Below are 40,944 nucleotides of genomic sequence, written 5' to 3'. Positions count from 1 at the left end.
CCATGGGGCCTTTCGACGACAAGCAGAGAGGTCTCGCCCATCGGCGGAAAGCAGGCACCAAGCCCGCGCCGCCCGTCGCAAGAGAAGGACGACGCGAGATGCTACGCAATTTTGACAATCTGACCCGGAACGAAGGCCGCTGGCTCAATCTCTGGGGCGCGTTCGATGTGACCGGGGAATATCTCGGCACATTCACCCTCGATGAATTGCGCGAGAAGGCGCAGGTGAAAGCCAAGTGGGTCAGTGCCGTTCAGTATCTGGGGGCGGGCCAGCGCATTGATGAAGCCGCGCTGGCGCAGGACTGGAACGGGTTGCCGTCCGGCACCTGCATTCTCGACTTTACCGGGTTCCGCGTCTCGCCCGTTCGCGACATGGGCGGCAGCATCGAGGTCTGCGATCCCGGCGAACATGCGTTCTGGTCGGTGTATGGGTTTCATCGGGAGGCAGAGGAATGGCAGATCGTCCATGACGCGCTGTCGGATGATATCGGCGAATCCCTTGCCCGGATCGTGGACCTGACCGGCGAGCTGGTCGAATACTGCGATCTTTCCTGCGCCTATGCCAACACCCGCCTGCCCGATCTGGTGGACCTGCTGTCGCAGCGCATCCTTGACGAGATCCCCGAGCAGAGTGCCGACGCCGCGCGCGGCGACGATGCCGATAATCATCCCCTGACCTATCTGCGCGAGCAAATCCTTGCCGCTATCGAAAAGCGGAGGGGCTGATATGGGCTGGCTGGTCCATAACCACACCCCCGCCTGCATCCGCGACGAGATCGCCCGGCTTTGTGGCGGCGAGGATGAAGAGCGCCGCAGCTATCCCGTGCTGATCAGCCGCAAGGGATCGGTCTGGTATGCGGCCGTCAGGTCGGAACCAAAGACCTCTGGCCGGCGCGAGGACGGGCTTTGCCCTTATGGCGACTACGTGACCGACGCAACCGGCGGTTATGTCTTTGCCGCGATCTTCCTGACATCGACCAAGGGCGGTGAGTGGGGCTACAAGTCGATGGCGGAGACCGCCGGCCCCACGGATGCCGCCGCCCATGCCCCGGAAAAGCTGCTGTCGCTGCTGTCGGAGACGGTCAATGATCATGCGACCGACTGGCGGCAGCGGTGCCGCGATCACGCGGCCAGGGAAAAACGCCCGCTGAAGCCCGGCGACGTGATCCGCTTTGCCGAGCCGCTGCGGTTCAGCGATGGCACCGAGGGCTGCACCTTCCGCGTGAAGAAGGAGCGCTTCGCCGGCGCGAACCGCGCGACCACCTTCTTTACCTGCATCGAGACCGGGAAGGACTGCCGGATCAGCCGCGTCATGGCGCGGGACTGGACCCGCATCTGATCCCCCGGCGCCGCGCCTGCGGGCGCGGCCCCCTGCCCCATTGCCCAAGGATTCAGACATGGCCCATCCCGCCGTGACCGATTTTCTGCGCGCGCTCGACAGCTTCGACCGCTCGAAGACCCGCACCGAGATCTTCCGCATCTTCTGCGAAATGGCCTGGTGCGCCCTGGCAAAGCGCGCCTCGCCCTTCCCCGACCAGCGCGACCGGCTTGAGGCCGACTACATGTCCTGTGTCGGGATGTTCCCGAACAAGGACGATGTGCGCCGGATGCCGGACATGATGGGCCTGGCCTTGCAGACCATCGCCGCCGGCGGCGTCGATTTCTTCGGCCAGGTCGCGGCCGAGATCGGCGCGCTCGATGCCCGCATGGGTCAGTTCTTCACCCCTTACGAGGTCAGCCGCATGATGGCGATGATGACCCTTGGCGATGTGGCGGCCCAGATCCAGACGCATGGCTTCATCACCATCTCGGAACCCGCCGCTGGCGCGGGCGGCATGGTGCTGGCCGTGGCCGATGTGATCGAGGAACAGGGTTTCGATCCGGCCCGGCATATCTGGGTCGAGGCCGTCGAGCTTTCCCGCGCGACGTTCCACATGGCCTATGTCCAGATCGCCGCGCGCGGTGTCGCCGGTCGCGTCATTCACGGCAACAGTCTCTCGCTGGAAAGCTTCGATCAGGCATTCACCCCTGCCGCGCCTGTGTTCCATGCGCTGAACGGCCACCCTTTCGCCAAGCAGCGCGAGGCCGAACGGCAGGCGGCGGATGCCGAAAAGGCTGCTCAGGCGATGCGCCAGGAGCTGCTACGCGGCTCAGTGCCGGCCACCGCACGCGCCGTCTGGCAATGACGATTGACGCAGGCCGACCGGCCCCCTAGCCTCGACCCCGACATGACCGATCCTTCTGCGACGAAGGTTTAACTGGGCCGCCCTCGGGCGGCCCCTTTCTTTGCCAGCGAACTTATCCACAATTTCTGTGGATCGTTCTGGGGATAGACTGAACGGCAGAACGACGCGAAGAGCCCAAACTGCGTGATGCTGCACAGCCGCTTATTGTCGGCTTTCTTCAAGACCGTCGCACCATCGTGGCCTATCGTTGGAACCACATTGTTGGAGGCGCCTCACATGATCTTTCGCTACACGATTCTCTACGTTGACGACGTCTCGTCGTCGCTCGACTTTTTTGAAAAGGCTTTCAGGCTTGAACGCGGTTTCCTTCACGAAGGCGGAGATTACGGCGAGCTGGTAACAGGGAAAACCAAACTGGCTTTCTCCTCAAGAGCCCTCATGCGCGAGTTGGGCAAGAGCCCGGCACTGCCGAGACCCGACGCCCCGACGTTCGAGATCGCTTTTGAGACGGACGATGTGGCCGGCACCCTGCAAAGGGCGCTCGACGCGGGGGCGACGCTGGTTCAGGACGTGCGCGATGAATCTTGGGGGCAGACAACGTCCTATGTGGCGGACCCAAATGGGTATCTGATCGAAATCTGCACAGCAGTACAGTTGCCAGGTTGAGGCCATGATGGAGGAGTCAGAAAAAGCAAAAATCGTCGCACAATTGAAAGCTGTTGTCGCAAAGGTTGAGCCCGCCGCGGCCTGTGTCACGAAATACGGTGGAACCATGATTGAGCGCGTTCCCGGGCAGCCCAAATCGCAGTTCTGCGGGATTTTCGCTTACAAGGACCACGTCTCCTTGGAGTTCACCAACGGCGCGCAACTGGATGATCCGGAGCGGGTGCTCGAAGGCGGAGGGAAGCATCGGCGTCACATCAAGCTCGCCAGCCTGGCCGACATCGTGGACAAGCGATGTGAGGATTTCCTACGTCAGACCCGCGATCTCGAGGCTAATCTCTCCTGACCAGTTGCCAAGCCCGGGTTGCGCCAGATCGGCAATGGCAGCCGGGTTCCGGCGGAGTTGGGCGGGCGTCCAGCCGAACCAACGCACGAACTCTCGCGTCATGTGCGCCTGGTCGCTGTAGCCGTAGTGCGCTGCGATTTCGGCAAGCGGAACGCGACATGGTAGGGCCTGAACCGCCCGCCGAGCCCGTCCCAGTTGACGCCAGAAGGCCGGGGAAGGAAGCGACAGGTCTTTGAAACGACGTTGCAGGGTTCTTTCCGATACGCCTTGTTGCCGGGCCAAGCAACGAACGCTGTTGCCCGACAAGCAAAGGGCCTCGATGGTTTCCGAGACCTCTTGGTCATGCCGCGTGTTGGCTTCGATCTCTGCCTCAAGGTTCGACACGTCATGGTCCGCGGGCTCGAATTCGGCAAGGTCTAGCGTAGTGCCAGGTCGCAGCCGATAGCCAGTCAGGCAGGTGCCTGCGTTTAGCTTGACCAACCTTGGCGCAAAGTCCCAGTCAGTGGTGTGAAAAACTTCGCGTCCCGTCCTGTCGCAGGACAAGACAACCAGATCGACACACCCATCCGGAAGAACAATCGAGACTTCGTTGGCCCCGGCAGTGTAGGTCCAGCGATGAACATGGGGAAGGCTGGCTTGGGTGAATGCGGTCATGACAGTCAGAGTGAACGAATAGCCGCCATTGATCCAGAGCGAAGCAACGGCAGAAAAGTCCCGCATAGCTGACCAACTCATCATTGATCCAGCAGCAAATCTGCGACCCGCGCGCAGGCGCGGGCCAAGATGGGCTGAGGACGTGGCGGGGGATCGACGCGGGCTGCGCCCGCGCTCACCCCCGCCCCGACGATCTTTTCGTTTCCTTTTGTCCGCCACGCATCCCTGCGTCTGACGGTCAATGGCCAAGCGCCGCGCGATGCGCGTCGTCGTCCAGGCGGGCCGTGTCCTCGGCTTCGCCTGCGGGCCGCGCCACCCCGCCTTCCCGAGCCTTGACAGTCAGCCCCAGGGCCGCGGGCAGGGCTGCGCCCTCCCCGCTTTGCCGTCCGAAAGGCATGGGGCCTTTCGACGACAAGCAGAGAGGTCTCGCCCATCGGCGGAAAGCAGGCACCAAGCCCGCGCCGCCCGTCGCAAAGGAGGCCGACATGGCAGCGAAGTTCGATATTTATCAGCATGTCACCGATCAGATCATTGCCAGCATCGAGGCAGGCACGCCCGCATGGCGCAAGCCTTGGACCGGCGATGCGGGCGGCATCCCTTGCCCCCGGCGCAGCACCGGCGAATTTTACAGGGGCATCAACATTCTGATGCTGTGGAGCGAGGCGGCCGAAATGGGTTTCCGCAGCCCCTACTGGTTCACCTACCGGCAGGCGCAGGAGGCTGGCGGACAGGTCCGCAAGGGCGAAAAATCCGCCATTGTCGTCAAATACGGCACCGTGGACCGTGAAGACCCCGAGACCGGCGAGGAAAAGACCATTGGCTATGCCAAGTCTTACCGGGTGTTCAACGCCGACCAGATCGACGGATTGCCCGAAGCCTATCATGGCGCACCCATCGAGGAACCCCGCGATCTCGGGACCGAGGCAGATCCGGCGCTTGAGGCGTTCTTTGACGCGACCGGCATCGAACGCCGCATCAGCGAAGATCCGCGCGCCTATTACGATATCGCCGGGGATTTCGTGCATATGCCGCCGGTTTCGACCTTTCACGAGGCGGGAGGATATTATGCGACCCTCGCCCATGAATATTGCCATGCCAGCGGCGCAGCGCACCGGCTGGACCGCTTCAGCCGGTTCAGCGACCGGGCATCCGTGGCATTCGAGGAACTTTGCGCCGAATTGGGGCAAGTTATGGTTTGCGCTCAACTCGGCCTGACGCCTGATTTCGGGCAGTCGGCGGCTTATATCGCGTCGTGGCTGCGCGCGCTGAAAGACGACAAGCGGATGATCTTCAAGGCCGCGACCGAGGCACAGAAGGCCGCCGACTGGCTCATGAAAACCGCACCCGCCGGGATGATCGAGGAAAGGGCCGCCGCATGAGCGGCCCGACCCCCCTGCCCGTCCTGACCTGCCGCAAATGCGGCAGCGTCAACCCGCTGGTGTTTCTCGCGCCCGTGACCGTGCCGGGTGAGCCGGTCGGAACCTGCATCTGCATGTCCTGCGCGATGGCGCGCGGCTGGCTCGACCGCGACGGCAATCTGAAACCCGGCACCACCCTGTAAGGAGGACGACCATGCACAGCTTTTCCGCCTATTGCCGCCTGAACGTGACGATCTGCGCCAGCAACCTGGCCGTGATCCGCGCGGCATCCCATAAGATCAATCCGAAAGCCCGGTTCGATCCGGCGCGGCGGGGCGACCGCCACGCCTATTTCCGGGCCATGCTCGATCAGCATGACGATGCCCGCGCCCTCGCGGCGCGGCATCGGTTGTGAGGGTTGCGCGATGTTCTATGAATTGCGCGACCATCCCGACGATTTGCCAATTCTCTGCGAGTCACTGGCCGAGGCTCGCAAGCGCGCCCGTGCCCGCTCCGCGCGTTTCCGCATCAGTGCTCTGATCTATGAAATGGACCCATTTACGGGAGAGCGCCTTGTTGAAGATGTAGGCTGATATTTTCCCCCGGCCCGATATCTGCGGGCCGGGGGGCGATTTGCGGCTTGGGCCTGATTGACCAGGAGGGCAGCGACCGGCGAGCCGGCCACTGCCCTCCTGGTCCGGCGCTGTCCGCGCGGAGCCGCTGCGCGGCAAATTGCGACGAGGCTTCGCCCGTCACGTCATTTCCTGGCTCTAAAGGACGTCAGATTTCCCACAGATTTTCTCGCGTCCCTTCGCTCTCTGGGGGCGCGTCCCGCTCGTTCATCTGCGAGGCCCTTCCGCCTGGCGGCGTTCGGGCTGGATAACCTGCCGGCCAGCGTCGCCAGTGCGGGGCGTGGCAACCATCGTCTGACGGTCCTCATCGGTCAGGTCAGCAAGCAGCAGCTGTGCCAGCCGGATCTTTCCACGGCGGCCGATCTGCCGGCGCGCGAGGCGCTTTCCACAGGCCAGGAAATACGCGCGCAGTTCCTCATATGTCGCCGTTGCGGCCCAGAACTCCGCATCGTCCTCGATATCGCCGAACGGCACCAGCGGGGCATCCGCGCGGGCTTCCTCCAGAACGGCGGACATGACCATCTCCGCGTCATACCAGTCACAGGCTGCAATCGCGTCCAGGAGGTTATGAGACCGTTCCAGCCGGGACATGCGGCCCCCCTGCCCTTCCGCCTGGCAATCGTTCCCGTGTCGATAGGCCATCTGCGCCCCCCGTCTCCGTCGGGGTGCCCCAAATGGAGCCTGCCCCGAAAACTTCGGTTTTCGGGGTCTGGCCTCGCCGAGAGTGGGGGTAGCAGAGGCAAGGACAATCGACGGAAGTGGTGCGGCCCGCAGGCGCAGCCGAGGACACGGTTCTGTCTATTGTCCTTGACGGCGCGAGGGGCAAAGCCCCTTAGCCCTTCGGACCAAGGGTTGCGAAGTTACCGGGTCAGCAATTCTTTGATCCGGGTCTCAACGTATTTCGCGAATTCCCATTGTGCCCAATTTTCGAAGATTTCCTTCGCGCCCACCAGGTTCATCGGGTCGATATGGGAAACGTCGCTGAGTTGTAGTGTCAGCGTCGTGCGAAAATACAGTCGTGGGATGTTGTCCTGGAACGGTTCCAGATGCGTTGCTGATGGACGGCCTTTCGCGACGGCCTCTCGGAAGGCCGGGATGAAATCTTTCCCGAGCGATTTCAAAACTCTCTGTTGTTCGAGGCGGGCCTGCGCAGCAAGGGCCGCCAGCTGTTCGGCCTGCGATTTCGGCACCTTGAGGACAAACTGAAGAAGCTGCTTTTCGAGAGCGGGTTCCGGTGGGCTGACGATGGCCGCACCGGACCTGTTCTTTGGTTCGTTCGGCGGCGGCGACGAGATCTGTGTGCCGGCAACATCCTCGGCTACGGGTGCCGCTTTTTGTTTAGGTTCGTCAGACGGAGGTTTCGCCTGCGGCTCTGAGGGCACGGTATTGTCAGCGCGCGGGCTGTCCTTTGGCTTATCCGGCAACCTGGTGATGAAGCCGGTGTCCGGAAGCGCCGGTCGTGATTTCTTCAGCTTTTCCAGCCGTTCTTTTGTGCTCATGACGTCTTCCCTTCCAACTCCCCACTCGTTGCCTCGTCGAAAATCTCGGCTGCAAGATCCAGGCTTGAAGCATAGTTCTTGCGCTGCCCCGGCATGCCCTTCTGGGCCATGACATTGAGAAGCCCTTGCGAGTCCATTTCGTTGTAGGAGGATCGGGTCAGCAGGAACTCCTCCATCACGGCGGAGCCGAACATGTCATAGCATTCTTCGAAGAGTCGCCCTTGTGAGGCTGTCAGTCTCTCGGGCACATTCAGAAGAACCTTCGGATGCGGCACCTGCCCGCCTTCGTTCCGGTACGCCTCGATGAAGGTCAGAATTTTCTCGACTTCGGCAATATCGCTGCGAGACGGCCGGGTTGGGACAATCAGAATGTCGCTGACCTCGAACACCATACCCATGAGTTCTGAGGATGATCCCTGCATGTCGATGATGCAGACGCTTTCGGTCTCTTCATCGTTCAGGCGCATGACTGTATCGAGCACCACCTGGTCGTCCATGGTCTCGATAACATCGACATTATCAGACCAGAGGCCCTTGTCGCGGCCGACTTTCGCCCATTCGACGAGTGCGCAGGATTCGTCAGTGTCGATGAATGTAACAGGATAGCCGCGGCTGTTTGCAACAGCCCCGAAGAGCCTGGCGCATGTTGTTTTTCCGGTTCCGCCCTTGCGCGTCACCATGCTGATCACCTTGCACGGCATCGTGGCCCCTTTTCCCGTTTCGTAGTTCTTACAGCAGGATACGTATATCCCGTTGCGTGTAAAGTTACATACGAACCATGCATCGCGAGTGTTGCGAACACGACACCCGAAAGATGGATACCGTTGCAAGGTATCAGATTTAAGAACAATGCATAGCGAACCACGAGGAACGTAGTAGGAATAGCGAAGCAAGTATTGAGGATAACGATCTATGAAAGATCGCATTACGAAATTTGGACCGATGATCTGTCACAACCGAAGTATGCGTTCCGATTTACGAATTACGTAATACGATACAGGTAGTATGATCTGAACCGGTGCGAGGTCCTGTCGTCGGCAAGGCGCTCATAATTCGGATTTCTTATATCGGATCTCATCAAGCCTTGCGTCCTGAGAAATCTGCTTTGGAAGTCGCTCTGAACATGCTACTGGAGGTTAAGGTTGAAGACAAGCGGTTGGCAGGAAGTGCGTATTGTAAGACAGAATTCGCGTAGCGCCGATTTGTCGAAGGGCGGGCAGGCGGCCCACCTGACCACGGCGACCCGCGATCAGATCGTGGCGCGGCTCAAGGAGGGCGTGCCGGTGGGCCGGATCGCGTCGGAGTTCGAGGTCGCGAAGAGCACGGTCTACCGGCTTCGCAGTGGCGCCATTGCCCCGAAGCGCCCTGCATTTTCCCCGACGGAGATGGTGAGCTTCCGGATCTCGGTGGGGGAGAAGGAGGCGTTCGAGCAGGAGCTGGCCCGTGCCGGGTTCAAGGATCGGTCGGATGCGCTGCGGGCGCTGGTGCGCAATTCGGTCGGTTTGCTGGACCGGAACTTCGCGTTCGTGGGCGAGGTGAAGGCGCTTTACGACGAGGTGTCGGCGATCGGTGTCAATGTGAACCAGATCGCGCGGGCGGTGAACCGCGGCCAGGCGCCGCCTCTGAGGGAGGCGGGCAAGGATCTGGCGGAGCTGAAATCGCAGCTTCGGAAGGTTCTGCCGGCACTGAATAATGTCGTCCAGGAGGCGCGGCGGTCCAACGAGCGGGTTTGGGCGGCGGCGCGGGCCGATGATGCGGCGGGCGAGGGGGAGAGCGAGTGAGTTTCCTTGCCGACGACGATGAAGGCGTCACGATCCGCCCGCATCTGCGGAAAGTGCGGGGCGGTGGTCGCTCGGGTGGTCGGCGCGGGTCGGGGCTGTCGGGCAGCCTGCTGAACAAGTGGAATTTCGCGGAAGGCTCGCGGGCCGCCGTTTTCAAGAAGATCGCCAGCGGCGGGACGCATACGCGCCACCAGATGCGCCGGCAGATGGATTACATCAACACCAAGGCGCAATACACCTTCGGGTTCAGCGACGCGCTGACCGACGAGCGGCGTCAGTCCGAAGCCTCCCTTGAGGCCATCGCGGATAGCTGGGAGGCCAGCTGGCAGGGCACACCGAAGAATGGTCACACGTCGCATCTGCTGATCTCGTTTCCGCCTGACACGGCGCCGCGCGATGCGGCGGCCATCGCCGAGGAAATGTGCGAGCGGGCGTTCGGGTCGGAAAAGGAATTTGCCGACGATCGTTGGGAATACATCGCGGCGCTGCACACGGACCGGTCGCACCCGCATGTGCATGTGCTGGTCAATAATCGCGGGGTCGAGAACGGCAGCTGGTTCTATCTGTCGAACAAGCTGGATGCGCCGTTCACCTACCAGGGGTTCCGGAACCTGATGGTGTCGGTGGCGCAGGATTACGGCGTCCACCTGGAGGCGACGACGCGCTACGAGCGTGGCGATCTTCAGTATTCGCCATCCTCGGCGCAGTGGCGGCAGGGCAGGGCGCCGGGCCAGCGGGCGCTGACGGATCGCGTTCTGGGGATGCTGATCGACGAGGCGGACGAGTGGGGAGAGGTGGCGAAAGCCGCGAAGATGGTGGGCAACGCGCGCGTGGCGGAGGTTGCGGATCGAATGATCCAGGGCATCGCCACGCAGAACCCGATTTCAAGGAAGGAATTCGAGATGGCACTTGAGAATGTCGAGACCCCGGAAGATTTCGAAGCGGCGATCCAGGGATGGGCGGAGCGGATGCGGGACAAGGTCCTGGAACTTCCCCCGGAGATGCAGGGCAAGCACTTCACGGCGATTGGCGGCTTCCTTGACGATGTGAAGCAGGAATACGGCGTTGTTGTCGAGGTTGAGGGGATCGCGCATCCCGGCCCGATGGCGAACAGCTTGCATGCCGATGGCGACCTTCTGGCTCGCCGCGCCGAGGAATACGTGCCCGAGGGCCGCGACATTGACCGCGAGACGCTGGCGACCGCCGTCCGTATGTTCTCGGCCGGGGTTTCGGAAGACGACGATATCCGGGCCTTCTCGGGCGCGGAGCTGGGCGACCGCGAGATCCGCGATTACAAGACGTCGCTGCGCGCGGTCGAGCTTGCCAATGTCGATTACAGCTTCGAGGCACGGCCCGGCGCGGTGGCGGATTTCTGGCAGAAGTTCGACGAGCTGTCGGGCGATGCCGGGATCGACCGGCAATTCGCCAAGGGCGTGTTCGAGAACGACCTGCTGAGCGACGACCAGAAGCGTGACGTGCTGTCTTCGGCGGTTGATCCCGAGCGCGGCCCGAAGATCTCGGCCGACCAGATGTTCGACAGGGTTCAGGACATGCGCGGCGAGATGCGGGCCAATATCATGACGCCCGACAGGGACTACCTGCGGTCCTTCATGCAGCGGCTGACCGAGCGCGAATACCCCTCCGCGGCACCGGAGTTCGCCAACCGCGAGAGCGAGCGGGAATACGCGGCGGCGCTTCGTGCCGAGTTCGGGACCAGGGGCTTTGAGCGGATGGCCGAAGGGGATTACCGCGATCTCCAGGCCATCACGCCGAACCGGCTGCACCAGCGCGAGCTGGCGGCCTCGGTGATGGCGATGGCGGAGCGTCCGGAACATGCCGCGAAGTTCGATCTGTCGCGGGATCAGATTGCCAAGGGCTATGAGGCGGCGGATGAGCCCCACAAGGCGCGGCGTGTGCTCAGCCAGAGCAGCACCGGCGACGATTTCTCGCTCTGAGGGGAGGGCAGCATGGAACTTGACCTGAAAGACCGGGTGCGGATCGTCGCCGGCATCGTCATGACGCTTCTGATCGCGGTGATCGCATCGAGCCTGGTGCTGAACGGAGCGAGCCGCGATTTCAGCGGCAGTCCGGTCTCGATCCTGGGTGTTCTGCGCGATCTCAGCCTTGAGACGGAAGCGCAGAAGATCGCGGCGGCGATCTTTGTCGGCGTGGTTGCGCTCTGCATCGTGTTCATCGGGGTGATGGTCTACAGCACCACGACGACGCGCTACGGCACGGCGCATTTCCAGGGGATCAGGGAGATGCGGCGGAACGGCTTCATCACGCCGCTGGAAGAGGGCGGCCTGATCTTCGGCAAGGTCGCGCGCCCGCCGAAGGAGCTGCGCGGCAGACCGCTGGAGGTGGTGGAAACATCGCCGAAGGAAGCGCTCAAGGCGGAGTTCATCTCGGCACCGATCGACGCCTTTCCGCAATGCCTGCTGATCGGTCCGACGCGCTCGGGCAAGGGGGTATCCTATCTCACGCCCAACTGTCTGTTGGCGGACGGCTCGCTGGTGGTGCTCGATGTGAAGGGCGAGATCTTCCGCAACACGTCGCGGATGCGGGTGGAGCTGGGCGACGAGGTGTTTCGCTTCGCGCCCTATGACTTCGAGCATGGCTCGCACCACTACAATCCGCTGGCCCGCATTGCCGCGATCACGCATCCGAACCGGCGCTACGCGGAACTGGACAAGCTCGCGGACAATTTCCTGGTCGCGAAGGGGGAGGGGTCGGCCTCGAACTTCCTTGGCGGGGCAAAGCAATGGTTCATCGCCGGCTGCCTGCGTGCCATCGAGATGGGCGATCCGACGCTGACCCGTGTCCATGCGCTCATGTTCGGCGACGGCAGTGAGGTCGGGGTGAGCGACAGCGACCGCTACAACGCCATCGCGAGGGCGTCGGACAATCCCATCGTGCGGCGGGAGTTCTCGAATTACGGGAACCTCGATCCGAAGATCCGGCAATCCTACAGCCAGGTCATGAGCGACAGCGGGCTGAAGCAGTGGGCCAACCCGCAGATCCAGGCCGTGACCCGGCGCGACGATATCCGGTTCGACGATATCCGCTCGCGGCGACAGTCGATCTATATCGTGGTGCAATCGGACGATATCTCGCCGCTGAACGCGGTGATCCGGCTGATGTTCACGGACCTGATCGCCTCGATCCGGCAGACCAGCTCGGACCACGACAGCGGGCTGGGGCAGGTGTTCATCATGCTCGACGAGTTCGACCAGCTTGGCTACATGCCGATCGTCCAGCAGTCGATGAAGCAGCTTGCCGGTCACGGCGCGCGCACGACGGTGGTCACGCAGTCGATCCCCGGCCTGAAATCGGTGGGCTACAGCGATGCGGAGGTCGAAAGCCTGATCGCCGGCTGCGAGATGAAGATCTATATCTCTCCCAACGATCATTCGACCACGGAAGAGATCACCAAGGCGCTCGGCACCCGGACGGGCTTCAAGGCGTCCTACAGCTATACGCTGAACGACTTCTCGAACCGCAGCGTCAATGTCTCGACCGAAGAGCTGCCGCTGTTCACGGCCGCGCAGCTGCGGGGCTTGCCCAAGTCAAAGGTGCTGCTGATGCCGGAAGGGCACCAGCCGATCCTGGCGGACAAGATCGTCTATTACGCCGATCCGGTCTTCAAGCCGATCTTCGAGCGCCAGAAGGGGGCGTATCCCTATCCGTCGCGCCAGTTGCAGCATATCGACCGGCTGGAACAGCAAGTGGTGCGGACAGCCGTGGAAAACCGGCAGATGCGCGAAGCACTGGCAGAGGCGAAGACGTTCGAGACCGAGCGCCATGCCGAAAAACCGCGTACTGCGAAATCCATGCCCAAAACGGAGCTCAAGGAGGCTATTCAGAAGCGGATGGCGAATATTGACAGCAGCATCGACAAGGATACGAAGACGGCTGTCGCCAAGAAGCGTGGAGCAGTCTCGAAGCTCAAGAAGCTCGTACCTATCGAGGAAGACTAGGCTTCAACCCAACAGGCATTCCCGTCATGGACTGCATCTCTTTCTGATATGGCCCGCACGGAGGTGTGGGCCGATCTGTTCGTCTAGCGTCCCTCCGGGCACGCAGACTCGTCTGACGTGATACGCAAATCACAGTTCGTAATTCTTAATTCGTTGTTCTGGTATCCTCGCTCATACCATTCCTCCAGTCGGTGAGGCCGTGCATGGGCCATCTCACCGAACAGAAATGGGCCTCACGGCGTCCCGGTTGCATCGAGTGACGGGAACCAGATTTCAGCGATGCCGCGTTTCCCGGTCCGTCGGTCTTCCATCACCTGGATCACGCAATGGATCGACTGGCGGAAGTTCTCCAGCAGTTCGCTGTGGTCGATGCGCGCGCCGGACTGGCGGATCAGCGAGGACAGTTTCTCGAAGGCCATGCGGGCGGTGCTGGCATGGATCGTGGTCATGGAACCCTCATGGCCGGAGTTGATGGCCTCCATGAAGGTCTGGGCCTCCGGTCCCAGCAGTTCGCCGAGGATGATCCGGCGCGGGTTGAGACGCAAGCAGGCCTGAAGCAGCCTTGTCGGATTGCGCTGGCTCGCCGGGTCCAGCTCGGATTGCAGCATCAGGCTGTTGGGCTGCGTCGGGAACAGCTCCACACCCTTCTCGATGGTGATGATGCGCTCATCGGGTTCGATGAACGAGATATAGCGCCGGGTGAGAGCGGTCTTGCCGCTGTCGGTGGCCCCGGAGATCACCAGGTTCATGCGTTCGCGCGCCAGGGCCGCCAGAACGTCGTCGAAGTCGCAATTGCCGTCCAGCGCCATGTCGAAGATCGCGCGGGCGTTTTCGGCGATCTCTGCCTCAAGCGATTTGCCCAGATCCCGCAGCCGCTCGAAGCGGAAGTCCTTCTGCGCATCGCCGGTCACGAAGGCGCGCAACGACATGGCAACGGGGCCGCCGTAGACGGCCGGCGATCTCACGGCCTGAAAGCGGAACTTGCGTATTCCGCCCTCCATGCCCTCGATCCAGAAATCGAATGTCCCGGTCGCAAGGATGCGGTCCTCATCGAACTTCTCGCCGGCAGCGCCGGCGCAGAGTTCGGTGATTTCGATCATCTTCTGCGGCGGCAATACCGGAACGCCCTGAGGTGTGTGCATCTGGGCATGACCCTGAAGCTTCACCCAGATCCGTCCATCGGCATTCATCGAGCATTCGACCAGATCGGGCCGGACCAGGACCGGGTGCAGGGGCGTCAGCGCGTCGATCAGCAGCGGAACCAGCATCAATAGAATTCCAGGTCACTATCGACGCGGATCGACACGTTCGATCCCTGGTGCACGAGGATCGTGGGCTTCTGACCGAGATAGCCCTTCATCACATCGCCCACGGCCCCGGACAGGCTGGCGCTGACATTCGCCGCCGCATCGTTCGAGGAACCGGACGAATCGTCGCCGTCGTCCGAGAGCAGCAACGGCAGGGCGCTGATGACGCTGACCAGTGCAGCCGAGCCGAAGCGGGAGGCAAAGTGATTGTTCACCTCACTGACCATGCCGGAGCGGCCGAGGCGGTCGGAGCCATAGGACTTGAGCGATACGGTCTGTCCGTCCGTGGTGGTCAGGCGTGTCCATGCGACCAGGACCCGCTTCTGGGTCTGTCCCATCTCGGAATTATAGGTGCCGAACAGCTTCGAGCCCCTGGGCACCAGGACGCGGGTCATGTCCATCGACCAGACATCGCGCGAGACGATGGCCGCGACCTGGCCCTGAAGGTCCGAGTTGATCGCGACCTCAAGCGCCGCCTCGATGATGGTGCCCTGTCCGACCGTGTTCGCGGGATTGGCCGTCACGGTGGCGCGGCGGGTCTCGGTCGCGGCGGCACTGGCGATCAGGAATTCCCGATCGCCGGACATGGCCTGCCGCTCGGCGCCGACTGTTCCGTTCGCGAAGGTCTCCGAGCCGGTCTTTCCCATCACCGGGGGCGCCTGCATCCGGCGGGCCAGTTCTTCCTCGCGGCGGGCACGTTCCTCTTCCAGCGCCCTGCGCCGGTCGGCTTCGGCCTGCTCGGCGGCCAGGCGCGCGGCCTGCTCGGCCGCGGCCTCGGCTTGCCTGCGGCTGTAATCGGATTCAAGTTCGGCCTGCATCGCCGCGAGCTGGTCGGCGTTCTCCTGCGCGATCTCGTCAAGCCGTTCCTCGAACAGCCGCCGGCTTTCGGCGGCAGCGTCCTGTTCCTCGGCGATCTGCGCGGCCAGGCGCTCGTTTTCCGAGCGCAGTCGGTCAAGTTCGCCCTGATCGTCGGCAACGGGCGTGGCCTCGATCTCCGGCTCCCCCAGGTCGGGCACCATGACGCCGCTGCGGTCGTTCTGCTGGATCGCGGCGGATTGCGAGGTTTCCAGAAGCGCTCCGTCAGCAGCGTCCGGCTGTGACAGGACGTAATAGACCCCGGCGCCGCCGACGGCGGCGAAGCCTGCGGCCAGCGCGGTCGTCCGCATCCAGCCGCTTTTGCGCGGGGTCCGCTTCTGGTTCAGGATCTCGTTGCGTGCGGCCATGGCGTCACCCCTTTCCCTGCTTTGCCAGCGCAGCGCGCAGTCGGTCCGACCAGATGCAGATTTCCGAATCCCCGAGGCGCAGCACCCAGCGGTCCTGAACGCTCGGAATGATCATCACGCCGTTCTCGATCTTGGTCTGGACCGAGTATTCCCGACCGTTGCCATCGGCGCGGAAGGCCGCCGGCATCGCGGCGTTCTGCGAGAACTGCATGTAGGTCCTGGTCCCGTCATCCCAGATCCGGGCGGGCATGAAGCCGGTCGCCCGGCTGGCCTGCTTGACATAGTAGGTCCGCGAATTGGGGCCGGGGCTGCGGATGGCGCTGCGGGTGGCGGCGCCGGATTTGGGATAGGCGAACTCGACCAGGTACATCGGCCGCGTCGCGCCTTCGATCATCTCGAAGACATAGGTGCCGCGCGACGTGGCAACCGACATGTTCGTGCGGACGCCGGTCTGGGTCGGCTTGACGGCGAGGCTGTTGTCGCCGAGCTGACCATAGGTGAAGCCGACATTGTCGCCGAGGGCGACGTTGATGATTTCCTCGCCCGGACCGAACTCGATGGTTGTCGCGGTCAGCACCTTCGTGTCGATCCGGTAGACCTGCCGTTCGGTGAAGACGACGGTCCGGACCCGATCGTCGGTTGGGCTGACGGAGGGGGTGATTTCGGCGGAGGCGGCGCTGCAAAGAGCACAAAAGCCGAACATTGCAGATGCGGCGAGAGCCGGGAAACGGGGCATGGCCTTATCCTTCCGATTGATGGTCGATGCGATAATCCGTCACCTGGAAGCCGAAGGGGTTTTCCCAGATCATTCGGTCGGAGGCGGTGTTCGCGGGTTTGAAGCGCCAGGAGAGGGTGACGATGTAGTTCGATGTGCCTTCGCGGGTGCCATCGACGATGCGTTTCTGCAGGCGGACCTGGGCGGTGTTCTCGCTCAGGAGGGTGATCGCGTTGATGGTGACGAACACACGGGCATCGCGGGAGATGAGCTTGCGGATATAGCGCGAGGACCTGGGGTTCCACAGATCGAGCAGATCGTCGCGGGCGGTGCCGACGGATCGGGAGATCACCCGTTCGAGACGCTGTTGCTGGTCGTGAATGTCATGGGTCTCGCGATCGAGGACATAGTTGTAGACCCAGCTTTCGATCACCGCATCCCGTTCGGTCAGCGAGGCCCGGCCGACCTCATAGGCACGGATCACGTCGCCGGACTGTCGGTCCACGAGGCCGAGATAGGCTTGCGTGGTCTTGAGCGGCATCATCACGAGGATCGCGGCAGCCAGCAGCAATGCAGCCAGTCCGGCGATGATTGCCACGATCCAGGCCAGTTGTTCGCGCCGCCTGATGCCGAAATACATGTCGCGGTTCAGTTGGGATTTGAGGGCCTGATCGGTCACTTCGATGCCTTTCTCAAACGGGCGATTTCGGAAAACTTGGTCTGCATGGCGCGGGTGCGATCCGCTGCATTGCTGCGTGCCGCCATACCAGCGCTTGCGTATGACTTGTCGCTGGCGCGGGCCTGCATCATCGGCGTGCGTCCAGTCAGATAGCCGGTGCCGAAGCTGCGGGCGCGGCTGCGCATGGCACCCATGGGGTTGACGGCTGCCGAGGTGGCACCCGACATGGAGCCGAGATTGAATTGTCCGGTGAGGCTCGAAGCGATGGACGGCACGTCCGCGAGCATCTTGATGCCCAGACCTGCCACCGTGATGAAGCCCAGAACGCTTCTCAGGTCCTGAATTGTGCTTTCGCCGGTGTTGATATGTAAGAGCAGTCCGGCAATGATCCCAATCACTCCCCCAATTGCCACAGGATAGATCAGGTAGCCAAAGATGGCGGCCAGCCATGCTTCGAACATCGAACGGGTGCGCTGGAAAAGCAGGAAGAACCCCATCAGCGGCGCGATGGCGATCAGGACCGCCAGCAGCATCTTCGCGTAGGCCACGACAAGGATATAAACGACGGCAAGGACACCGAGGACCGCGAAAAGCAGTCCGGCCACGATGGCTCGGGTCAGGATCGCGCGGCCGGTGACAACGGCATCAATGATATTTGCCAGGATTGAGAACATGCCCGTCGCCGCGTCCTCGCTGCCTGCGGCGGCGTCGCCGGCGACAAAGCTGCGGACGGTGTTGCCAACCGTGTCGAAGAGGGAGGTTCCGGCACTGTAGATGATGTTGAAGTTGTCCCAGGAGAACAGGAACATGTAGATCGCGCCGATCCGGATCATGATGCCGATCAGCTGCGGGAAGGAGAATTCCGTGAAGCGGAAGAGCACGTTGATGCCGTAGAGGACGATCAGCAGCACCGCCAGCATTTCCAGCCCGCCCGTCAGGACCGAAGCAAGGCGTTCAAAGGTGTCCTCTGCAACTTGCGCGACTCGATCGTCGATCAAGTCAATGATTACGGTAATGAAATCCATCAGCTTGGCCTACAAAACTGCCGTGCTTCAGCACCAAGCGTGTGACGGAACATGCTGCCGACACCTTTCGTAGCCTTGCTTTGCGCCATACTGCCGCGAATCCTTTGTCCGCTTGGATGATCCGTTAACTGTTTCAGGAACTCCCAGCCGATTTCGACAGGCACAGCCTGCGTGGCACATGAGCAGTCGCCAGTTTCGAGCGCGGCACGGTCAGCGAGGTAATCCAGCACGCGCGCAACGTCGTTGAGGCCAACCGGCATGCTCATTTCCGGGATACCCTTCATGAGATTGCGAATGTCGGTGTATCGAGACGGATTGCAGTCAAATCTGCTGGGGGGAAATCGCATCTCGCCGGCACGCTTGAAGTCAGTGACAAAGCTTGCCTTGTCGAGCATGGCCCGCCTTTCGGCGCGCGATACAACCTCTGCCATCGCGAAATCGAAGCCGCTCAGGTCAATGCTGTCGGGATTGAAACTGTCCCAATAGGCTGCGCCGCGCGCCTTGGCCTCGGTGCGCTCCACCTCGATCTCGGCCTCGCGTTTCTGGCGTTCCAGCCGCTCGCGCGCAAAATGCGCCTGCGCGGCGGCCTCCTCGGCTTCCAGCAGATCGGAGACTGCGTCGGCATCGCCGCTGTTCAGGATCTCCAGCTTGTCGTCGTCAGAGAGCTGCGCCAGATCGGCGGGGCTGTCGGAGGATGCCTGCCAGGCGACCAGCGCCCCGGCAAGCGCAAGGGCGGCAATGGCCGTGGCACCGATCAGGCGTGTCTTCGGGGTCGTCATTCCAGGTCCTCCGTTTGGGGGTCTTCGGGCGTTCTTGCCGCGTCATCGGCCAGGGCTTCGGCCTGTTCCTGACGCACACGCTCCATGACGGCGGCCGTTTCAGGATCGGCGGGTTGTTCAGGCTGAGGGGTCGAGAATGGCAGGGCGGTAACGTCCCGCAGCCAGAGCCAGCCTCCAACGACAAGCGCAAGCGCGACAAGCAGGAAACCGATCCAGATATGCTTCATCATCACTCGTCCTCAATCAGAGCGTCGTCGCCGGTCAGCGACAGGAACTTTTCGTCATCGGCCATCGTCGCGGCGTCGATCACACCGGCCTGACCCAAGGAAACGGTCTGGATCGCCTCCATGTTGGCCTGATTGATCAGCGCAATGACCAATTCGCCCGTCACACGGGTGTTGAGGTCGATCGCCTGCTTGAGATTGGTCGCGTCGTCGATCTGCCCGATCAGGGCGGCCGTGCGGTCGAGTGAGGCCGAGGTCTGTTCGATCGCATTCTCGGCCGCGGCCGAGGTATAGGCACTGGTTGCCGCCTGCGTGCCGACACGTTGCAGATCCGGATTGTCGCTTCCGGTCAGCGCGTCCACGCCGTCCTGCGTCAGGCCGGCGCTTTCATAGATCCCGGCAATGACGTCGCCAGCAGGAGATCCGCCGACCGTGCCGTTGCCGAACACGGCCCCCCAATCGCCCGAACGGGCCGCTGCCAGCTGATCCTGAAGATTGCCGAGGTTGAGGCCGCCCAGGAGGTCATCGAGATCGAGGCCGGCCAGCAGCGTGTCGAGATCGAAGCCGTCGGTCAGCGAAGAGACAACCTGTTCCATCTCTTCGAGTTGCCGGATCAGTTGCTGTGTCTGCTCGTCGAGAATCCCGTTCGTCCGGATCGACTGCGCCAGCTCGTCCTGGCTGGAGTTCAGGAGTGCGATCAGTTCGGCCAGCGAACGCGGATCATGGGTCGGCACGCCCTGCGCGAAGGCCAGGCCCGCCGAGAGGCACAGACCCGTTGCGGCGGCGAGATTGCGGAACATGCTCATGGTCAGCCTCCTGTCGTGGGGGTGTCGGTCAGGGTGAGGAATTGTTCGTCGGCGATCTGTGCCTGGACCTGGGCTGCGAAGCGTTGCGCTTCGACGCGGCGCTGGGTGGCCTCCATGATCGTCATCATCGACGCCAGACGCGTGATCTCGGCGCGCAGATAGGTGTTGAGGTCGATGGCCTCGCGGGTGGTCGTGGTCTCGGGAATGCGGGCGATCAGGGCACGGACGCGCCGTGCCGAGAGTTCCAGCTGGTTCGACATGGAAAAACCGAGTTCCATGCCCGCATCGGCCATGTTGCCAAGCTCGGCCAGGGCCATGTCGCCCGCGACCATGGTGCCGAGATCGTCCGGTGAGCCCATGCCGGCGGAATAGGCATTCGCGTAGCCCGTGATCTTGACGACGTAATCCTGTGTCTCGGCATAAGGGGGAATGCCGCCATATCGCTGCACGGCGCCGGGGCCGGCATTGTAGGCGGCAAGCGCCAGCGGCATCGAGCCGAAGCTGCCGAGTTGCATCAGCAGGTAACGTGCGCCGCCATCGAGCTGGACGCGCGGGTCGTTGCGCTGCGAGGCCGGAATGCCAAGCTGATCGAAGGTGCCCGGCATGATCTGGGTCAGCCCGCAGGCCCCCTTGTGCGAGCAGACCCGGACCTGGAACCCGCTTTCCTGCTTCACGAGCGCCTGGAACCAGGCCCTGAACCCGACCGGCGAGATCCCGGCGCGGGCGAGCGCCGGGTGGGTCTGGTAGCGCTGGACGGTCTCCACGATCATCTGCTCGATCGTCACCCGGCCTTCGCCGAAGAGCCGACTTTCCGCACCCATGACGGCGGAGGTGTCATAGGCAGCGGACACCGCTGCACCGTCCAGGTCCTCGAACTCGGCAGGCGCGAAGCCGCTGGTATTCATCGAGGCAATGGCCGCGTCGATGGCTGCCAGTTGATCGCGATGCAGGGCGTTCATGTCGATACGCACGCTGTTGCCGTCCTCGGCCTCGCCCACGATCCGGCCCTGCATCACCGAGAGCGTTCCGGCGCGCAGGGTCCGCAAGGCATCGCTCACGGGAACCCCCTGGGCGAGCGTCAGGCTCGCCACGGAGGCCCCGAGCATGAGGCCGAGTGCAATGCGCCGGGTCCCGATCATGACTTCGGCACTGCGACCAGCGCCGAGCTGAGCGCGCCGGGCTTCAATTTGCCGAAGCAGTTCGAGCGGCGTTCGGACAACTCGCCGCTCTGCGCGGCACAGCCGGCCACCGCCAGCGCAAGAAGGAGGCTCATCACGATACGGGTCATGCCGTGGTTCCTTTCCAGAAATCGGGATTGTCGCGCCAATCGCTGCCGAAGCGCCGTTCGGCCGAGCGACCACCGCCAAGGACGCTGAGATAGGGGCCAAGAGCCGAGAGATCGGTGTCGAGGATGTTCGAGCTTTGCCCGTCCCGCCACAGCGCCCGGCGGCCGCCGGCCTGCGAGCCGAGCAGGAAGGACAGTTCGGCGTCAGACAGCGCCAGCCCGTCATAGCTGTCGCGGCCCGCCTGGTGGTGCGGCAGGATCAGCTGGTTCTGCAAGCCTTCGAGGATCGAGGCCCCGGCGGCGCAGTCCCTGATCTGCGAGACGAACTGCACCAGCATGACGACGACGACATTCTTCTTGCGCAGCGTCGCCAGCCAGGTCTTCAGCTCGCGCTGGAAGTAGAGATCGTCGAGGAACACGCCCGCCTCTTCCAGAACCAGCAGGGTCGGGGTGCGGGCGCTGACGGTCTTCTCGATCTGCCGGAAGAGATAGGCCAGCAGCGCGGTCCGCTCGATCTCCATGTTGAGAAGCGCGGTCATATCGACGCCAACGATATCGGACGCGCTGAAATCGACGATCGGGGCGCTGTCCTGGCCGAAGACCCAGCCGTACTGGCCGTTGGGGGACCACTCACCGACCCGCGCCCCGATATCACCCTCGAAGGAGCGGAAACGTGTCGTGAAGTTGGTGAAGTCCCTGAAAGAGGCGAGGGCCGTCGCGTTGCTTTCGACGGTGCGCGCCAGCTTCTCGGAATCGCTGACCGATAGCTGGTGCCCCTTGCGTTCCAGAAGCGCGGTCAGCCAGCTGCGCAGCCATGCCTGACCTTCCTCGTCGGTTTCCGAGGCCAGCGGGTTGAGCCCGGTATTCCGGCCTGCGCGCACGGCGGTATAGGTGCCGCCAAGTGCGCGCAGGGGCATTTCCAGCGACTGGTCCTTGTCGAAGGCGATGATCCGGCATCCGGTGCGCCGTGCCTGCGCGGCCAGAAAGGCCATGATCGTCGATTTGCCCGCATCGGGCGGGCCGACGATCAGGGTGCTGGCGAACGGCGGCTCGGACTCCGCATGGGCGAAGCGGCCATGGAACGAGAAATCATAGGGTGAATTGGCGCAGCTCTTGAAGGTCGTGATCGGCGTGCCCCAATAGCATTCGGAGGCGGGCTTGCCGAGCCGGACCATGTGCAGCGCGGCGAAGTCCGAGAAGTTCCGGTTGGAGATGGTCAGCGGGCGTTTCTGGAACTCGTGATTGCCCGGAAACCGCGCGAACCAGGCTGCGGCCAGCCCGTGCTTTTCGACGACGATCTTGAGCTTCTTCGAGCGCAGGATCGCCGTGACCGCCGTCACCTTGCGTTTGAGCGCATCGGGGGTTGCGGCATAGACGGTGACGATGGTCTGGCTGTCGCCAAAGCCCATCTGGCCCATTTGCAGATCCTCGGCGGCCTCCTGAAGCTGCGCGGCGATCTTGCCGCCGGCGCTTTCCTCAAGCGTCTGCTCAAGCCGGGTTGTCGCCTTGGCCGAGATCAGGTCGGGCAGAAGCGGCTGGTAGGTGCAGGAGATCAGGGTATCGGGATCTGTGTAGAGCGTGTCGAGAATGCCGCCATGGGTCTGGGGCGAGAGGTTCGCCACGCTGATCACCGAAGCATATCGCGTCTCGAAGTCGTCGCCGATTTCCACGGCCCGGTCGTAGATCTCGATGGGCGTGCGGATATCGTCCACGATGGTGCCGGTCTCGGACCGGGCCAGCGGCGCATAGACGCCCGTCGAGATGGCGCGCAGAAACCCGGTCAGCGTACCGTCGTCGATCGCCAGCAGCTCCGAGCCATCGCCCAGGGTCTCGGCCACGCTCTGGGCGAGTTCTGCAAGATCGGACAGACGCTCGGGCAGGGCATCCTGACGCCCCTGGCCGAAGAGTCCGCCAAGGATCGGCATGCGTTCAGCCATTGATTTGCGCTCGATCACCGAGAGGAACAGCACCGGGACGCAGAGGCCCGCCGAGGTGATGTGGGTGCGCCAGGCCTGGTCCAGTTCCAAGCCGAAGCCGGGCTCGACGAAGGCTTTCGGCTGATAATCGAAGTTGTGATAGGCCGAGCGGATCTTGTGGAAGTGGAAGCTGAAATTGTTGCCGGATTTGTCCACCAGCTCGGCAAGCCGGTCATTGATATGGGCCAGTTCGCTTTCGCTGGCCGTGAACGGGTTGACGCCGGCGATCTTCACGACCGAGACCAGCGCCCCGCTGCGCGTGGCGATGGCATGGTTATTCTCCTCGAAGAGATAGGGCAGCATGTCTTCAAGGTCGCGGGCGCCGCCGAAGAGCGCCCGGATCGGACTGGGGAAAATATCATTCATACCGGGATCCGGAACTGGCGCGCAGCAGCCGCTCGGGCGTGCGCGAGGTCACGACCGCGATGAAGCGCGCGAAATGCGGATTGATGACCGAGGCAGCCCAGAGAGCCGCCCAGAGAACCGGGATCGCCCAGAGATACCAGAGACTGTCGAGGAAGATGAACGTGAGGAACGGCGGAATGAAGGCCAGCCCGGCCAGCGGCAGCGGCAGGCCAAAGAACCTGGCCTGCCGGTTCAGCCCCTGGATATACACGTTCTCCCGCATCACTCGGCGGAGCCGCGGAAGATCGCGATGATCGACTCGGCGAGGTTGTCGCCTCCGAAGATGAAGAACAGCCCGACGACCGTCACGCCGATCCACTTCCAGTCGATGAACTTGGTGAAGATCGCCAGAAAGCCGATGATCAGCAGGATGAGGACGACGGCGGTCAGCGCAAGGTTGTTGTCGCGCAGCTGCGCGATGATGCTTTCGCCGGTATCCTCGAACCCGGACAGATCGACTTCCTGGGCATGGGCCTGGATGGCCGCTGCGCACCAGATCCCGGCGGCGACGAGCTTCTGCCTGAAGTTCAGCATGGGGCAATTCCTTTATGTCAAACGGTTGCGATAGATCGCCATGACCTTGCGGACATGGTTCCGGGTTTCCCGGTAGGGGGGGATGCCGCGATATTTGCGGACCGCACCGGGGCCAGCGTTGTAGGCGGCCAGGGCGAGTTCAGGCGTGCCGAATGCGCCGAGCTGCATCAGCAGATAACGTGCCCCGCCATCGAGGTTCTGTACCGGATCGCGGGGATCGACGCCGAGAAAGCGCGCGGTACCGGGCATGAGCTGCGCAAGCCCCATCGCGCCGGCCGAGGAATAGGCGGTGACCTTGAACCCGCTTTCGACCTGGATCATCGAGTGGAAGTAGGCGTCCCAGTGCCGGGGCGAGAAGCCTGCGCCACGGATCGCGGGATGGGATGCATACCGTGCTGCGGCTGCCGTCACCATGTCCCGGATCGACGCTGGCGCCTCGGTGGGGACCAGCATCGAGCGGATCAGTGCTGGCTCGTCACTTGCTGTCCGGGAATACTCGGGATCGTCCTCGGGGCGCGCGAAGATATCGCGGGCTGCGCCGGCGTTCAGGACGAAGCCGCGGGTCTCGGAGAGGACATCAGCATGGCTGGCTACTGGGAGAGCCGCCAGGACCGCAATGAAGCGTCGTTTAGTTAAGGACGCAGAGCAAGAACTATGAGTTCGATTTCCCGTCCACGATGATGGATTCGCCCTTGATGATAGGTGCGGCTGATATCGTGAACCCAAGCTCTTTGCACAGGGTTGTGACAGTGGTGAGGGTGCGGATTTCGCGGAAAGTATACTCGGCAACAGTGCTCTTTTCTGAAGAGCTACCTGCTTTGCGGAGCGCGCGTGTTGTGACCAGCGCAGCCCAATTTGCTGGGGATTGCGGGTCAATTCCGAAAAAATACCAGCGCCCATGCCATTGCGGACCGCGCAGTTCAGGCTCTGCATCGCAATGAATGCAAAGCTCCCAGCCCTTATCAAGCAAGTCCTTGAGACCATCGACCGTGACCACATTCGGAGGCTCTTTGTTGATCCGATTCACGGGCACGTCTCCACAGACTGGCAGCGACGGCACCGATTGGGCCATCGTTGCAAATTTATATGACCTGTTCAAGATATAAAAATGAACAAGCGGCCATTTGGCAGCTTAATACCTACCCGCACTCGGAAAGTGTTCCAAGTACCATCCCGCGAAGATGGATTTGCATGAGATAGTGCGGTTTGGACTACCTAAGGTATGCGAAAGCACCGGCCGGAGGCGCCATGCCCATCAGCTCTCGCTTGCCTGACCTAGCGTTCCTCACAACGAGACCTGAGCCCGCCAGCTCTATAGTCATGATTCCGGTCGTATCCGACAGTTCGTCAAAGCGCTTCAACATCTGTTCAAGCGTGTCGCGGGTGATCTCCGCACTCAGATCCGCGGCGATGTGAAACATAGTTAAAATGCCCTAAAGGTGTCGCACAGGGCACTCGATCACCTGGAAGCGACCATCCTGATTGCCCGAAATGGGACCCAGACTTGCGGCCGGCCATCGCCAGCCCCGAGCCATGCGTAGGAAAGCTGGTGATCCAAGAAAGAGCACCGAGTTTGCGCCAACGGCGTTGAGAAATTCGTTCGTTGTTTCCAGGATCAGCTTGGTAACGACCGGGGGGCCATCAACAACCATTCTGGTGAGCTCCCAGACATGCTCATCTTCAGGTGGCAGATGATAGCAGAGATCTTCGGGCAACCCTGGCAAGAGCCCCAAACACGCATCTCGGATCATGTAAGAATATCGTAGATTTCCCCCGCCGCTTCTTTGATCCGTGCGCCGGAGGCGAGCGCCGCCGACGACGCGCATGTGCTGGGTCGCTATGACGTATGTCGTATCAAAGGTGTCATATTGCTCAAATTCAAGCTCTTCTGCGTGAAACAGAGGCCATTCGAGGCGATCGACAAACACTTCTTTCCTGAGCTTGAGGTAGGCGGTCACCAAGTGCCAGTTCGGGATGCCGTCGGGATAGCGGACGATATGGATCTCATATCCATCATTCGAGGCCCGGCTCTTCACTTCCTCAGTGGTTGATCGGATTGTCATTGCTCAGGCGATCTTCGTTAAGGACCGTTGTCGAACCAAGGAAAAGTCGAACGCCTTCCGTTGTCTTGCCCCAGACCCCCCAATCGCAGATCTCCAGTACAAGCCTTTCCCCTTCACGGAGGGAAGCGCACATACTCATGAGGTTGACCGCCATGTCTGGCGTGAATTCGGCGTGCGCAAGTACCTTGAGTCCCTTCGGACGCAGACGATCTGCGACATTCTTCATCCCGGAATCTGCCCCATCAGGTTACTTCGACGAACCATATCCAGAAGATAGGGCATTGACAGCAGGCTGGCTAAAACGACAGTCTGAAAGGACAGAATTCACTTTTCCCTTGACATTTCGAGATCATGATTGAGCAAGCCATCCCAAACCATGAGGAAGAACTCGCTCGCCTGGCGGAAATCGGCACCACAGGCTTCGTCATTGGCTTTGGACTGAGGTTCGGCCAACCTGATTTCTTCCTGAATCGTTACCCAGAGGCGTGGACAACAAAATACGAAGAAGAGAACTACTTCTTTGGTGATCCGGTCGCCGCCTGGACGATCGCTCGAACTGGGGCGATCCGCTGGTCAGAGATAACTTTCCCAGACATCCGCAACGTGATGCCCGAAGCGGCGAAGCACGGTCTCATTTATGGGGCAACCGTTGTGACAAAGGTCGGGCGTAAGCGTTCGTTCATGTCGCTTGCCCGGCCTGATAGAGAAATGACCGATGCTGAAATGGAGTACCTGCATTCCCAGATTCAGCTGTGGGCACGGCTGTTTGCGAGGTCTCAAGTTGCATTGACCGAAGGTGAAATTGACGTACTACGCCTGCTGCGCGATGGCCTGACCCAAGGAGAAGCTTCTGAACGACTTGGGATAAGCACTTCGACCGTCAAGTTTCGTCTAAGCAGTGCTCAGAAGAAGTTCGGCGCCAATCGTACCGCAAATGTCATAGCGCTCGCGGCACGACAGAATATCATATAATGTCAAGGGAAAAGTGAATTCTGTCCTTTTGGGCTGTCTAAAGAGACAAAGTTTCCGTTAGGTCTTTATTAACCATTTTGCTGGCCGCAGAAGCTTACAGGTCCATCTGTACGGGAACTGGTATCGTCATGTCTTCTGCGAACACCTCCAAGGCTCGACTGACTGCAATCCCGCTGCAGCCTACCGCGGAAGCTGGTGAGGACATCTGGCTATACAAGTGGAATACTGGCGAGCTCTCGTTGTTGCAGGTGCCAGAGACGCTTCAGTTCGACCCATCTCGATCCATGCTGCGTGTTCGTGGCACGGCAGATAGGATCACTTGATGCTGAACTCATTCTGCTGTAGGCAATAATATATCTCAGGCAAGAGGTATAAAAATGCGCCGGTGCGTTGACCCAAAGCGTCTGTTGCGAACGGTTGTTGTGTCTGCCGGGGTTGGCTTTGCCTCCTACTCCTGGACCACCCTTCCAGCACAATCATACCAGATCGACTGCGCCATTCTGCTCTGTCTCGCAGGTGATTTTCCGGCGTCTGCCGAGTGCTCGGCGGCACATGCCGAGATGATCCGGCGCATTACACCATGGCCGATCGAGCCGCCCTTGCAGCTTTGGCGCTGCCCGATGGGCGGGGCGACGATTTCGGCCAGCGTGAGTACGGGTGGTGTACCGGATGAGGTGCGGAGCTATCGCGCCGGTATAGAGGTCTGGCAGCTATCGAAACGCTCGATCTCCAGCAGCGGTGGTCGCGAGGTGTACCGAACGGCCATTCGGCATTTCTATCATGAGGGTGGCGAGTTCCGGCGCGAAGGAGTCCAGGAGACGAGCCTGCCGGGGTGGGTCGAGGAACAACTTGAGGTTCATGCCGGGGCGGGCATGACGGGCGAGTCCGGCAGTTTCCGGGGAATCCTGATGCGGACGCAAGACTACCGCGGCAGCCCGTCATATGAGTGGGTCCCCTACTGATCCTTGTCCGCGTCACGCGCGGGCACACAATAATTGCCGTTAACGCCTAGTTGTCGTAGGCTCCGCAGTTAACGCCCCAAAAGAGGAGCACGAGCAGAATCAGGTAGACAATCCCCAAAAGGAAACCCCCCGCACGGGGTCCGCACGAGGGGGGTTCGGTTTGGTAACACAGGTTTGGCGACCTGCATTGCTCTCTGACTTACGAGCATAGTTACTTTCCCAGCCCCGAAAATCAAGAGCAAAAACGCATCTGTGCGAACGGATCGTCATTGCCTGCGGAACCTGTGCCTCAAGAAGCATGAGGACAGAGATGGCATTTCAGAGGGCGGCGCATCCCGCCGCGACGCGGGCCTACCGCGATACCGAAGACGAACACCCGACGCTGCCGGGCAACATGCAGCGTGACAGCTTCGCAGCCCTGGTCGAGCGCGTGGCGCCCAGGCTTGGCGTTGGGCCAGCCGCGGCCCACGCCTTTCTGCGCCTGGCGACGATGACGCGGCCGAGCGACTGGACCAGCACGGATCGGACCCCCTTCATCTATGCCGAGGCCGGCGAAGTCGCGAAGATGTTGGGGCTGTCGCAGCCGAGGACGCGTGCAATCACATGCGAGCTGGAACGCGCCGGGCTGATCGAGCGCCGGACAGGCGCGAATGGCAGCCGCTCGCGGGCGGCGGGAACCGGGCTCTATTTCGGGGCAGCGATTGCTCGCGCCGCCGAATTGATGGCGCTGGATGACCAGCTGACCGCCGAGCGACAGCAGGCGATCTATATGCGTGGCCAGCGCAGCACGCATAAGCGCCATCTGGCGCGCGCTCTTGATCGACTGGCCGAGATCGCCCCCCGCTGCCCGGAGGCCCAGGCCATCAGGCATGAGGCGGAAACCTGGCCCTCTGCCGAACGGCTTCACGGCATGGACCTGACGGCGCTCGCCGCCCATGTCGATGATGCCGACAGGCTGTGCAGAACGGCACTGGATCTTCTCGAAAAGAGGGAAGAATCAAGCGGTGGACCGCTCGAAAACAAGCGGCCCTATATACAAGATACAACTGAAGAATCCTTGGTATCCTGTAACGGGCACGTGGATATGCAGAGCGCGGGCAAGCCCGCGCAAGACAAATCCCATGTCGTGCCGCCTGACGGCGGCCCGAATTGCCATGAAAATAAGGATGAGGCGGCCAGCGGGGCGTTCAAGAGCGAATTTATCGCCCGGCTTGGCCCCCAGAGGCTTTTCGGTCTCGCATCCCCGGAAATGCAGCTCTACCTCAGCGGTCGGGCAGAGCCGGAATACCTGCGATTCCACGATTTCGTGTGGGCCGCCGAGCGGCGGGTGCCAGAACTTGGCATCAGCCCGGATGCCTGGAACGCAGCGCGCGAGGTGATGGGCGAGGATAGCGCCATGTTGTCGGTCCTGATCCTCGATGCCCGCAAATCCGAGCCGGGCAGCGCCATCTTCAAGCCCGGTGGCTACCTGCGCGGCATGACCGAGCGGTACCGGAGGGGCGAGCTGCACCTGGTCCGCAGCCTGATCGGGCTCAGCGAACGCCGCAGGGCAGGGCACGGATCATGAAACCCGAAATGGCCGCCGCCGCGATCCTGCTTCTATTCATGCACCCGTCATTTGCGCAGGCACCGCTCTGCATCCCGCCGGAAGAGCCCTTCGTGCCGGTCGACGACGCAGCTTTCGGGGAATATGCCGACCTGGTGGCGGATGATTTCGAACGGTATTTTTCGGAGGTTCGGCCCTACATCGCTTGCCTCGACACCGCGCGGCAGGACGCCTTTGCCCGCGCGCGGGAGATTTCCGCACAGCATGAAGCCTTCTGGAAACGGGCCGATGCCATGGGACTGACGGAAGAGGTTGCCCCCGATGCCGATCCGGAGTGACTGGCCGTTCGATGCTGGCCCGGCGCTCGATCCTCGACGTCTCGCTGCCGGATCCAGCACCCTACCAATAGCGGCGGCATATGTTCCGCGCGATCATGATGCCGGCGAGATCCTTGCCATCCGGCAGGTTGCAGCTGCCGATCCATCGGTCATGACTGCGCCGCCCATTGGTCCGACAGACAAGATAGGCCCCACCGACCAGGCGTTGCATCTCGGTCTTTGCGCGCTGTCCGGCCGTCGTGCCCACCTCCGCGCAATCGAGCGATCCGAAGCGGATGGCCTGACCCCGGATCTCGATCGTGTCGCCGTCGCGCACATGCGTCACAGGCCCGGCGATTTCCTCCGGGGCCAGGATGGGGACCAGCCATGGCACGTATTCGGGAAACCGCTCAACCGGGTCGATGGAGAGGATCGACAGCGCCAGGAGGCCGAGGACAATAAGGGCAGGGGACTTCATGCCACGGGTTATGGCAGAAAAGCGGACTTTGTTCATGAAATGTTTTCATCGCTCAATGCGAACATGGTAAACTCCACCTGAAAGGAGATCGCGCCATGACCCGGCCCATTCAGATCAGGACTGCCAGTCAGCGCGAAGTTGGGGCGTTCCTTGCGCGCCAGCGCGAAGAGGAAGACAAGGCCGCCCGTGCAAGATCGGCGCGCGATTGCGAGTGGCAAGACGACTTCGATGACGAGGATCTGGAATGCGAGGCATGGAAACAGGCAGCGGCGCAATTGCTGGATGAGGGACGTGAGCTCTTTGGCAGTGAAGCTGCGGCGCAGATGGAGTTCGATCGCATCGCCAAACGCCGGGCGAAGGCATCCGCGCAACAAAATTGCTCTGCGGGCAGATCATGGACCCCAAGCCCTGCTGAAGAAAGTCGCGCCTTCTTCCTGGCACTCCGCCAGGCCGTGCCGCTGATCCTTTTGTACATCCTTGTCGGTCTCCCCGCCGCGAGTTTCATCGGCACTGCCAGCTCGTGGCCGATGACGGCCGCGTTAGCTGGCATCGTCTGGTATGTGCACAGCCGAATGAGGGCAAACATCAAAGAGATGCGACCCGCGGACGACGTTTGAGGGGCGGCCCCCATTCATCTGATCTGTGTCCCATTTGGGCACACCCATTATGGACGTTCTCCATGAACACCGCCTACAGCGGAATGACTGTTCAATATGGGTCTGTTTAGATATATTGAACACATTTCGCCAAGGTCATACCCAAAATGAACAAACCGAGCCCTAGAATCGGCTACGCCCGAACATCGACCGTCGATCAGAACCTTGATGCCCAAATCGAGGCTCTGACGGCTGCCGGATGTGGGATGGTGCGCCAAGAACAGCGCAGCGGGACCACGCTGGAAGGCCGCCCAGAGTTAAGGACGATACTCGACTTCATCCATCCAGGCGAAACCCTGGTGGTCACACGGATCGACCGGCTGGCGCGGTCGATGCAGGATCTTCAGACTATCGTTGCCAGGTTGAAGGCGAAGGGGGCCCATTTGGCAGCCACCGAACAGCCCGTAGATACGTCAACCGCAGCGGGCAAGGCGTTCTTCGACATGCTTGGTGTCTTTGCTGAGTTCGAGACCAATCTACGACGGGAGCGGCAGGCTGAAGGTATCAAGGCCGCGAAACGAAAAGGCGTCTACCGTGGCCGTCCGCCCAAGATCGACATGGGACAGGTGCAGGCTAAACTTAGTGCTGGCATTTCTCCGACGAAAATTGCTCTCGAGATGGGGATTTCGCGCGGCACTGTCTATAAAGCAAAGGCACAGATGCCGAGAAGCGTAGATGGGTAAAAGAAGCAGGCGCGCCCCTCGCACCGGTCGAGCTGACCCGTGGCGTACGGGCGGCCGGCGCGCTCAATCCACGCTGCGCCTGCGAGCGGCATCTACAGAAGGGCGGGGAGCCGACTTTCGCTGCGTGGTGGAGGAACGGCAGTGCTGCGCAAAAGTGACCTTTGCAAAGTCGCCATCCGGTTTGGTCTGTCGACTTCAGGACAGCCCTAAAGCTGCCCTGACTGTGGCTTCCGAGCTTATTGCTGCAAGGTCAAGCGCGCGTAGATGCTAGTGACGGACATCAGGAGTGAATAGCACCCCTTGGTCTTGCCCATCGTCTGCGGGTTGTGGTTGGCAATCTCCTGGTACGCTTGCGTCGCTGTGCGGATCAGGTCGGCGTCCGTCAGCACCTCAGGTCTTTCCATTTTCCAACGCAGCCGATTGTGCCGAATGAAGACGGAATGTGCTGCAATGATCGGGAAGATCAGGCCGTCGGGCACCTCCTTGACTTTGCGATCTTCGCGCTCGATTGAGCGGATGCCGGTCCCGATGAAGCCCTGATGCTGCTTCCAATCGAGGTAGAGTTTCCATGCAATCGGTGCCACGTCGAGGAAGCAGTCGTAGACCTCCTTGTTTTCGGGCTTCTCTACCAATTCTTGGAACAGCTTGAGGCAGCGCGTTTTCTGACTGTAAGAGAACACCTTGTTCTCGGGGTCTGACTGCCGCTTGAACTTTTCCATCATCTCTACAGGCAGAGCGGCGAAAGTAACCTGCACCAGCTTCTCGGTGTCGAGGGTACCTTCTTTGTCGTTCTGCTCGCTCTCGCTCTTTTGCAGGCGCACATCCGGGAAATGTTCGATCATACGTGCTTCGAGGGCGTCGATATGTCCGCGCCGCCCAGCGATGGACAGGGCGCGCACGTCGTTCTGGAAGTTGCGTGCGATAGAAATCTCGGCAATCAGATCGTCGTCGTCCGTAACGATGATCTCGTAGCGGATGCTCGGCTCCTGATAATCCTCGTTAAAGGTTTCGTTATAGAACCTCCGCAGTTCACCTTGGGTCTGCGAACCGTTGATGATGCTGGGCTTTAGCAGCGTCATCTTCTTGTTCTTGTCGTCCACTTCGGCGTCGCGGGCGACGATCACGATGCCACCGTTCAGGATCGAAAAAAGTGGAGAATTGTCCTTTAGGGTTTTGCGGATCGCCTGATGGACGAGCGTGGGCGTCTTCTTTTGTTTGCCCTTTGCTTCGACCAGATACTCGCGGACATTTTCGTTGTCCTCAAGTTCCAATACCGAACGCGCGGGCGCGGTACCGGCATATACTTTCCGGTTCGCGCTCGAATCTTCGGGCGAGGAGATATTGCGGCAGTTGTGGTATGGGAATGCGAACAAAGTCGCGGCTGCATCAGCAGTCGTCATGGGTAGTACCTCATTTTTTCCGATGTCCGACACATTTGAACGGCGCGTCCACCTGGACGACCAAGACGAGACATCATTGACAATGATGCCGAACGAAACACGACCAGTCAATAGGCGCGATCGAAACGCAAACGCACCTTGCCTTAATCCCGCGCCCGAGCCGACAGTATAGAAAGAACTGGTTTGCTTTGGGCTGCGGACCGGACATCCGCTGCGCTTGGCGCGAAGGTCAGCTCAGGGCCGACCTTACCTCGGCCGATGGCATCGGTGCGCGGTTCGTTCCCAGACAGGTGACGACCGCCGTTCGGCGCAGAATCCACCGCTTACAGATCGTCTAAGGCGGTGGTGTCCGCGGTGATCCCGATCCCCTCACAGACAATCTGCATTCGATCAGAGGGAAACGGTCGCAGGAGACGCGCAGCATCCTCGGCGCTGCCAGCGAGCCAGGTGTCATAATCCTGCTCGTCCAGGATCACCGGCATCCGTGTCGGATGCACTGGCTTGACCAGATCGTTGGCCGTTGTCGTGACCATTGTATGCGTCAGCCAATCGCCGGCGTCACCGTCGATGCCTGGCTGCCCCGCGCGCCAGAGGCCGGCGAAGGCAAAGGGCGGGCGCGCTGCGCTGCCCTTGACCGCGAACCAGAAATCCGTCGCCGGGTTCCTGCCCTTGGCCTCGCGGAAGGCCGAGCCCGGAATCAGGCAGCGTCGATTGAGAAAACTGTCCTTCCATAGCCCCGACGATCGCAGCTTGTCGTCACGGGCATTGTTCCAGGCCGCGGGCTGGAGCGGCTTCCCGGTCTTTTTGCTCACTTGCGGCGTCAGGAATCCCCAGTGCATTTCGATCAGCTCTCGCCGGCCGTCTTTGCCAATGCGGACAACGGGGGCCTCGTATTTCGGCCAGATGGCTGTCTGGCCCCGATAGTTGCCGAGATGATCGCGCTCGCCCATCACCTCGAAGATCTCGCGCATCATCGCCTGTGACGTTGTGTTCGCATAAAGGTTGCACATGCTCGCCTCCGCGGTTTTCAGCCCTGCATCCCACCATACGCCGCCGCGATCTGCGCGGAAATGCGGGCCAGCTCCGTGATCCGTCGCGGTGCCGGCTCAAACCGGCTGGCCACGATCCAGGCCTCCCGCAACATGCGCCCCTTCGGGTGACGTTCGCACAGCACATCGACCGCGGCGATGACCTCGCGCGACAGCGGATCACGCCGCGCCGCGCCGGCGGCCGCGGCGTCGAGCGTCGCGATGGCCGCGGCCTGGGCCTCGCGCCCTGCGATCTGTTCCGACCAGGCGCCGCCGAAGGCCACATTGCGAAGCTGACCGGACCTGTCCATTTTGCCCCCTTGCTGAATGAGAACAAACATAGAACATAAGGGGCGCCCTGCCCATCCGCGACATCTGGTGTCATGTCCTCCTTCCGCGTCCTCTATCTCGATATGAACAGCTTCTTCGCGAGCGTCGAGCAGCAGCTCGACCCCGCGCTGCGCGGCCGGCCCGTGGCGATCACCGCCGTCGATTCGGACAGCGGCGCCTGCGTCGCCGCGTCCTACGAGGCGAAAGCCCATGGTGTCAAAACCGGCACCCATGTCCGGGATGCGCGGCGCCTTTGCCCCGGCATCATCCTGCGCCCCTCGCGCCATCGCCTCTATGTCCGCTTCAACCTGGCCGTCGCCGATGTTCTGGACCGCCATGCCGAACTGACCCATATCCGCAGCGTCGATGAGTTTCAGCTGGCCCTGTCCGGCGAGGCCCGGACCCTCGTCGGCGCCGTCGATCTGGTCGCACGCCTCAAGGCCGCCGTCGCCGCCGAGGTCGGCGACTGCCTGCGTTTCTCGGCTGGGATCGGGCCAAATCATCTCCTCGCCAAGATCGCCGGCAAGCTGGAGAAGCCGGACGGATGCCAATGGCTCGGGCCGGACAATCTGCCGGACGCCATTTCCCACCTCTCCCTGGACGATCTGCCGGGTATTTCCACCGCCATCAAGGCGCGGCTCTTTCGCGCCCGCGTCTTCGATGTGCCCGGCCTATTCAGGCTCGATCCGCGGCACGCCCGGCTGATCTGGCGATCCGTCGAAGGCGAACGGTTCGTGCGGATGCTTCAGGGCATGGAGATCCCCCTGGTCGCCACCGAGCGCGGCGGATTCGGCAACAGCAAGGTGCTGTCGCCCGAATACCGCGATCCGCGCCGTGCCTACCTGGTCGGCCGCTGGCTGGTCGAAAAGGCGACGGCGCGACTGCGCCGCGACGGTCGCGTGGCCGGACGCTTCAGCCTGTCGGTCAGTTTCATGGCCGGCGGGGTCTGGTCCCGGAATGTGAGCTGCTTTCCGACGCAGGATACCGCGATTTTCCTGCGGCTTCACCGCGCCCTGTGGGTGCGCCTCTGGCGCACCGCACGACCGGGCGCGGTCATCAGCCTCGGCGTCCATCTTGGGGATGTCGGCTTATTGCAGGACCGGCGCGGGGATCTGCTGCTGCCCCTGGCGCCGGCCGAACTGACCCGTGGCGAGCGGGTGTCGCGCGCGCTCGATCAGATCAACGCCCGCCACGGCGACGGTGCCATCCGCTTCGGCATGAACACGCCCCATCCGGGATTCTTCGAGCGGGGGTAGGGTAGGCGTCACCCCATCTTATGATCGCCCAAGGCGTCCGTCACCTGCTCCCGCACCTCCTTGGGATCACCGCGTTCCATCGTCGCCATGACGAACACCGCCTTGCCCGCTGACGCTTTGGCCCACTGCTGGCCGATCAGCTCCTTCTCGCGGCTGTCACGACTTTCTTCGGGTGAGCGGTCCCTGCCCTTGTATTCGACCACCAGCAGACGGCCATCGTCCATGACCGCCACGAAATCCGGGTAAAACTTGTCGGTCGAGGTCGGCAGAGAGAAGGAATTCGGATGCCTGCTGACGTTGCGGGTCCAGTATTTCAACTTGGGCAGAGCATCCAGCGCCAGGGCGCATTTGACCTCTTCGCCGCCGTCCTTGCTATCGAAGCTCGGCACCTCGTCCGGTCCCATGAAGTGGTGCTTGAACTTGTACATGCCGGGATACTTCGGCACGTCGAAATACATCTCGTCGAAGAACCGGATGCCGTCATCGAAAGACACTTCGACGCGCGCCTCGGGGCCGAACAGGTTCATCTGGTAAACCTTGTCGCGCTCCATCTGGCGGAAACCCCGGATCTTCTCGTTCAGTTTGCGTGCCAGGATGAATTTGCAGCGCATGAGCTGCGACAGGGGCATGTCCCGGTCACGGGTCAGGTGGGTAACGACATCGCTCAGCCAGGCCAGCAACTCCGCCTGGCCGATCCATTGATCGCGAACCTTCCCGTCGAGCCAGCGCACCAGGGAATTCGGCGTCCAGTCGTCCACGTCGATATCCAGCGAAAGCTGCTCGGAACTATCCGCTGCCGAGATCGACAGGCGATTGCCGTCGAGGTCGATTTCGAAGGTGTTGGTCGTCTCGACAATATCGAACTCGGCCTTGGTCAGCCGTGCCGGATGATCGGCCAGTGACCAGTCGTGATATTCCATCAGAATATCGGTATCACCAAAGACCAGCTCGCCCTGCACATGCGCCATCAGGCGCGGCACGGTGAATTCTTCGCCCAGATGGGCGGGGGCCAGGTCGTCGGCGTGCCTGGCCTTGAACTCAGCCAGCTTTTCGCGGAGTACGCCATGCAGGCGCGCAGGCGCCATCTGGAACAGGCGCTCTTCGTCTTTGGGCTTAGGCACGCCGGTGAACTCGATCCGGGTCCTGCCGTCATCGCCTGCCGAGACCTTGATCTTGCCCGGCGCGACAATATTGATCTCGCGGCGCTCCTCCTCGGACGCATCCAGCTCGACCGTCATTGTGGCTCTGGGACGCGAATGCCGCCCGAATAGGCCATCATCCAGCCCCGGCTGCTCAGCCTCGATATTGGCCTCGGCCTCGCTTTCCTCGAAGCCCATATCGACCAACTTATCGCGCAGGCTGACGGCGGCCTCGGAGAAATGTTTTGACACCAGCTTGGCGTAGGATTTGTTCAGCGCCGGTTCCTTGCGTTTTTTCGCATAGGGCATTCGCAGCACACGGCCCAAAAGCTGTTCGGCATCCGTCGAGCTGCGAATATTGGCCAGCGAGCAGAACACATAGGCAAAGGAGCAATCCCAGCCTTCCTTCAGCGCCTCGATAGTGATGACATATTCAATCGGACAATCGGGCTTGAACAGGTCGATCCCGTCCAGATCGCGCTGCGCGCCGGTCGCCACGGCAATCTTGGCCGGGTCGATATTCTCATTGTCGATCAGGTGCTGTTTCAGCACATCGACCGTGACCTCCTCGCCCCTCTTCTGCGCCTGGAACAGCACGATGGGGCGGATATAGCCCTCACGGTCCAGATCGGCGTGTTCCTGCAACTCCGCCCGCTTCAGGATGGCCGAGTTCACCGCCCCCTGCCAGGTTTCGGCTTCGTCGAGCACCACAGGCATCTTGATCATCTCTTCATCCTTCAGCTCCTGCGCTGTCACGGAATGAAGGATGTTGTTGAACCCCTTGGGCGTGGCGGTGAACTCGATCAGGGCGCTCGGTTTGATCCGTTCGTAGACATCCTGGCTGAGGCTCGTGCCCGCCTTGTGCGCCTCGTCCATGATCACCAGCGGGCGGTGCAGATGCATCAGATTGGCAAAGCTGAACCGGATGTCGCCCTTCATCGGGCCATCGTCATTGCGCTCCAGCCCCGGTGTGTTGGGCGAGACAGTCGAGAAATGCCCCTCCAGCATCTCGTGATGGGCATAGACCTTGCGTCCGTCGGTATTGCTGACCCGCAGCGTCTGGATCGTGCCGACCACGACGCAGAGGTTCGCGCGCAAATGGCTTGGTGTAATGTCAGGGAAATCCCCGATATCGAACACCTTAACCTGCATTCCAAAAGCATCATCCAAGACGCGGCGATAAGGATGGCGCGGGTTTTTCAGCGCCTCGGCAGTTTGCATGCGGATCGTGTTCGTCGGCACCAGCCACAGCACCAGCGGGAAGTCCTTTTCGACCCAGGCATCCTTGGCCACGGTGATCGAATGCGCCGCGAGGATTGTCTTGCCGCCGCCCGTGGGCAGGCGCAGGCAGACATAGGGCACCTCTGGCATTGACTTGATCGGTTTGTAGCCCGCCGCGTACCCCTTGAGCCGTTTCGCCAGGTCCGGTTCCGCCGTGATCGTCTCATAGGCCAGTTTGGGGCCGACAATCCGCGCCTCTTCAAAGAATGTCCGCAGCGTGGCGAGCGAGGCTTTCTGATACTCCTTCAGCTTCATTTGCGCGCCTTCACGTCATAAGGGGTCTGCTTGAACTCGATCTGTTCGGCCTTGAGCGTCACCTCGGACAGCGCCGCGCGCTCGCCATAGACGGTCAGCGGGCCGGTAAAATCGCTTTGGGCCGCGCGGATCACGGCCAGCGTCTTGCGGGTCAGCACGTTGCCGCCCGAGACCGACTTGTCGCCAAGGATGCCGTTGTAAAGCAGCGCATAGCCGTGGCCGTCCTGTGCCCCAAGAAAGGGGGTCAGGGGCTGCGGTTCCGTCCACGGGTTGCCGGTTTCCGCGAACCAGATATGGGCGGCGAGCACGGGAAAGCGGATATCGGGCTGGATCTGGCCCTCCTCCGTAAAGACCGGCGGGCCGAGACGGTAAAAGCGGAAACCACCGCCGCCTTGCCAGCCTTCAAGTTCCGTAACTCCTATTGGGTCTTTCCCATCTACCACCCTGGAGAGCCTCGGAACACAGTGCGATGTCGCCTGTTCGCCCCGTTCGATGGCGATCCATCTTCGCCCCATTTTTTGAGCCACAGCTGGTGTAGTGCCGGAGCCAGCAAAAGCGTCCATCACTAAATCACCTGGTTCAGTCGCCATCGAAATTACTCGACGAACTAGTTGCTCGGGCTTCTTGCCATTCTTGAAGGCCACTTGCCCCTCAGCCTCAAGACCCGTAGTCCGTATGTCCAACCATAAATCGCCAGGATGCGTCGACAGATTGTCCTCTGCGAAGATCAACTGGACGCGCGGTTTCTTCGATTCCCGAGAATAGTTTCCCCGAACCAAGTAAGCGGTTTCACCTTTCCGACTCTTCACAGCAAAAACTTCGGGGGACTGACCTGGATACTTTTCTTCGGCTAAGGCCAATACAGATGCCGATGTCGCGCACTGACAGATGCGGTATGCATTCTCGAACAGCCAAGTTTCCTTCGTCCTACCGGAGAGCCCAAGCTCACGGGTCTTTTCGGCCACTGAGCCAAGTCGTATGCGAGAGGAGATTTCGTCAAGCTCTGCAATGTGGGATTCCAAAATCTCATCTTCCTGTAAGATCTCGTCGATCTTGGATTTGTCGTCGCGCGAAAACCCATCAAGGAGAATATTGTACTCTTTGTCCCACCCTTGCTTTGGAACGGGGTCTAGACGAAGGTTTCGAATGCCATCCATTTTTGCAAATAGGATGAATTCCTTAAGCTTGGGAATTCGACCAGATCGACGAACCGATCCCATCTTCAATCCACTCGCTTCGCTCATCTTGACAATTATTGGCTTCAGAGTGCGTTCGCCAAATATTTCGCAGAGAAGAACGTAGAGTCGGGCGAATTGCCGGTCGTCGATCTGCACCGCAATGTAGCCGTCGGTTGAGAGCAGTTCACGCATTAACTCAAGGCGTGGCCACATCATTCCAAGCCATTGAGAGTGTTCAATATTATCATCGTAGTGCTCAGAAATAGCTTGTTGGGTGTTATAGGGCGGGTCGATATAGATGCATTTCACCTGCCCCGCGTAATAGGGCAGCAACGCCTTCAACGCCTCAAGGTTGTCGCCCTGAATCAGCATGTTGCCTGCATCCCGGTCGCCATAGCCAAGCCCCTCGACCTCCTCCAGCAGGCGGTAAGGCACTTTCTCGGCGGCGCGCACATCGTCGTCTCGGGTCAACCAGCGTAGCGTGGGCATCTGCTCGGGTCTCGTTCATTCCTGGGCGGATATGTTCCGCGATGGGCAAGATAACCGCTGGAGGCGGCAGCATCGCGCAATGCGGAGATGCCCCTCGCTTTAGACTCAATTTGCGGCTGAAGGTCCACCTGATGACGACAAATCGCGAGCGGCGCACCGACCGACTATCTGCTCTCTGAATTCCTGGATCTCCTCCTGTGACGCTGTGGCGTTGCCATAGAGTGATTTCAGGAAGCAGCGTTATGGCGTCGCCCTGTCGGGCCGCGCTCCCGGCTCCGGCCTGCGGCCTCCACCCGAGCTGATCGGGGCGATACGCGCGGCTGAATGTCTCGTCCCGAGCCATCCCCCGAATCCCGGTTCTGCGCGCCCTGCCCCGACGATCTCGGCCCTCGCGTGCGGGACCGCTGACGCGGCATAGGCAATCCCGCTCATAGGACAGTCCGCCGACTGACCCCAAATCCTTTCCGTCAGCGTCATGCAAAGCCTGGATGATGTCTGCACGCACTGTAACGAGTTGTGCCCGCCATCGCGCGGGCATTTTCGTTTTTCGCGCGCAAGGCGCTGAGCGAGACAGCATGGATCGAGCGAAGTGCCGGGTGCAGATCTACGCAAAACGAATTACGCGAAACGCGGAACGGGTTTTGCGCCCGCAGCGATCCGCTGATGGCGGATAGCAGGTGGCGAATGGCAATCGGCATTCGGCGAAACGGAGCGATGGGCAGTAGGACAGACGCGACCCGCGCTTGAGGCGCGGGCCATGATGGGCTGTTGCCGTGCCGGGGGATCGACGCCGGCTGCGCCCGCGCTCACCCCCGCCCCGACGATGTTTCCATTTCCCTTGTCCGCCACGCATCCGGG

General features: G+C 61.6%; 46 protein-coding genes. 19 read left to right on the top strand and 27 right to left on the bottom strand.

All coding sequences use genetic code 11. The features are described 5' to 3' along the window. The 5 genes from Q5Y72_RS17230 to Q5Y72_RS17210 all read left to right on the top strand — a co-directional run. Window positions 1-725: hypothetical protein (locus Q5Y72_RS17230; RefSeq protein WP_305964659.1), on the top strand; the 725-nt coding region annotated here is incomplete at its 5' end. A 1-nt stretch (window position 726) separates the two neighbouring features. Further along, window positions 727-1,338 (top strand): DUF6927 domain-containing protein, encoded by a 612-nt coding sequence (locus Q5Y72_RS17225; protein ID WP_305964658.1) that lies wholly within the window; start codon window positions 727-729, stop codon window positions 1,336-1,338. 58 nt (window positions 1,339-1,396) lie between these two features. Then, complete coding sequence (locus tag Q5Y72_RS17220; protein WP_305964657.1) at window positions 1,397-2,185, top strand: N-6 DNA methylase; 789 nt, start codon at window positions 1,397-1,399, stop codon at window positions 2,183-2,185. A 276-nt stretch (window positions 2,186-2,461) separates the two neighbouring features. Further along, window positions 2,462-2,851: a VOC family protein gene (locus Q5Y72_RS17215; RefSeq protein WP_073036385.1), complete on the top strand. Its 390-nt coding sequence runs from the start codon at window positions 2,462-2,464 to the stop codon at window positions 2,849-2,851. A gap of 4 nt (window positions 2,852-2,855) precedes the next feature. Continuing rightward, on the top strand, window positions 2,856-3,194 hold the full coding sequence (locus Q5Y72_RS17210; RefSeq protein ID WP_073036273.1) for a DUF1801 domain-containing protein: 339 nt from the start codon (window positions 2,856-2,858) through the stop codon (window positions 3,192-3,194). On the opposite strand, the gene Q5Y72_RS17205 is transcribed toward Q5Y72_RS17210, so the two are convergent. Then, window positions 3,156-3,914 (bottom strand): helix-turn-helix domain-containing protein, encoded by a 759-nt coding sequence (locus Q5Y72_RS17205; RefSeq protein WP_305964656.1) that lies wholly within the window; start codon window positions 3,912-3,914, stop codon window positions 3,156-3,158. The two genes, Q5Y72_RS17210 and Q5Y72_RS17205, sit on opposite strands and share 39 nt — an antisense overlap. A 17-nt stretch (window positions 3,915-3,931) precedes the next feature. Here Q5Y72_RS17205 and Q5Y72_RS17200 point away from each other — a divergent pair, with 17 nt between their 5' ends. Genes Q5Y72_RS17200 through Q5Y72_RS17185 form a run of 4 tightly spaced genes read left to right on the top strand, consistent with a single transcriptional unit; the run spans window position 3,932 to window position 5,799 of the window. Then, on the top strand, window positions 3,932-5,227 hold the full coding sequence (locus tag Q5Y72_RS17200; RefSeq protein WP_305964655.1) for an ArdC family protein: 1,296 nt from the start codon (window positions 3,932-3,934) through the stop codon (window positions 5,225-5,227). Beyond that, a complete protein-coding gene (locus Q5Y72_RS17195) occupies window positions 5,224-5,409 on the top strand; it encodes a hypothetical protein (RefSeq protein WP_147101122.1) in 186 nt (61 codons plus the stop codon). Before Q5Y72_RS17200 ends, Q5Y72_RS17195 begins: the two co-directional genes overlap by 4 nt. Before the next feature lie 11 nt (window positions 5,410-5,420). Beyond that, window positions 5,421-5,621, top strand: coding sequence for a hypothetical protein (locus tag Q5Y72_RS17190; RefSeq protein WP_305964654.1), 201 nt, complete (start codon window positions 5,421-5,423; stop codon window positions 5,619-5,621). Between the two features lie 10 nt (window positions 5,622-5,631). After that, window positions 5,632-5,799, top strand: a complete 168-nt coding sequence (locus tag Q5Y72_RS17185; RefSeq protein ID WP_305964653.1) for a hypothetical protein — start codon at window positions 5,632-5,634, stop codon at window positions 5,797-5,799. 246 nt (window positions 5,800-6,045) lie between these two features. Here Q5Y72_RS17185 and Q5Y72_RS17180 read toward each other — a convergent pair whose 3' ends face one another. From Q5Y72_RS17180 to Q5Y72_RS17170, 3 genes are all read right to left on the bottom strand, one after another. After that, window positions 6,046-6,429, bottom strand: a complete 384-nt coding sequence (locus Q5Y72_RS17180) for a hypothetical protein (protein WP_305964652.1) — start codon at window positions 6,427-6,429, stop codon at window positions 6,046-6,048. 269 nt (window positions 6,430-6,698) lie between these two features. Beyond that, complete coding sequence (locus tag Q5Y72_RS17175; protein WP_305964651.1) at window positions 6,699-7,337, bottom strand: hypothetical protein; 639 nt, start codon at window positions 7,335-7,337, stop codon at window positions 6,699-6,701. Next, window positions 7,334-8,017, bottom strand: coding sequence for a ParA family protein (locus Q5Y72_RS17170; protein WP_305964650.1), 684 nt, complete (start codon window positions 8,015-8,017; stop codon window positions 7,334-7,336). Before Q5Y72_RS17170 ends, Q5Y72_RS17175 begins: the two co-directional genes overlap by 4 nt. A gap of 462 nt (window positions 8,018-8,479) precedes the next feature. On the opposite strand from Q5Y72_RS17170, the gene mobC reads away from it, so the two are divergent. Genes mobC through Q5Y72_RS17155 form a run of 3 tightly spaced genes read left to right on the top strand, consistent with a single transcriptional unit; the run spans window position 8,480 to window position 13,095 of the window. Continuing rightward, window positions 8,480-9,118, top strand: coding sequence for a plasmid mobilization relaxosome protein MobC (gene mobC, locus Q5Y72_RS17165; protein ID WP_305964649.1), 639 nt, complete (start codon window positions 8,480-8,482; stop codon window positions 9,116-9,118). Next, window positions 9,115-11,073, top strand: a complete 1,959-nt coding sequence (locus Q5Y72_RS17160) for a relaxase/mobilization nuclease domain-containing protein (RefSeq protein WP_305964648.1) — start codon at window positions 9,115-9,117, stop codon at window positions 11,071-11,073. The genes mobC and Q5Y72_RS17160 overlap by 4 nt, the downstream gene beginning before the upstream one ends. Window positions 11,074-11,085: 12 nt before the next feature. Continuing rightward, window positions 11,086-13,095: a type IV secretory system conjugative DNA transfer family protein gene (locus Q5Y72_RS17155; RefSeq protein WP_305964647.1), complete on the top strand. Its 2,010-nt coding sequence runs from the start codon at window positions 11,086-11,088 to the stop codon at window positions 13,093-13,095. A gap of 233 nt (window positions 13,096-13,328) precedes the next feature. On the opposite strand, the gene Q5Y72_RS17150 is transcribed toward Q5Y72_RS17155, so the two are convergent. From Q5Y72_RS17150 to Q5Y72_RS17070, 17 genes are all read right to left on the bottom strand, one after another. Beyond that, the gene (locus Q5Y72_RS17150; RefSeq protein ID WP_305964646.1) at window positions 13,329-14,363 is read right to left on the bottom strand and encodes an ATPase, T2SS/T4P/T4SS family; all 1,035 of its coding nucleotides are present in this window, start codon (window positions 14,361-14,363) and stop codon (window positions 13,329-13,331) included. After that, window positions 14,363-15,625, bottom strand: a complete 1,263-nt coding sequence (locus Q5Y72_RS17145) for a TraB/TrbI/VirB10 family type IV secretion system protein (RefSeq protein WP_305964645.1) — start codon at window positions 15,623-15,625, stop codon at window positions 14,363-14,365. Before Q5Y72_RS17145 ends, Q5Y72_RS17150 begins: the two co-directional genes overlap by 1 nt. A 4-nt stretch (window positions 15,626-15,629) precedes the next feature. Next, complete coding sequence (locus Q5Y72_RS17140) at window positions 15,630-16,361, bottom strand: TrbG/VirB9 family P-type conjugative transfer protein (protein WP_305964644.1); 732 nt, start codon at window positions 16,359-16,361, stop codon at window positions 15,630-15,632. Window positions 16,362-16,365: 4 nt separating this feature from the next. Further along, a complete protein-coding gene (locus Q5Y72_RS17135; protein ID WP_305964643.1) occupies window positions 16,366-17,019 on the bottom strand; it encodes a VirB8 family type IV secretion system protein in 654 nt (217 codons plus the stop codon). Then, entirely contained in the window at window positions 17,016-18,044 is a 1,029-nt protein-coding gene (locus Q5Y72_RS17130) for a TrbL/VirB6 family protein (RefSeq protein WP_305964642.1), read from the bottom strand. The genes Q5Y72_RS17135 and Q5Y72_RS17130 overlap by 4 nt, the downstream gene beginning before the upstream one ends. Next, a complete protein-coding gene (locus Q5Y72_RS17125) occupies window positions 18,044-18,823 on the bottom strand; it encodes a hypothetical protein (protein ID WP_305964641.1) in 780 nt (259 codons plus the stop codon). Before Q5Y72_RS17125 ends, Q5Y72_RS17130 begins: the two co-directional genes overlap by 1 nt. Beyond that, a complete protein-coding gene (locus tag Q5Y72_RS17120) occupies window positions 18,820-19,053 on the bottom strand; it encodes a hypothetical protein (protein WP_305964640.1) in 234 nt (77 codons plus the stop codon). The genes Q5Y72_RS17125 and Q5Y72_RS17120 overlap by 4 nt, the downstream gene beginning before the upstream one ends. Further along, the gene (locus Q5Y72_RS17115; protein WP_305964639.1) at window positions 19,053-19,853 is read right to left on the bottom strand and encodes a type IV secretion system protein; all 801 of its coding nucleotides are present in this window, start codon (window positions 19,851-19,853) and stop codon (window positions 19,053-19,055) included. The genes Q5Y72_RS17120 and Q5Y72_RS17115 overlap by 1 nt, the downstream gene beginning before the upstream one ends. Window positions 19,854-19,855: 2 nt before the next feature. Next, complete coding sequence (locus Q5Y72_RS17110; RefSeq protein ID WP_305964638.1) at window positions 19,856-20,959, bottom strand: lytic transglycosylase domain-containing protein; 1,104 nt, start codon at window positions 20,957-20,959, stop codon at window positions 19,856-19,858. Window positions 20,960-20,988: 29 nt separating this feature from the next. Beyond that, complete coding sequence (locus tag Q5Y72_RS17105) at window positions 20,989-21,141, bottom strand: hypothetical protein (protein WP_216033824.1); 153 nt, start codon at window positions 21,139-21,141, stop codon at window positions 20,989-20,991. Continuing rightward, complete coding sequence (locus tag Q5Y72_RS17100; RefSeq protein WP_305964637.1) at window positions 21,138-23,480, bottom strand: VirB4 family type IV secretion/conjugal transfer ATPase; 2,343 nt, start codon at window positions 23,478-23,480, stop codon at window positions 21,138-21,140. The genes Q5Y72_RS17105 and Q5Y72_RS17100 overlap by 4 nt, the downstream gene beginning before the upstream one ends. Then, window positions 23,473-23,742, bottom strand: coding sequence for a VirB3 family type IV secretion system protein (locus Q5Y72_RS17095; protein ID WP_209059471.1), 270 nt, complete (start codon window positions 23,740-23,742; stop codon window positions 23,473-23,475). Before Q5Y72_RS17095 ends, Q5Y72_RS17100 begins: the two co-directional genes overlap by 8 nt. After that, complete coding sequence (locus Q5Y72_RS17090) at window positions 23,742-24,053, bottom strand: TrbC/VirB2 family protein (RefSeq protein ID WP_305964636.1); 312 nt, start codon at window positions 24,051-24,053, stop codon at window positions 23,742-23,744. Before Q5Y72_RS17090 ends, Q5Y72_RS17095 begins: the two co-directional genes overlap by 1 nt. A gap of 12 nt (window positions 24,054-24,065) precedes the next feature. Then, a complete protein-coding gene (locus Q5Y72_RS17085; RefSeq protein WP_371930858.1) occupies window positions 24,066-24,506 on the bottom strand; it encodes a lytic transglycosylase domain-containing protein in 441 nt (146 codons plus the stop codon). A gap of 199 nt (window positions 24,507-24,705) precedes the next feature. After that, window positions 24,706-25,125: a hypothetical protein gene (locus tag Q5Y72_RS17080; RefSeq protein ID WP_305964661.1), complete on the bottom strand. Its 420-nt coding sequence runs from the start codon at window positions 25,123-25,125 to the stop codon at window positions 24,706-24,708. A gap of 361 nt (window positions 25,126-25,486) precedes the next feature. After that, window positions 25,487-26,116, bottom strand: coding sequence for an acyl-homoserine-lactone synthase (locus Q5Y72_RS17075; RefSeq protein ID WP_305964635.1), 630 nt, complete (start codon window positions 26,114-26,116; stop codon window positions 25,487-25,489). After that, window positions 26,094-26,342 (bottom strand): hypothetical protein, encoded by a 249-nt coding sequence (locus Q5Y72_RS17070; protein WP_305964634.1) that lies wholly within the window; start codon window positions 26,340-26,342, stop codon window positions 26,094-26,096. Before Q5Y72_RS17070 ends, Q5Y72_RS17075 begins: the two co-directional genes overlap by 23 nt. Window positions 26,343-26,467: 125 nt before the next feature. Here Q5Y72_RS17070 and Q5Y72_RS17065 point away from each other — a divergent pair, with 125 nt between their 5' ends. The 4 genes from Q5Y72_RS17065 (at window position 26,468) to Q5Y72_RS17050 (ending at window position 29,934) form a co-directional block, all read left to right on the top strand. Beyond that, entirely contained in the window at window positions 26,468-27,088 is a 621-nt protein-coding gene (locus tag Q5Y72_RS17065; protein ID WP_216033832.1) for a helix-turn-helix transcriptional regulator, read from the top strand. 407 nt (window positions 27,089-27,495) lie between these two features. Then, on the top strand, window positions 27,496-28,050 hold the full coding sequence (locus Q5Y72_RS17060) for a hypothetical protein (RefSeq protein WP_305964633.1): 555 nt from the start codon (window positions 27,496-27,498) through the stop codon (window positions 28,048-28,050). A gap of 310 nt (window positions 28,051-28,360) precedes the next feature. Continuing rightward, window positions 28,361-29,617 (top strand): replication initiation protein RepC, encoded by a 1,257-nt coding sequence (gene repC / locus Q5Y72_RS17055; protein WP_305964632.1) that lies wholly within the window; start codon window positions 28,361-28,363, stop codon window positions 29,615-29,617. Between the two features lie 8 nt (window positions 29,618-29,625). Continuing rightward, window positions 29,626-29,934 (top strand): hypothetical protein, encoded by a 309-nt coding sequence (locus tag Q5Y72_RS17050; RefSeq protein WP_305964631.1) that lies wholly within the window; start codon window positions 29,626-29,628, stop codon window positions 29,932-29,934. A 61-nt stretch (window positions 29,935-29,995) separates the two neighbouring features. Here Q5Y72_RS17050 and Q5Y72_RS17045 read toward each other — a convergent pair whose 3' ends face one another. Further along, window positions 29,996-30,427 (bottom strand): thermonuclease family protein, encoded by a 432-nt coding sequence (locus Q5Y72_RS17045; protein ID WP_305964630.1) that lies wholly within the window; start codon window positions 30,425-30,427, stop codon window positions 29,996-29,998. Window positions 30,428-30,486: 59 nt separating this feature from the next. Between Q5Y72_RS17045 and Q5Y72_RS17040 the strand changes: the two genes are divergently transcribed. Both Q5Y72_RS17040 and Q5Y72_RS17035 read left to right on the top strand, forming a co-directional pair. Then, window positions 30,487-31,008 (top strand): hypothetical protein, encoded by a 522-nt coding sequence (locus Q5Y72_RS17040; protein ID WP_305964629.1) that lies wholly within the window; start codon window positions 30,487-30,489, stop codon window positions 31,006-31,008. A 146-nt stretch (window positions 31,009-31,154) separates the two neighbouring features. Continuing rightward, window positions 31,155-31,730, top strand: coding sequence for a recombinase family protein (locus Q5Y72_RS17035; RefSeq protein ID WP_305964628.1), 576 nt, complete (start codon window positions 31,155-31,157; stop codon window positions 31,728-31,730). A gap of 236 nt (window positions 31,731-31,966) precedes the next feature. On the opposite strand, the gene Q5Y72_RS17030 is transcribed toward Q5Y72_RS17035, so the two are convergent. From Q5Y72_RS17030 to Q5Y72_RS17020, 3 genes are all read right to left on the bottom strand, one after another. Beyond that, window positions 31,967-33,130, bottom strand: a complete 1,164-nt coding sequence (locus Q5Y72_RS17030) for an AIPR family protein (RefSeq protein WP_305964627.1) — start codon at window positions 33,128-33,130, stop codon at window positions 31,967-31,969. 323 nt (window positions 33,131-33,453) lie between these two features. Continuing rightward, window positions 33,454-34,140 (bottom strand): SOS response-associated peptidase, encoded by a 687-nt coding sequence (locus tag Q5Y72_RS17025; protein ID WP_305964626.1) that lies wholly within the window; start codon window positions 34,138-34,140, stop codon window positions 33,454-33,456. Window positions 34,141-34,157: 17 nt separating this feature from the next. Beyond that, window positions 34,158-34,499 carry a hypothetical protein gene (locus Q5Y72_RS17020; protein WP_305964625.1) on the bottom strand — a complete coding sequence of 114 codons (342 nt, stop codon included), beginning with the start codon at window positions 34,497-34,499 and terminating at the stop codon, window positions 34,158-34,160. Between the two features lie 42 nt (window positions 34,500-34,541). Here Q5Y72_RS17020 and Q5Y72_RS17015 point away from each other — a divergent pair, with 42 nt between their 5' ends. Beyond that, window positions 34,542-35,744: a DNA polymerase Y family protein gene (locus Q5Y72_RS17015; protein ID WP_305964624.1), complete on the top strand. Its 1,203-nt coding sequence runs from the start codon at window positions 34,542-34,544 to the stop codon at window positions 35,742-35,744. Window positions 35,745-35,752: 8 nt separating this feature from the next. Here the strand turns inward: Q5Y72_RS17015 and Q5Y72_RS17010 are convergent, their stop codons facing one another. Further along, the gene (locus Q5Y72_RS17010; protein WP_305964623.1) at window positions 35,753-38,419 is read right to left on the bottom strand and encodes a DEAD/DEAH box helicase; all 2,667 of its coding nucleotides are present in this window, start codon (window positions 38,417-38,419) and stop codon (window positions 35,753-35,755) included. Continuing rightward, window positions 38,416-40,068 carry a site-specific DNA-methyltransferase gene (locus Q5Y72_RS17005; protein WP_305964622.1) on the bottom strand — a complete coding sequence of 551 codons (1,653 nt, stop codon included), beginning with the start codon at window positions 40,066-40,068 and terminating at the stop codon, window positions 38,416-38,418. Before Q5Y72_RS17005 ends, Q5Y72_RS17010 begins: the two co-directional genes overlap by 4 nt. Window positions 40,069-40,944 lie beyond the last annotated feature (876 nt).

The sequence above is a fragment of the Paracoccus spongiarum genome (genome assembly GCF_030732095.1).
Taxonomy (GTDB): Bacteria; Pseudomonadota; Alphaproteobacteria; order Rhodobacterales; family Rhodobacteraceae; genus Paracoccus; species Paracoccus spongiarum.
Note: the sequence above shows the minus strand (reverse complement) of the source record. Positions and strands in the feature narration are given on the sequence as shown.

What these genes read in the sequence shown, in the direction of transcription:
- Q5Y72_RS17035 (WP_305964628.1), top strand. Translation starts at nt 31,155, where the DNA reads ATGAACAAACCGAGCCCTAGAATCGGCTACGCCCGAACATCGACCGTC.
- Q5Y72_RS17140 (WP_305964644.1), bottom strand. Translation starts at nt 16,361, where the DNA reads ATGCCCCGTTTCCCGGCTCTCGCCGCATCTGCAATGTTCGGCTTTTGT.
- Q5Y72_RS17205 (WP_305964656.1), bottom strand. Translation starts at nt 3,914, where the DNA reads ATGCGGGACTTTTCTGCCGTTGCTTCGCTCTGGATCAATGGCGGCTAT.
- Q5Y72_RS17195 (WP_147101122.1), top strand. Translation starts at nt 5,224, where the DNA reads ATGAGCGGCCCGACCCCCCTGCCCGTCCTGACCTGCCGCAAATGCGGC.
- Q5Y72_RS17145 (WP_305964645.1), bottom strand. Translation starts at nt 15,625, where the DNA reads ATGGCCGCACGCAACGAGATCCTGAACCAGAAGCGGACCCCGCGCAAA.
- Q5Y72_RS17045 (WP_305964630.1), bottom strand. Translation starts at nt 30,427, where the DNA reads ATGAACAAAGTCCGCTTTTCTGCCATAACCCGTGGCATGAAGTCCCCT.
- Q5Y72_RS17030 (WP_305964627.1), bottom strand. Translation starts at nt 33,130, where the DNA reads ATGACGACTGCTGATGCAGCCGCGACTTTGTTCGCATTCCCATACCAC.
- Q5Y72_RS17130 (WP_305964642.1), bottom strand. Translation starts at nt 18,044, where the DNA reads ATGGATTTCATTACCGTAATCATTGACTTGATCGACGATCGAGTCGCG.
- repC (WP_305964632.1), top strand. Translation starts at nt 28,361, where the DNA reads ATGGCATTTCAGAGGGCGGCGCATCCCGCCGCGACGCGGGCCTACCGC.
- Q5Y72_RS17090 (WP_305964636.1), bottom strand. Translation starts at nt 24,053, where the DNA reads ATGCTGAACTTCAGGCAGAAGCTCGTCGCCGCCGGGATCTGGTGCGCA.
- Q5Y72_RS17080 (WP_305964661.1), bottom strand. Translation starts at nt 25,125, where the DNA reads ATGGCCCAATCGGTGCCGTCGCTGCCAGTCTGTGGAGACGTGCCCGTG.
- Q5Y72_RS17095 (WP_209059471.1), bottom strand. Translation starts at nt 23,742, where the DNA reads ATGCGGGAGAACGTGTATATCCAGGGGCTGAACCGGCAGGCCAGGTTC.
- Q5Y72_RS17220 (WP_305964657.1), top strand. Translation starts at nt 1,397, where the DNA reads ATGGCCCATCCCGCCGTGACCGATTTTCTGCGCGCGCTCGACAGCTTC.
- Q5Y72_RS17040 (WP_305964629.1), top strand. Translation starts at nt 30,487, where the DNA reads ATGACCCGGCCCATTCAGATCAGGACTGCCAGTCAGCGCGAAGTTGGG.
- Q5Y72_RS17150 (WP_305964646.1), bottom strand. Translation starts at nt 14,363, where the DNA reads ATGCTGGTTCCGCTGCTGATCGACGCGCTGACGCCCCTGCACCCGGTC.
- Q5Y72_RS17065 (WP_216033832.1), top strand. Translation starts at nt 26,468, where the DNA reads ATGATTGAGCAAGCCATCCCAAACCATGAGGAAGAACTCGCTCGCCTG.
- Q5Y72_RS17070 (WP_305964634.1), bottom strand. Translation starts at nt 26,342, where the DNA reads ATGAAGAATGTCGCAGATCGTCTGCGTCCGAAGGGACTCAAGGTACTT.
- Q5Y72_RS17015 (WP_305964624.1), top strand. Translation starts at nt 34,542, where the DNA reads ATGTCCTCCTTCCGCGTCCTCTATCTCGATATGAACAGCTTCTTCGCG.
- Q5Y72_RS17100 (WP_305964637.1), bottom strand. Translation starts at nt 23,480, where the DNA reads ATGAATGATATTTTCCCCAGTCCGATCCGGGCGCTCTTCGGCGGCGCC.
- Q5Y72_RS17020 (WP_305964625.1), bottom strand. Translation starts at nt 34,499, where the DNA reads ATGTTTGTTCTCATTCAGCAAGGGGGCAAAATGGACAGGTCCGGTCAG.
- Q5Y72_RS17155 (WP_305964647.1), top strand. Translation starts at nt 11,086, where the DNA reads ATGGAACTTGACCTGAAAGACCGGGTGCGGATCGTCGCCGGCATCGTC.
- Q5Y72_RS17215 (WP_073036385.1), top strand. Translation starts at nt 2,462, where the DNA reads ATGATCTTTCGCTACACGATTCTCTACGTTGACGACGTCTCGTCGTCG.
- Q5Y72_RS17175 (WP_305964651.1), bottom strand. Translation starts at nt 7,337, where the DNA reads ATGAGCACAAAAGAACGGCTGGAAAAGCTGAAGAAATCACGACCGGCG.
- Q5Y72_RS17115 (WP_305964639.1), bottom strand. Translation starts at nt 19,853, where the DNA reads ATGAGCATGTTCCGCAATCTCGCCGCCGCAACGGGTCTGTGCCTCTCG.
- Q5Y72_RS17125 (WP_305964641.1), bottom strand. Translation starts at nt 18,823, where the DNA reads ATGACGACCCCGAAGACACGCCTGATCGGTGCCACGGCCATTGCCGCC.
- Q5Y72_RS17075 (WP_305964635.1), bottom strand. Translation starts at nt 26,116, where the DNA reads ATGACAATCCGATCAACCACTGAGGAAGTGAAGAGCCGGGCCTCGAAT.
- Q5Y72_RS17180 (WP_305964652.1), bottom strand. Translation starts at nt 6,429, where the DNA reads ATGTCCCGGCTGGAACGGTCTCATAACCTCCTGGACGCGATTGCAGCC.
- Q5Y72_RS17210 (WP_073036273.1), top strand. Translation starts at nt 2,856, where the DNA reads ATGATGGAGGAGTCAGAAAAAGCAAAAATCGTCGCACAATTGAAAGCT.
- Q5Y72_RS17105 (WP_216033824.1), bottom strand. Translation starts at nt 21,141, where the DNA reads ATGACCCGTATCGTGATGAGCCTCCTTCTTGCGCTGGCGGTGGCCGGC.
- Q5Y72_RS17010 (WP_305964623.1), bottom strand. Translation starts at nt 38,419, where the DNA reads ATGAAGCTGAAGGAGTATCAGAAAGCCTCGCTCGCCACGCTGCGGACA.
- Q5Y72_RS17190 (WP_305964654.1), top strand. Translation starts at nt 5,421, where the DNA reads ATGCACAGCTTTTCCGCCTATTGCCGCCTGAACGTGACGATCTGCGCC.
- Q5Y72_RS17120 (WP_305964640.1), bottom strand. Translation starts at nt 19,053, where the DNA reads ATGATGAAGCATATCTGGATCGGTTTCCTGCTTGTCGCGCTTGCGCTT.
- Q5Y72_RS17170 (WP_305964650.1), bottom strand. Translation starts at nt 8,017, where the DNA reads ATGGTGACGCGCAAGGGCGGAACCGGAAAAACAACATGCGCCAGGCTC.
- Q5Y72_RS17110 (WP_305964638.1), bottom strand. Translation starts at nt 20,959, where the DNA reads ATGCTCGGGGCCTCCGTGGCGAGCCTGACGCTCGCCCAGGGGGTTCCC.
- Q5Y72_RS17025 (WP_305964626.1), bottom strand. Translation starts at nt 34,140, where the DNA reads ATGTGCAACCTTTATGCGAACACAACGTCACAGGCGATGATGCGCGAG.
- Q5Y72_RS17085 (WP_371930858.1), bottom strand. Translation starts at nt 24,506, where the DNA reads ATGCTGGTCCCCACCGAGGCGCCAGCGTCGATCCGGGACATGGTGACG.
- Q5Y72_RS17225 (WP_305964658.1), top strand. Translation starts at nt 727, where the DNA reads ATGGGCTGGCTGGTCCATAACCACACCCCCGCCTGCATCCGCGACGAG.
- Q5Y72_RS17185 (WP_305964653.1), top strand. Translation starts at nt 5,632, where the DNA reads ATGTTCTATGAATTGCGCGACCATCCCGACGATTTGCCAATTCTCTGC.
- Q5Y72_RS17050 (WP_305964631.1), top strand. Translation starts at nt 29,626, where the DNA reads ATGGCCGCCGCCGCGATCCTGCTTCTATTCATGCACCCGTCATTTGCG.